We start from the raw sequence: 55,035 nt of genomic DNA on the forward strand, positions 1-55,035 counted from the left end.
AGGCGCAGCGGCCCTCACGATCTCCCCGGCCGGAGGCCGCCGGTAGGGCCGTTCGGCCCGGTGCTTTCCCACCAACGCCGGGCACACGAGCGCGGGCGCAAGATGGCAGGAGGCCCGCCCTTTCCCCGGCAGGCCGAGGGAGCCGTCATGAATCCCCTGCTGGACCTGCAACCGCTGCTGTGGCCGATCCTCGTGCTGGTGTGGCTGTTCGTCGTGATGCGGTCGCGGATGGTGCTGCACCGTCGCTGGGACGGCCGGAGCAGAGCGGTGGTGCACGGACGGCCCGTGCCCTCGGTGCAGCCGCTGCGGTCGCGCTGGGCGCGGGCGGTCGAGCGGTACGACCGGGTGGCGGGGGAGTACGCGGCGTACGAGTCGGACCCGCTGCGGGTGCTGCGTGCGCCCGCACTGGCGGATCCGGCCGTGCCGTCGACGGGCCGGTTCATCGAGGCGTTCGCCGAGGCGATGGCGTTGCGCACCGACGAGTTCCCGCCGGAGCCGATGGCGCGCCGGTTCATCGACGCGGCGGTGGCGGCGGAGCAGGCGTGGACGGCGGCCCGCGACGCCGCGGAGAAGCTGCGCGCGTCCCGGTTCACCACCGAGGAACGCGGCCTGCTCGCCCAGGCGGTGAAACTGCTCGAACTCGCCCGCGGCGGAGCCACCCCGGCGGAACAGGAAGCCGCGTACGCCGCGGCGCGGCAGGTGCTGGCGAAGCTGGAGCGCAGCACCGGCACCCGGCTGGACTGGCGCGTCCCGAAAGCGGCCCGCCAGGCCATCGAGCGCCACGGAAACCCGCCGCTGCCTCCGGCTTGAGTGCCGGGAACGGCGGATCTGCCGCTGGAACACCCGTCGCGGGCGGGAACCTTCCCCGGATTCCCCGCCCGCGACGGGCGAGTCACTTCTTCCGCGCCTTCGCGGTCTCCTTGGTGTTCGCCTTCTGCAGCGCCTTCACCAGCTCCTGCTTGTTCATCGACGAGCGGCCCTTGATGTCGAGCTTCTGGGCCAGCTCGTAGAGGTGTTCCTTGCTCGCCGAGGCGTCCACGCCGCCCGCGGTCTTCGTGGGCTTGCGGTTGGCGCCCCGCGCGGCCTGGGAGTCGGACGGGCCCTTCTTGCCGCCCTCCTTCTCCTCCCAGTGGTCGCCGACCTTCTCGTACGAGTGCTTCAGCGCCGCGTACGCGGTCTGGTGCGCGCGGCGGCCTTCACCGTAGGTCTCGACCGCGGAGTCGTGCGTCTTCACCCAGGTGTCCTGGGCCTTCTTCGGCGAGCGCTTCAGCGTGCTGGGGAGCGCCTCTCGTCCCGGCATGGGGAGCACCTCCACATCGTTTCGGTAACTCCCCGTAGGGGTGCCCGAGGTCGGCGAACGTCAAACGCCGCCGTCCTCGATGTGCATCGCCTGCTCCTCCGCGCCCAGCGCGGGGTGCTGGAAACCGCTGTCGGTGGCGATCTCGTCCTTCTCGTCGTCCACCAGGTCGTTGCTGCGGTCCGGCGCCGCGAGTTGTTCGCCCGAGTCCTCGGAGTCCGGCTCGCGCGCGTAGTCCGGGTCGGTCGCCCGCCAGCTCACCGGGTCCTCCAGCGGCTGGGGTTCCGGTTCCAGTTCGAGCCGTTCCTGCTGTTCGGACTTCTCCTGTGCCATCGTTTCTCCCTCGGGACGTCTCAGCCGGGCATCGTCTCGCCGCCCAGTGCGGCGAGGACTTCCCCGGTGTAGTAGGACGAAAGCCGGTTCGCGGCGAGGAACACATAGGACGGTGCCAGCTCGTCCGGATGGGCCATCCGTTTCATCGGCACCTGCTCGCCGAAGCTCTCGACGTGCTCGGGCGGCATCGTCGCCGGGATCAGCGGTGTCCACACCGGACCGGGGGCCACGGCGTTGATCCGGATCCCGCGCTCGGCCAGCGCCTGCGCCATCGAGTACGTCCACGCGAGGATGGCGCCCTTCGTCGCGGAGTAGTCGATGAGCTTCTTGTTGCCGCGCAAGCCGTTCACCGACGCGGTGTTGATGATCGCGCTGCCCTCGCCCAGGTGCGGCAGCGCCGCCTGCGTGACGCGGAAGTAGCTGTGCATGTTGACGTCGAACGTGTGCAGCCACTGCTCGTCGGTGATCTCCTCCGGCGAGTCGAGCTCCCGCTGGGTCGCGATGTTGTTCACCACGACGTCCAGCCCGCCGAACGCCCGCACGGTGTCCCGCACGACCGTCCGGCACTGCTCGCGCTCCGCCAGGTCACCCGGCAGCAGCAGGCACTCCCGTCCCTCCTCGCGCACCAGCTCCGCGGTGTGCTCGGCGTCGGAGTGCTCGTCGAGATAGGCGATCGCGACGTCCGCGCCCTCCTTGGCGAAGGCGATCGCGACGGCGCGGCCGATGCCGGAGTCGCCGCCGGTGACCAGGGTGCGCTTGTCCTTCAGCAGGTCGCGGCCCACGTAGCCGGTCATCGAGTCCCGCGGCCGGGGATCCATCTCCGCCGTCGTGCCCGGCGGCTGCTGTTGCTGGGGCGGTTTGCTCATGCCGCCGAGATGCCCCGGCCCCCGGGTGTCCAAACGCCGGTTCAACCCCCGGTGCCCGGGTACCCGGCGCGCATGGGCAACGGGCTACGAGTCGTCGTGACCGGAGCGAGCGGGAACGTCGGCACCAGTGTCGTCGAAGCGCTGAGCGCGGACCCGGCGGTGGAGCGCATCCTCGGCATCGTGCGCCGCCAGCCGGAGTGGACGGTGCCGAAGACCGAGTGGGCGCTCGCCGACGTGGCCAAGGACGACCTCGGCTACCTCGTGCGCGGCGCCGACGCGGTGATCCACCTCGCGTGGCTGTTCCAGCCGACGCACGAGCCGGTGACCACGTGGGAGGCCAATGTGCTCGGCAGCATCAAGCTGTTCGACGCCGTGGGCCGGGAGAAGGTGCCCGCGCTCGTGTACGCGTCGTCGGTGGGGGCGTACTCGCCGGGCCCGCAGGACACCAGGGTCGACGAGAGCTGGCCCACCCACGGCTGGCCGGAAGCGGCGTACCCGCGGGAAAAGGCTTACCTGGAGCGCTATCTCGACGGGTTCGAGCCGCGCCACCCGGACACGCGCGTGGTCCGGCTGCGGCCGGGGTTCATCTTCAAGCGCGAGTCGGCCAGCCAGCAGCGGCGGCTGTTCGCCGGTCCGCTGGTGCCCAACTTCCTCGGCCGGACGTCGCTGCTGCCGGTCGTGCCCGACGTGCCGGGGCTGCGGATGCAGGCGCTGCACTCGGCCGACGTGGCGGAGGCGTACCGGCTCGCCGCCACCCGCGACGTGCGCGGCGCGTTCAACGTCGCCGCCGAACCGGTGCTCGACGCCGACGTGCTCGCCGAGCTGCTGGGCGCGCGGAAGGTGAAGCTGCCGGGCTGGGCGCTGCGCGGCCCGCTCGCCGCGGCCTGGCGCCTGCACGCCGTTCCGGCCAGCCCGGGCCTGTTCGAAACCGTGCTGCGGCTGCCGGTCATGGACATCAGCCGGGCACGGACGGAGCTGGGCTGGACCCCGCGTTACAGTGCGACGGACGCCATCGGGGAGTTCCTGGGCGGGCTGCGCGACGGAGCGGGGCTGGGCACGGCCCCGCTGGCACCGGACGGTCCGGCCGGGCGGCTCCGCGAACTGAGGACGGGCGTCGGCAAGCGACCGTGAGAGGACCTTCGTGCGTCTGACCCCGCGCGACACCCGCTTCTTCGACCTGCTCACCACCGCGGCGGGCAACCTGGTCACCGGAGCGGGCCTGCTGACCGAACTGATCTCCGTACCGCCCGCCGAGCGGGAGCGCATCGCCCAGCTGATGCACGACACCGAGCACCTGGGCGACGACGCGACGCAGGAGATCATGCTGCAGCTCAACACCTCGTTCATCACGCCGTTCGACCGGCAGGACATCCAGCTGCTGGCGTCCCGGCTCGACGACGTGCTCGACGACATGGACGAGGCCGCCGACCTGTCCGTGCTGTACAAGATCGACCGGTTCCCGCCCGGGGTGGAGAAGATGGCCGAGCTGCTGACCCGGGCCGCGGAGCTCACCGCCGAGGCGATGCCGGGCCTGCGCAAGGTCACCGAGCTCGCGCCGTTCTGGCAGGAGATCAACGCGATCGAGGACGAGGCCGACGGGGTGTACCGGCGGCTGCTCGCGCACCTGTTCAACGGCGACGGCGGCGGGGACCCGCTCACCATCATGAAGACCAAGGAGGTCGTCGACCGGCTCGAGTCGGCCGCGGACTCCTTCGAGCACGTCGCCGACGTGGTACAGACCATCGCGGTCAAGGAGTCGTAGTGGACGGGGCCACCGTCGGCCTGGTCGTCGTGATCCTGCTGACCGTCTTCTTCGACTACACCAACGGTTTCCACGACGCCTCGAACGCGATCGCGAGCGCGGTGTCCACCCGCGCGCTGTCCCTGCGTTCCGCGTTGATCCTCGCGGGGGTGATGAACCTCCTCGGGGCACTGCTCAGCACCGGCATCGCGGTGACCGTCGCGAAAGGACTGATCGAACCGCCGCCGGGCCCGGCCGCGCTGAGCGTGGTGTTCGCCGCGCTCGTCGGCGCGGTCGCCTGGAACCTGATCACCTGGTACTTCGGCCTGCCGTCCTCGTCCTCGCACGCGCTCGTCGGCGGGCTCGTGGGCGCGGCGCTGGCGTCGGCGGGCACCGTGCACTGGGGCGGGGTGCTGGAGAAGGTGCTGATCCCGATGGTGCTCTCGCCCGCCGTCGGTCTCGTCCTCGGCTACCTGGCGATGGTCGCGGTGCTGTGGGCGCTGCGGCGGCGCAACCCGCACAAGGTGGGGCACGCGTTCCGGCGGATGCAGATCCTCTCGGCGGCGAGCCTCGCGCTGGGCCACGGGCTGCAGGACGCGCAGAAGGGCATGGGCATCATCGTGCTGGCGCTGGTGGCGAGCGGGCACCAGAGCCTCTACACAGTGCCGCTCTGGGTGACGTTGCTGTGCGCGGTGTCGCTGGGCCTGGGCACGTACTCCGGCGGCCTGCGGATCATGCGGACGCTGGGGCGGCGGGTGTTCCCGCTCGACCCGCCGCACGGGTTCGTCGCCGAAGCGGTCGGGTCCTCGGTGCTCTACCTCACGGCGTTCGCCTTCCACGCGCCGGTGTCGACCACGCACGTGATCACCTCGGCGGTGATGGGCGTCGGCGCCACCCGGCGGCTGTCGGCGGTGCGCTGGGGCGTGGCCAGGGACATCGTGCTGGGCTGGGTGCTGACGTTCCCGGCGGCCGCGGCGGTGGCGGCGCTCGCCTACGGCCTCACGCGGCTCGTGGCCGGATGATAGGAATGCGGGGTGAGCCAGATCGAGACCGCGGCCGACGAGGCCGTCACGCTGACCAGCGAGCTGATCCGCATCGACACCACCAACACCGGTGATCCGGCCACGCTGGTGGGGGAGCGGGTGGCCGCCGAGTACGTGGCGGAGAAGCTCACCGAGGCCGGGTACGAGATCTCCTACGTCGAGTCGGGCGGCAAGAACCGGCACAACGTGATCGCCCGGCTGCCCGGCGCCGACTCCTCGCGCGGCGCGCTGCTGGTGCACGGGCACCTCGACGTCGTGCCCGCGGACCCGGCGGAGTGGTCGGTGCACCCGTTCTCCGGCGCGGTCCAGGACGGCTACGTGTGGGGCCGTGGCGCGGTCGACATGAAGGACATGGTCGGCATGACGCTGGCGCTGGCCCGGCACTACAAGCGCGAGGGCGTCGTGCCGCCGCGGGACATGGTGTTCGCGTTCCTGGCCGACGAGGAGGCCGGCGGCAAGTTCGGCGCGCAGTGGCTGGTGGAGCACCGGCCGGAGCTGTTCGAGGGCGTCACCGAGGCGGTCAGCGAGGTCGGCGGGTTCTCGGTCACGTTCAAAGACGACGTGCGGGCGTACCTCATCGAGACCGCGGAGAAGGGCATCCGGTGGATGAAGCTCCGCGCGCGGGGCACCGCCGGGCACGGCTCGATGATCCACCGGGACAATGCCGTGACGAAGCTGTCGGAGGCCGTCGCGCGGCTGGGCAGCCACCGCTTTCCGTTGGTGCTGACCGATTCCGTGCGCGAGTTCCTGGCCGGGGTCACCGAGCTGACCGGGTGGGACTTCCCGGAGGACGACATCGAGGGCGCGGTCGCGAAGCTGGGCAACATCTCGCGCATGATCGGCGCGACCCTGCGCGACACCGCGAACCCGACGATGCTGACGGCGGGCTACAAGTCGAACGTCATCCCGTCGGTCGCCGAGGCGGCGGTCGACTGCCGCATCCTGCCGGGCCGGCTGGAGGCGTTCAACCGCGAGCTGACGGAGATCCTGGGCCCGGACATCGAGCAGGAGTGGCTGGAGCTGCCGCCGGTGGAGACCACGTTCGACGGTGCGCTGGTCGACGCCATGACGGCGGCCGTGGTGGCGGAGGACCCGGGCGCGCGCATGCTGCCGTACATGCTGTCGGCGGGCACGGACGCCAAGTCGTTCCAGTCGCTGGGCATCCGCAACTTCGGCTTCGCGCCCCTGAAGCTGCCCGCGGACCTGGACTTCTCCGCCCTCTTCCACGGCGTCGACGAACGCGTCCCGGTGGACGCACTGAAGTTCGGGGTCCGGGTGCTGGACAGGTTCTTCCGGGCGGCCTAGGGGCCCTCCGCGCTGGTTCGTCGGGGGTCATGCCGCCGACGGTGGCTCCATGTCGTGCTCCCAGCTGCCGCGCGTGTCGACGTCCGCGGCATCCGCCAGTGCCTCCAGTTCCGCGATCTCCTCGTCGGCGAGCTCGATGCCGTGAGCTCGGACCAGCCCGTCGAGGTGAGCCGTCTTCGTGACCCCGATGATCGGGGTGGTCCCCTTGGCGATGGCCCACGCGGTGGCGATGTCGGCGGCGGACGCGCCCCGGTCCTCGCCGATCGCCCTCATCCGGTCGGTCAGCGCCTGCAGCTGGGGCAGGATGCCGTTGTACACGGCCGCCCGGCTGCTGCCCTCCGGCAACGGATCGGCCGGGCTGTACCTGCCGGTCAGCGCCCCCTGCTCGAGGACCATGTAGGAGAAGAACCGCACGTCGTGCTCGCGGCAGTGATCAAGAATGCCCGCCCGCTCGGAGCTCCGGTACAGGAGGCTGTAGTGGTTCTGGACCGCCTCCACGCGGAAGCCGGCCTCGCCGAGGATCTGATCGGCAAGCACGATCTCCTTCAGGTTGTGGTTCGAGACGCCGACGTGCTTGATCCTGCCGCTCCGCAGCAGCGGAACCAGAAGCGGCGTCCACCGGGCCACGTCGGCAGGGTTGTGGATCCAGTACAGATCCACGTAGTCCGTGCCCATCCGGTCGAGGCTCTGCGCCAGCATGTCCGCGACCGGATCGTCGCCGTCGCCCGCGATCTGCGGGGTGAACTTCGTCGACAGCTGGTACTCGCTACGGGCGTAGCCTTTCAGCGCCTGCGCGAGGACCGTCTCCGAACGGCCCATGCCGTACACCACCGCGGTGTCCCACAGCGTGAACCCGTTCGACTGCGCCTTCTCGACGACCTCTCGCAGGCCGGACGCGGTCAGCCGGCTGCCGAAGTAGCCGTCGCCCGCCTCGCCGCTGTCTCCCCAGGCCCACGTGCCCAGCGCCACCGCCGGCGCTGCCATCGTCTTGCTCGTCATGTCTCATCACCACTGGGATCGTGTCGGAACGTTCGATCCCCAGGAGACCGCGGTCGCCGACACCGGAGAAGGTCGCGTTTATCGGGGGTACGGCCTCTACCCCCCTCGCGCCGTGACCAGCGGCTACCGTGAACGACATGGACCAGGAGCCCGGAAACCGCGGCGAAATCCGGCACTTCCTCGCCAGCCGGCGCGCCAGGATCACCCCGGCGCAGGCCGGACTGCCGACCACCACCCGCCGCCGGGTCGCCGGACTGCGGCGCGAGGAGGTCGCCGTCCTCGCCGGCGTGAGCACGGAGTGGTACACGCGGCTGGAGAAGGGGCACATCGCCGGCGTGTCCGAAGACGTCCTCGACGCGGTCGCCCGCGCCCTGCGACTGGACGACGACGAACGCACTTACCTGTTCGACCTGGCCCGGTCATCGCGGTCCGGGGGCCGCACGCCGTCGCGTCGCAAGGACGTCGAGGTCCCGCCCCGGATCCAGTGGCTGCTCGACTCCATGACGATGTCCTCGGCGTTCGTCCGCAACGGCCGCACGGACGTCGTCGCCGCCAACCCCCTGGCTCGAGCCCTGTACGCGCCGATGTTCGACAGCGCCACCGTCGACCAGCGCGGCCGCCCCAACCTCGCCCGCTACATCTTCCTCGACCCCGGCGCGCGCGACTTCTTCGTCGACTGGGACGCCGCCGGCAACGCCACCGCCGCCCTGTTGCGCGCCGAAGCCGGGCGCGAGCCCCGCGACCGGGCACTGCGCGAACTCGTCGGCGAGCTGTGCACCCTCAGCCCCGAGTTCCGGAGCCTCTGGGCCGCGCACGACGTCCTGATCCGCCACGACGGCATCAAACGGCTCCAGCACCCCGAGGCCGGCCACCTGGAACTGACCTTCCAGTCCCTCGACCTACCCCTGCCCGGCCGAGCCGTGCACGACCTGGTCGTCTACACCGCGGAACCCGGCACCGCGTCCGAAGACCGGCTCAAACTCCTCGCCAGCTGGGCAGCTACGCCATCTCGGGCGGCAGAGCCCGGGCCGCGGCGCCCAACGGCCTAACCCCGCCGCTCGGCGTCTGCCCGCGGCGCGGCCTCAGCCACCGAGGCCAGCGAGGCCGCCGGGGCGGCCAGTGCCGAGAGCAGCGCCAGTTTCTCCGCGTCCTCCGTGCCCGGCTTCGCGTGGTAGATCACCAGCATCTGGCCGTCCGCCCCGCCGACCGCCAGCTTCTCGCGGTGCAGCGTCAGCTCGCCCACCTGCGGGTGGTGCAGCCGCGTCGGCATACCGCGGCGGGTCTTCACGTCGTGGCGCGCCCACAGCCGGCGGAAGCGGTCGCTGGCCAGGGACAGTTCGCCGACGAGCTGGACGAACCTCGGGTCGTCCGTGTCACTGCCCACCGACTCGCGGAAACCCGCCACCAGCCGCACCGTCGCGTGCTCCCAGTCCGGGTACAGCGCCTGCTCGCCGGGGTCGAGGAACACGTCCTTCAGCCGGTTGCGCCCCACCGCCAGGTTCGGCGACAGCGCGCGGGCCAGTGCGTTCGCCGCGAGCACGTCGAAGTACCGCCCCTCGACGAAGGCGGGCAGGCCGAGGACGTCCAGCAGCTGCCGGGTCCCCGGCGGCACCGTCTCCCGCCGCGCGCGGCGCCGGTGCGGGCGCGGCGCGGCGAGGCTCAGCAGGTAGTCCGTCCCCGCCTGGTCGAGCTGCAGGACCCGGGCGAGCGCTTCCAGCACCTGCACCGACGGGTTGCGGTCGCGGCCCTGCTCCAGCCGCAGGTAGTAGTCCGAGCTGATGCCCGCCAGCAGCGCGACCTCCTCCCGCCGCAGGCCGGGCACCCGGCGCGTCCCGGCGGCGGGCAGGCCCACGTCCTCGGGCCGCACCAGCTCGCGGCGCGCCCGCAGGTAGTCGCCCAGCAGATTGCTCACCCTCGCCACGGTAACCGCGCCATCGGGGCCGTGCCTGTCCCCGTCACTCCCAGGATCAAGGGGACGCTGCCGCGCCCGCCCACCGTGGCGCAGGATTGAGACAGAGCACGAAGGAGAGGATTTCACGATGACATCGAGCACCCGGCCCGGCGGCACCTTCACCCTCGGCGACTTCGAGGTCGCGCGGATGGGTTACGGCGCGATGCAGCTGGCCGGCCCGCACGTGTTCGGGCCGCCCGCCGACCGCGCCGCGGCCGTCGAGGTGCTGCGCGAGGCCGTCCGCCTGGGCGTGAACCACATCGACACGTCCGACTTCTACGGCCCGTACGTGACCAACGAGATCATCAAGGAGGCGCTGCACCCGTACCCGGAGGACCTGCACCTGGTCACGAAGGTCGGGTCGCTGCGCGACGAGGAGGGCAACTGGCCGAAGGCGCTGGCGCCCGACCAGCTGCGCCAGGCGGTGCGCGACAACCTCGACCACCTCGGCCTGGAGGCGCTGGACGTGGTGAACCTGCGGGTCGGCGGTTTCGACGCCCCCGAGCCCGGGTCCATCGCGGAGCCGTTCGGCGTGCTCGCCGAGCTGCGTGAGCAGGGGCTGATCCGGCACCTCGGGCTGAGCACGGTCAACGCCGAGCAGGTCGCCGAGGCCCAGCGGATCGCGCCGGTGGTGTGTGTGCAGAACTTCTACAACGTGGCGCACCGCACCGACGACGAGCTGATCGACTCGCTCGCCGCGCAGGGCATCGCCTACGTGCCGTACTTCCCGCTGGGCGGCTTCTCGCCCCTTCAGTCGGACAAGCTGAACGCGGTCGCGAAGCGGCTGGAGACCACGCCGCTGGCCGTCGCGCTGGCGTGGCTGCTGCACCGCTCGCCGAACATCCTGCTCATCCCGGGCACGTCGTCGGTCGCGCACCTGCGCGACAACATGGCCGCGGCCCAGCTGGAGCTGCCCGCGGAGGAGCTGGCCGAGCTGGACGGCATCGCGTCCTGACGCCGGCGCGCCCCGCGGTCAGGAGGCGAGGTAGCCGACGTCCGCGGGGCGCCGCTTGCGGCGCAGCCACACCCGGCGCGTGCCGTCGGCGTAGAGCCGGACGGTGGACAGCTCCCAGCCGGCGAACTCGGCGTGGATGGACAGCTGCGTGGCGGCCGCGCGCCGGGACACGCCCGGCGGGAGCTGCAGCCGCCGGTACTCCCAGTCTCCGTCGACCACCGCCTCGGACGAGGTCATGGCTGGATCACCTGGATCCCTTCTCCCGTCGCCGACCCGACGTAGACCCTGCCGGTCCCTTCGTCGACGGCGACCGAGTTCGGCTGGCGCACGGTGGGGAAGCGGAACTTCTCGACGGGCTCGCCGCCCCGAACGTCGAAACCCACCACCTGGTTGCTCCCGGTCAGCGTCACCCACGCCAGCGAGCGCCGGGCGTCGTAGGCGATCGCGTAGATGCCGCCGGGGACCGGGTACATCTGGCGCAGCAGCAGCGGGTCCATCGAGAACGCGAGCAGCGCCCCGGCCCGCGTGTCGGTGACCAGGACGCGCCCGTAGGAGTCGGCGACGGCGTTGGTGGCGCCGTCGCCCGCGCGCAGTCCCTCGCCGATGGTGCCGCCCTGCACGTCGACCTTGAACACGGCGGTGCGCAGCCGGTCGAGGACCACGGTCTGGTCGCCGGAGTGCACCACCTCGTCGGCGCTGTAGAGCCCGCCGGTGATCGACCGGACGAGCGCGCCGCCGGAGTAGACGTCGACCGACTTGCGGTCGCGCACCGCAACCAGCGTGTCGGTGCCCGCCGCCACGGCGTCCGCGGGCTGCCCGGGCACGCCCAGCTCGGTCGCCTGCCCGCCGGACAGCGGCACGGCCGCGACCTGGCCGCGGCTGGGAATGCTGGCGAGCACCTGCCCGGACCCGAAGCTGAGCTCCTCGACGGGACCGGTCACGCTCACCCGGACCGGTGCCGCGGCGGGGTCGGCGAGGCGGTACAGCAGCACCGACGGCGGCTGGTCGACGGCGACGGCCAGCACCCCGGACGCGGGGTCGGCGGCCAGCGCGGTGACCCCGGCGGACGCCAGCACCGTGCCGGCGGGGGCGACCGCGGGAGCGGGGGAGACGGCGGCGGTGGCGGCGACCGGGTTGGCCACGATCTGCAGCGCGTCGTCACCCTGCCCGGACTTCGAGGCGCAGCCCGTCGCGAGCAGTGCGCACGCGACCGGCATCGCCACCATGGCGGACCTCCGCACCCGACCTCCGGATCCTCCAGCCTTGCGCCCCAGCATCCCCCAGATTGCCCGCCACGTCACGTGTGTGTCACCTGCTTGTCACTTGGGCCACCGCTCCGGGTAACCGAACTCGATCGCGCTGACGTCGTCGAGCGCGGCTTTGATGGCGTGCGGCAGCACGATGTCCTCGGCGGCCAGTGAACCGGTGAGCTGGCCCGTGTCCCGGGCCCCGACCACCGGCGCCACCACGCCGGGCCGGTCCCGCACCCACGCGAGCGCCACCGCCAGCGGGGAGGTGCCCAGCCCGTCGGCCGCGGTGGACACCGCCTCGACGATGCGGGCCGCCCGGTCGGTCCGGTGCTGCTCGACGTAGCCCGCGTAGGCCGGGGACGCGCCGCGGGAGTCGGCCGGGGTGCCGGTGCGGTACTTGCCCGTCAGGACGCCGCGGCCGAGCGGCGCCCACGGCAGCAGGCCGACGCCGTGGTGGCGTGCGGCGGGCACGACCTCGCGCTCCACCCCGCGCTCGACCAGCGAGTACTCGGCCTGCATCGACACCAGCGGGACCCCGCTGGTCGCCGCCGCCGTCGCCAGCTGCCAGCCGGAGTAGTTGCAGACCCCGGCGTAGCGCACCTTGCCCGACGTCACGGCGTAGTCGAGGGCGGACAGTGTCTCGGCCAGCGGCACGGCGTCGTCCCACGCGTGCAGCTGCCACAGGTCGAGGTGGTCCACGCCGAGGCGACGCAGGGAGCCGTCGAGGGCCGACAGGAGCGCGCCGCGGGAGGCGCCGCCGCCGAACGGGCCGTCCGTGCGCCGGGCGACGGCCTTGGTGGCGACCACGACGTCGTCGCGGGGCACCACGTCGGCCAGCAGGCCGCCCAGGATCCGCTCGCACTCGCCGTCGGCGTAGATGTCCGCGGTGTCGACGAGGGTGCCCCCGGCGTCCACGAACGCGACCAGCTGGCTCGCCGCCTCGTCGGCGTCGGTCTCGCCGCCCCAGCTCATCGTGCCGAGAGCCAGGCGCGAGACGCGCAGGCCGGACCGGCCCAGCTGTCGCTTCTCCATAAGAACAGAGAGTAGTGGGGGCTTGCCGCGCGAAGCCCGACGGTCCGGTGATCGAGACGGCCGATACCCTTCCGGATCGTGCAAATCAGACTTAACGCGGCGGGGGTCCGGTGACCATGGGCTGGATCGAAGCGATCGTCCTCGGGCTCGTGCAGGGCCTCACCGAGTTCCTTCCCATCTCCTCGAGCGCGCACCTGCGCATCACCGCGGCGCTGGCGGGCTGGGCGGACCCCGGCGCCGCGTTCACCGCGGTCATCCAGATCGGCACCGAGGTCGCGGTGATCCTCTACTTCGGCCGCAAGATCGGCCGGATCCTGCGAGCCTGGTTCTACTCCATTTTCCGCAGGGAGTGGCGGGCCGACCCGGACGCGCGGATGGGCTGGCTGGTGATCATCGGGTCGATCCCGATCGTGGTGCTGGGCCTGCTGTTCCAGGACAGCATCCACTCCACGTTCCGCGACCTGCGGATCACCGCGACCGTGCTCATCGTGTTCGGCGTCGTCCTGGCCGTCGCGGACCGGGTGGGCCGCCAGTACCGCACGCTCGACCACCTCACCGTGCCGCACGGGCTCGGGTTCGGGATCGCGCAGGCGCTGGCGCTGGTGCCGGGGGTGTCGCGCTCGGGCGGTACGGTCACCGGCGGCCTGCTGCTGGGCTACACCCGCGCCGAGGCCACGGAGTACTCGTTCCTGCTGGCGGTGCCCGCCGTGCTGGGCTCGGGCTTCTACGAGGTCAGCAAGATCGGCGAGGGCAGCGGCCCGGAGTGGGGCCCGACGATACTGGCGACGCTGGTCTCGTTCGGCGTCGGCTACCTGGTGATCTCGTGGCTCATGCGGTTCATCAAGACCCGCAGCTACCTCCCGTTCGTGATCTACCGGGTGGCGCTGGGCATCGTGTTGTTCGTGCTCATCGCTGTGGGCACGCTGGACCCGAACGAAGGGCCCCAGTTCTAGCGCAACGTAGGGTGGGGCCGTGGCTACCGTGATCCTTCTCCGGCACGGCCGCTCGACCGCGAACGGGTCGGGCGTGCTGGCCGGCCGCACCCCCAAGGTGGGGCTCGACGACACCGGCCGCGGCCAGGCCGACGCGCTGTCCGCCCGGCTGGCCGGGGTGCCGCTGGCCGAGGCCGTGGTGTCGCCGATGCTGCGCTGCAAGCAGACCGTCGCCCCGCTGCTGGCCGACCGCGGGCTCGCCCGCACCGTCGAGCCCCGGCTGTCCGAAGTGGACTACGGCGACTGGACGGGCCGTGAGCTGAAGACACTCGTGAAGGAACCGCTGTGGCGAGTGGTGCAGGCGCACCCGTCCGCGGCGGTCTTCCCCGGCGGCGAGGGGCTCGCGGCGATGCAGGCGCGCGCGGTCGCGGCGGTCCGTGAGCACGACGCCCGGATCACCGCCGCACACGGCGACCACGCGGTCTGGCTGCTGTGCAGCCACGGCGACGTGCTCAAGGCGATCCTCGCGGACGCGCTGGGCCAGCACCTCGACGCGTTCCAGCGGATCGTCGTCGACCCGGCGTCGCTGTCGGTCGTGCGCTACACCGAGACCCGGCCTTTTGTGCTGAGGGTGAACGACCACGGCTCGGACTTCGCCGGGATAGTGCCCCCGCCTCCGAAGCGCGGTAAGAAGAAGGCATCCTCCGATGCCGAGGTCGGGGGTTCCACGGGACGAAAGGACGCTCAGTGAGCACGCAGCTCTCCCCGGACAACCCGTTCGCGCGGCCGAGCGACCTGCCCTACGGACTGCCGCCGTTCGACCGGATCGGCGAGGAGCACTTCGCCCCGGCGTTCGAGGCGGGGCTGGCCGAGCACGCGGCCGAGATCGAGGCCATCGCGGCGAACCCCGAGCCCGCGACGTTCGACAACACGATCGTCGCGCTGGAGACCTCCGGGCGGCTGCTGTCGCGGGTGTCGTCGGTGTTCTTCAACCTGACCTCCTCCGACACGAACCCGGTGCTGCAGGACCTGCAGGCCGAGATCGCGCCGAAGCTCGCCGCGCACCACGACGCCATCCACCTCGACCCGCGGCTGTACGGGCGGGTGCGGGAGCTGTACGAGCGGCGGGAGTCGCTCGGGCTGGACGCGGAGTCGGCGTGGCTGCTGCAGCGGGTGCACACCGACTTCCAGCGCGCCGGGGCCGGGCTGCCCGAGGCGGACCAGGCGCGGTTGCGCGCGCTGAACGGGGAACTGTCGACGCTGAGCACCCGGTTCCAGGAGAACCTGTTGCGGGACACCAACGATCTCGCGGTCGTGGTGGACGACGAGAGCGAGCTCGCGGGCCTGTCGGCGGACGCGGTCGCCGCCGCCCGCGAGGCCGCGAACTCCCGTGGCCTCGAAGGGAAGTACCTGCTGAGCCTGAACCTGCCGACGTCGCAGCCGTTGCTGGCGTCGCTGGCGAACCGGGCGTTGCGGGAGCGGCTGTTCCGCGCCTCGGTGTCGCGGGGAAACCGGGGCAACGACAACGACAACGGCGAGGTGCTGACCCGCATCGCGGCGCTGCGGGCCGAGCGCGCGGCGGTGCTGGGCTACCCGCATCACGCGGCGTACGTCATTTCGGACCAGACGGCGGCCACCTCGGAAGCGGCGGTGGGCCTGCTGGAGCGGCTCGCGCCCGCGGCGGTGGCCAACGCGAAGCGCGACGCCGAGGAGCTGCAGCGGTACCTGGAGCAGGACGTGCCGGGCGCGACGCTGGAGCCGTGGGACTGGGCGTTCTACGGGGAGCGGGTGCGCAAGGCCCGTTACGACGTGGACGACGCCACGCTCCGGCCGTACTTCGAGCTGGACCGCGTGGTGCGCGACGGCGTGTTCTTCGCGGCGCACAAGCTGTACGGGCTAACCTTCACCGAGCGCCACGACCTGCCGAAGTACTCCCCGGAGGTGCGGGTCTTCGAGGTGTTCGACGCGGACGGCTCGCCGCTGGGCCTGTTCCTCGGCGACTACTACACGCGGGACTCCAAGCGGGGCGGCGCGTGGATGAACACGTTCGTCGACCAGTCGGACCTGCTGGGCGAGCGCCCGGTGGTGGTGAACAACCTGAACATCTCGCGCCCGCCGGAGGGCGAGCCGACGCTGCTCACGTTCGACGAGGTGGTGACGGCGTTCCACGAGTTCGGGCACGCGCTGCACGCGTTGTTCTCGGCGGTGCGGTACCCGTCGTTCTCCGGCACGAACGTGCCGCGGGACTTCGTGGAGTACCCGTCGCAGGTCAACGAGATGTGGATGCTGTGGCCGGAGGTGCTGGCGAACTACGCGAAGCACCACGAGACGGGGGAGCCGCTGCCCGAGCGCCTGGTGGCGAAGCTGCAGGAGTCGGCGCAGTACGGCCAGGGCTACTCGACGACGGAGTACCTGGCCGCGGCGCTGCTCGACCAGGCGTGGCACGGCATCTCGAAGGACGACGACGTGCGCGACGTGGCGGCCTTCGAGGCGGCGGCGCTGGAGAAGGCCGGGGTGGCGCTGCGGGTGGTCCCGCCCCGGTACAAGAGCACCTACTTCGCACACGTCTTCAGCGGCGGCTATTCGGCGGGCTACTACTCCTACATCTGGAGCGAGGTCCTCGATGCCGACACCGTGGAGTGGTTCACCGAGAACGGCGGCCTGACCAGGGCGAACGGCGACCGCTTCCGCAAGGAGCTGCTGAGCAAGGGCGGCAGCGAAGACGCCATGCGAGCCTTCCGCACCTTCCGCGGCAGGGACCCGGAAATCACCCCGCTCCTGAAGCGCCGGGGCCTGGACAACGCCTGAGACCAGCACCCCGAACGCCCGAACGCCGAGGCCGCCCGAAGGGCGGCCAACGGCCCGGCCCTTACACCCCTCCCAGCCCCTTCGTCCCCGCCTGCCTTTGCGCGCGGACGGCCGGGTCAAGAGTGAGGCGAAGCCTCATCGCGCAGCGACGCCGAAGGCGCTCTTGACGCGGCCCCTTCCGCGCGTAAGACACTGAAAAGCGAAGGGCCGCCCACAGCGCTCGAACGCAATGACGCCCCGGCCCAAAGGGCCGGGGCGTCGAGCCGAACCGAGCCTCAGCCCACCAGGCCGAGCTTGCGCACGGCTTCGCGCTCCTCGGCCAGCTCGGCCACCGAAGCGTCGATCTTGCCGCGGGAGAACTCGTCGATCTCCAGGCCCTGCACGATCTCCCACTTGCCGTCGCGGGTGGTGACCGGGAACGAGGAGATCAGCCCCTCCGGCACGCCGTACGAGCCGTCCGACGGCACCGCCATCGAGGTCCAGTCACCCTCGGCCGTGCCGTTGACCCAGGTGTAGACGTGGTCGATCGCGGCGGAGGCGGCGGAGGCGGCCGAAGACGCGCCCCGGGCCTCGATGATCGCCGCGCCGCGCTTGGCGACGGTCGGGATGAACTCGTCCTCCAGCCACTTCTGGTCGTTCACGGCCTCGGCGGCGTTCTTGCCCGCCACCTCGGCGTGGAACAGGTCCGGGTACTGGGTGGCGGAGTGGTTGCCCCAGATGGTGAGCTTCTTGATGTCGGCCACGGACACGCCGAGCTTCTTCGCCAGCTGCGCGGCCGCGCGGTTGTGGTCCAGCCGCGTCATGGCCGTGAACCGCTCGGCGGGCACGTCGGGCGCGTTGGACTGGGCGATGAGCGCGTTGGTGTTGGCCGGGTTGCCGACCACCAGCACCTTGATGTCCTCGGCCGCGCCGGCGTTGATCGCCTGGCCCTGCGGCTTGAAGATCCCGCCGTTGGCCTCCAGCAGGTCGCCGCGCTCCATGCCCTTCGTGCGGGGGCGGGCGCCGACGAGCAGGGCGACGTTGGTGCCCTCGAACGCCTGCTTCGGGTCGTCGAAGATGTCGGTGCCCGCGAGCAGCGGGAACGCCCCGTCTTCGAGCTCCATGGCGGTGCCCTCGGCCGCCTTGACCGCCTGCGGGATCTCCAGCAGCCGCAGCTTCACCGGGGTGTCCGGGCCGAGCAGCTGACCGGACGCGATGCGGAACAGCAGCGCGTAGCCGATCTGGCCGGCGGCGCCGGTGACGGTGACGTTGACGGGGGCATGGGTCATTGCGTACTCCTGCGGACGTTCTCTTCGCTTGTAGTGCGAACTCTATCCGTCCCGGCCTGCGCCGACCCGGTGCGCCGCCCCACATCCGGCTTGACCGATTCCGCCACGGGCACCTGGAAAACGCGTCCGAGCGCGACAACGCCCTCGTCAAGGCGGCTGAGGCTGTTCAGCACGGACCGCACGTGCCGGTCGTCGGAGTCCCGGGTGATCGCCGTCTCAGGGTCGCGGTCGAGCTTGCGCTGGGTGCCGCCGCCGACAGCCTCCTTGAGGACCTCGACGTTGTGCGTGATCCGGTCGATCTGCTCGGTGAGCCGGTCGTCGCCCGCCAGCAGGCCCGGCTCGGCGCGGGCGGCGATGTGGCGGGCGCGGAAGGAGATCCGGTCGAGGGTGGTGAGGATGCGGGAGCCGTAGTCGCGGCGGCTGCTCAGGCTCATCGGGTGGGTGAGCGGCTCGACGGTGGTGCGCACCTTGTCGCTGGAGCGGTCCAGCTCGCGGGTCAGCTCGATCACGTTGACGTTCTCCCGCCCCGACAGCAGCGCCTCCACCTCGTCGAGGAACTCGTGCAGGTCGTCGAGCACGGCCTCCAGGTCCGAGCGCAGCACGGTCCGGGTGCGCACCGGCAGCACGATGATCGCGGCGAGGATGCCCGCGGCCGCGCCCACCGCGGTCTCGGCGACCCGCAGCCACAGCACGTCGATCGTGAAGGTGCCGAGCATGCTGTAGAGCAGCCCGAGCATGCAGGTGACGAAGAACGCCATCACCACCTGCGACACGCGCGCCATGTAGACCAGGCAGAACACGCACACCAGGATCAGCACGACGGTGAGCGCGAGGTTGCCGGTGACCAGCAGCGCGAGCAGCATCCCGCCGAAGATCCCGGCGAGGGTGCCCAGCACGCGGCGGAAGCCCTTGACGAACGTGGCGCCCGCGGTGGAGGTGTTGAGGAACACGACGAACACCGTCAGCACGGCCCAGTACCACCGCTGGTGGGACACCAGTTCGCCGCCGAGCACGGCGAGCGCGCCGCCGATCATGGCCTGCAGCGCGGCGCGGGCCTGGTTGTCGAACGCGAAGAACCGCTTCGGCGCGGGCTGCTCGGCCTCGGGCACCTCGGCCTCGGCGGAGTAGTCGTGCTCGGCGATGCGCTGGGCGTTGACGTCGGCCAGCGCCAGCTCGGCGATGGCGCGGCGCAGGTCGTCGCCGGGCGCGGGCTTGCCGCTGATCCGGCTGCCGGTGACGAGCATGCGGCTGAACTCGTCGGTGTCGCTGATCACCGGCAGCTCGCGCGGGTCGTGCTCGATGAGCGACTCGAACCGCAGCAGGCTGCCGACCAGCTCGTCGCGCACCTCGCCGGGCAGCTTCTCGGTGTTGGCGCGGCGCGCGGTGATCGACAGCCACTGCGCGGCGATCTCGACCTCGATCACGCGGCGGCGCAGCCGCTCGGAGTCCGGCGGGTCCAGCACCTCGTTGATCGCGTCCTCGATCATCAGGACCGCCTCGTGCAGCCGCTCGTCCGCGCGGCGCAGCTGGTTGCGGCGGCGCTCACTGCCGCCGCTGGCGAGGTACGCCGCCGCGGCGGCCGCGTGCCGCCCGAGCCGGGCGCGGAACGCGGCGCGGATCCGCACCAGCTCGCGCCCGGCGTCGCGGCGCAGCACCACGAACCGCATCAGCGCGTTGCCCGCCGCGCCGATCGCGAGCGACAGGATGTACTGCGGCAGCTGGGCGAGGTGGATCTGCAGGAACATCGAGAAGAAGAACATGAAGAACGCGAGGCCGCCCAGGGCCGGGCCGCGGGGCGCGAACCGCTGGGCGTAGACCGCGCAGAAGATCACCACGATGAACAGCACGCTGTCCAGTGGCGGGCGGGTGACGCCGAGCGCGGCGACGGTCAGCGACACCGTGCCCGAACAGACCGCCAGTACCAACGTGATCGCCTGCGCGCGCGGCTCCTTGTCGTTGACGGTGAACGCGCACTGCATGGCGGCGATCGCGGCCACCATGATCGTCGGGATGGGGCGCCCGAGCGGGCCGAGGACCGCGATCGCGAACACGATCCCGCCCACCGCGAGCCCCGCGCGCCGCGTGCGCAGCAGGCCGGGGTCGGCGGCCACGAGCCGGTCGCGCAGTCGTTCGGCGATGATCGTGAGGGTGTCCATCAGCGCTCCCCGGCCAGGAGTTCCCACTGGGCGAGCGAAAGCCGCCGCCCCGAGGACCCGGTGACGCGCAGCCGGTAGCGCGGGAACGCGGCGGGCTCGGCGAGCGCGAACGGCCGGGTCTGCCGCGGCCACCGGAACGCCTCGCCGGAGCGTTCGTCGAGCACCTGCCACGCGTGCCCGTCGGCGGAGCCTTCGAGGACCCACGCGGTGGGGGAGCCGTGCGTACCGGAGGTGAGCGTGTAGAGCTCCACCGCGCGCGGCGAACCGTCCACAGTGAACTCGACGCTCGCCGTGCGGCCGAGCACGACCTGCGTGCGGCTGGTGTCGTCGGACAACGCGGGGTGCGAGGAGTGCCCGGTGAGGTCGGTCAGCGGCCGGGGCGGCGCGTCGCCCTCGGTGAGCGACGGGGGAGGGGCGCCCCACGACGACGGTTCACCGGACAGCTCGAACTCCAGCGTCGCGCCCGCGACGAGGGTGTCGTGGGACAGCCACGCCCGCTCGTGCGGTTCGCCGTCGACGCGCAGGCCGCGTACGTACGGCCCGCTCCCGGTCGCCGTGATGGTCACGTGCCTCCCGTTCTCCAGTGCGATCGTCGCGCGCCGGAACAGCGGCGCGCCCAGAACGTACCCGGGGCTGCCGACGGCCAGCGGGTACAGCCCCAGCGCGGCGAAGACGTACCACGCCGACATCTCGCCGTTGTCCTCGTCGCCGGGGTAACCCTGCCCGATCTCGCTGCCCGAGTAGCAGCGCGTGAGTACCTCGCGGACCACGGCCTGGCCCTTCGCCGCCGCGTCCGCGTACGCGTACATCCACGGGATGTGGTGCGAGGGCTGGTTCGAATGCCCGTACTGGCCCAACCGCACGTCGCGTGCCTCGGTCATCTCGTGGATGATCCCGCCGTACGAGCCCGGGTTGCGCCCCGTCTCCGGTGTCGCGAAAAGACTGTCCAGTTTGGACTCCAGTGCCGCCCGTCCGCCGTACAGGTTCGCCAGGCCCTGCCCGTCGTGCGGCACCGAGAACGCCGTGTTCCAGCCGTCGGTCTCGGTGTAGTCGAAGCCCCAGCGTGCCGGGTCGTACGCCTCGGGGGACCAGCGCCAGCGGCCGTCGCGGTGGCGGCCCTGGAAGAAGCCGATGCGGTGGTCGAAGTGGTGGACGTAGTGCAGGGCGCGCTGCCGGAAGTACCTCGCCTCATCGGTGCGGCCCAGCGCCGCGGCCAGGTTCGCGATGCCGAAGTCGTTGACGCACGCCTCCAGCGCCCACGAGAGGCCCTCGTGCGTGCTCAGCGGCGTGAAGCCGAGGAAGATCGACTCGTGCAGGCCCTTGCGGCCGACGCTCTTCCTCGGCGGCGCGACGGTGGCGTTCTTGAGCGCCGCGTCGTAGGCGGCCTGGACGTCGAAGTTCCGCACGCCCTTGAGGTACGCGTCGGCGAAGGCGACGTCGGAGCTGGTGCCGGTCATCAGGTCCGCGTAGCCGGGGGAGGACCAGCGGGAGATCCAGCCGCCCTCGCGGTACTGCTGGACGAAGCCCTCGATCAGCTCGCCGCACTTTCGCGGCGTGAGCAGCGCGTACGCGGGCCAGCAGGTGCGGTAGGTGTCCCAGAAGCCGTTGTTGACCGACATCGGGCCGTCGGCCACCTTCGCGCCGGTGCGCCGCCGCGTGCTCGGCCACCAGTGGCGGATCACGGGGCTCGCGTGCCGGCGCCCGCGCGGCGTTTCCTCGTGCCCGGAGTTCGGGTACAGGAACAGCCGGTACAGGCCGGAGTAGAAGGTGGTGAGCTGGTCCTCGGTCGCGCCGTCGAGTTCGATGCGGCCCAGCAGGTCCTGCCACGCCTGCCGCGCGTTGTCCCGCACCTGCTCGAACGTCGTGCCCGCGGGAATCTCGGCGTCGAGGTTGCGGCGAGCCTGCTTCAGGCTGATGAGCGAGGTCGCGAGGCGCAGCTGGACGCCGGAGGTGTCGAACGCCAGGCCCTTGCGGACCCGGCGGCCGGGCCGGTCGAAGGTGCCGTACACGAACATCCGCCGGGCGCCGGCCGACAGGCGGCTGCGCACCCAGGTGTACCCGGTGACGACCCCGCGCTTCGGATCGAGCCGGACGCCACCCCGCTTACAGGCGAAGGCGACCTTCGCTTCGCCGGGGAACGCGAACCGGACCACGGCGGCGTGGTCGGCCGGCGCGAGGTCGACGGTGAGGCCGCTGTCGAACCGCACGCCGTAGTGGTACGGCCGGTCGGTCTCGTGCTCGTGCCCGAACGCCAGGTCACCGGCGGGCACGAGGTGGAAGGTGTGCCGGTCGCCCATCCAGGGGCTGGGCTGGTGGCTGAGCGCGAACCCTTCGAGGCGCGGGCGGTTGGTCTCGTCGTTGCGGCGGTGGTACTCGTACAGCCAGGTCGTGGACGAGGCGTCGGTGACCGGGGTCCAGAAGTTGAAGCCGTGCGGCACGGCGGTCGCGGGGAACGTGTTGCCGCGGGAGAAGTCCTTGCCGGAGTGCGTGCCGCGCGTGGTGCGGACCCGGTCGACGGCGTCACGCCGCCGCGGCGGCCGGTCGGCGATCCGCACGTCGTCGAGCCAGCCCGCGTCCTCGCCGCCGGACAGCGTGATCGCGCGGACCGTCCGCCCGGGTGGCAACGGGCGGCGGACGAGGTTCCACTGCCGCGGGTAGAGCGCCTTCGGGTCGAGGTCGTCCGGCAACGTGGAGCCGTCGTCCAGCTCCACGTCCAGTGCGACGGCCGTGCCGCGCTCGGGAAAGACCACATAGGACAGCTCGGTGTGCTCGCCCGCCGGAACGTCCACGTCGAACAGCCGCACCCGCCCCGGCCGGTCGTACCGCAGCGTCCGCAGCCCGGTGAACCCCACGCCGGGCTTCGCCGTGGGGGACTCGCCGGGACCGGCGCCGATCTCGCCCGCCAGCGGGACGGGATCCCCCTCTTCAAAGGACGAACTGAACCGGACGGCGATCACGTGCCTACGTTAACCGCCGCCCGGTCTTCTTACCTGGTTGACGCGGCCTGCTCGCCGGTGCGGGTAGCGGAACCTGAGGGGCCTTCTCACTCCGGGATCGCCGACTCATGACCCCCCGCCCGCCAGCCCGACCACCACCCCTCACGGACGCTTCGCGACTGTGCCTCTCACCACGTCGGCGCTGTCCTCGCGAGAAGGCCCCTCAGAACCCGCGGCGGTGCCGGTTGGCGGCCCACCACGGACCACGGTCCGTCGTTCAGCGCGCTACCGGCTATTGCTTCGGCTTGCCGAGGAACTCGACCTCCGAAAGGGTGGCGGGGGCGGAGAACTGCACGCGGTACTGCGTGTAGCTCCCCGGATGCGCCACCTGGAACGGCCGCGTCTGGTCTCGCCACTGGAACGTCTGCCCCGACCGGCTGTCGAGCGTCGTCCAGGTCACGCCGTCGTTCGAGCCCTGCAGCGTCCACGCCGTGGGGTCGGCGCCGGGCTGCGCGCCCGAGGTCAGCGTGTAGTACGACACCGGGTCGCCCGCGGCGTTCAGCTGGTACTGCACCGTGCTGACCTGCGCCTGCGTCTTCGACGTGTTGTCGAACAGCGCCGCGTCGGAGCCGGTGCCCTTGCCCGGGCCGGTGACGTCCGCGAGCGGCTTCGGCGCCTGGTCACCCTTCGTGATCGACGCCGGGGCGTCGTTCGTGCCGGTGCCCCACTTCGACGGGGTCGGGCCCATGTCGAAGTCCAGCGTGCCGCCCTTCGAGATCAGGTCGGCCGGCAGCGAGGTCGACGTCCACGGCTTGCCGTTGACCCGCAGCCCCTGCACGTAGACGTTCTTCGCGTTGTTCTTCGGCGCGTTGACCACCAGGTCGCGCCCGGGCAGGTGGATCGTCGCCTTGGTGAACAGCGGCGAACCCACCGCGTAGTTCGGGCTGCCCATCTGCAGCGGGTAGAAGCCCAGCGCGCTGAAGATGTACCAGGCCGACATCTCGCCGTTGTCCTCGTCACCCGGGTAGCCCTGGCCGAGCTCGCTGCCGACGTACAGGCGCGAGAGCGCTTCGCGCACCTTCGCCTGCGTCTTCGACGGCTGTCCCGCGTAGTCGTACATGTAGAGGATGTGGTGCGACGGCTGGTTCGAATGCCCGTACTGGCCCATCCGCACGTCCCGCGCCTCGCGCATCTCGTGGATCACGCCGCCGTACGCGCCCGGGAAGGTCGCCGTCTCCTGGGTGGCGAAGAACTGGTCGAGCTTGTTCGCCAGCCCCTGCTTGCCGCCGTAGAGGTCGGCCAGGCCCTGCCCGTCCTGCGGCACGGTGAACGCCATGCCCCAGCCGTCGGTCTCGGTGTAGTCCCCGCCCCAGTTGCGCGGGTCGTACTGGCTCGCCGGCGTGCGGAAGCTGCCGTCGGGGTTGCGGCCCTGGAAGAAGCCCACACTCGGGTCGAACATGTTCACGTAGTTCTGCGCCCGGTTGAGGAAGTACGTGTAGTTGTCCAGGTACTCCTGCTTCTTCGGGTCGTTCGGCTTCGCCTCGTCGGCGAGCTTCTTCGACAGGTTCGCGATGCCGAAGTCGTTGATGTAGCCCTCGATCGCCCAGGACATGCCCTCACCGGTGGTGGTGGGGGTGTAGCCGAGGAAGATCGACGTGTCGAGCCCCTTGCGGCCGACCGCGGAGTTCGGCGGCGCCACCGTGGCGTCCTTCACCATCGAGTCGTAGGCCGACTTGACGTCGAAGTTCGTGATGCCCTTGAGGTAGGCGTCGGAGAACGCGACGTCGGAGCTGGTGCCGGTCATCAGGTCCGCGTAGCCGGGGGAGGACCAGCGGGAGATCCAGCCGCCGTCGCGGTACTGCTGGACGAACCCGTCGATCATCTTGCCCGCCATGTCCGGCGAGAGCAGGTCGTACGCCGACCACGTGGTCCGGTAGGTGTCCCAGAACCCGTTGTTGACGTACATCGTGCCGTCCTTCACCCCGGAGCTGACGGGGCTCTGGTACTGGTACTTCGGCTGCCGCGCGGTGCCGGTGTTCTCGAAGCCCGAGTTGGGGTAGAGGAACAGGCGGTAGAGGTTCGAGTACAGCGTGGTCAGCTGGTCCTGGCTCGCGCCCTGCACCTCGATCACGCCGAGCTGCCGGTCCCACGCCGCCTGCGCCGCGTCCTTCACCGAGTCGAACGACGCGCGCGGCGCGATCTCCAGGTCCAGGTTCTTCTTCGCCTGGTCGAGGCTGATCAGCGAGGTCGCGATCCGCATGGTCACGGTCTTCGACGCGAACTTCAGGTAGCCGCGCACGTTGTCCCGGCCGTCGCCCGGCAGCATCGCGCCGGTCGTGGGCGCCTGGTCGAACGTGGCGTACACGTACATCCGCGTCGCACCGGCGGATCCGGCGCCGACGTCGGAGTATCCGCTGAGCGAGTGGGTGGCCGGGTCGAGCGTGAGCCCGCCATCGTTGTTCACGTTGTCGAAAACCAGGTTCGCGTTCGTGTCCGGGAACGTGAACCGCATCATCGCGGCGTGGTCGGTCGGCGCCAGCTCGGTGCGGATGCCGTTCTCGAACTGGACGCCGTAGTAGTACGGCCGCGCGGTCTCGTTGGCGTGCTGGAACGGCAGCGCGCGGGCGGTGCGGTCCCCGGTCGGGGCGCCGGCGGCCAGCTGCGGCATGACCTGGAAGGTCTGCCGGTCACCCATCCACGGGCTCGGCTCATGGGACAGCGAGAACGCCTGCAGCGTCGGCAGGTTCTGCGCGTTGTTGCTCTCCTGGTAGCGGTAGAGCCACTGGGTGCTGCCCGCGTCGGTCACCGGGGTCCAGAAGTTGAACCCGTGCGGCAGCGCGGTGGCGGGGAAGTTGTTGCCGCGGGAGAAGTTCCCGTTCGCGTTGGTGCCGCGGGTGGTGAGCACGTTGTCCGACAGGCGCTTCGCGGTCTCCTGCTGGACCGGGGCGACCTGCACGTCGTCGACCCAGCCGTTGAAGCTCGCCGGGCCGTTGACGCTGTCGTAGCCGATGAGGATGCGGTCGATCGTCTTGCCCCGCGCGACCTTGCCGACCGCCGAGCGGATCAGGTTCCACTGGTTGGTGTAGAGCGCCTTGCCCGCGCCCTGGCCCTGCGGCGACAGCGTGAAGCCGTACTGGTCGGTGGCGCCGAGGTCGGACAGGTAGGTGCCGTCGGTGAACGCGAGGTCGAGCGAGACGTTCGTGCTCGGGTAGCTGAGGTTCCCGCCGGTGAGCTCGGGGAAGATCTTGTACGACAGCTCGGTGTCCGGGCGCACCGGGATGTGCACGTCGAACATCGTGTTGTACGAGTAGCCGCGGCCCTGGCTGGTCTGCGTGCCGGTGTAGTGGAACGCCCGCAGCCCGGTGTAGCCCGCGCGCGGCTTGCTGCTGTACCCGCTGACCGGGCCGCTGTCGGGGTAGCTGCGCATGTTCGGCAGCGGCGGCGGGGCCGGCTCGTCGTTGGCCAGCAACAGCTCCGCCAGCTGCAGGATCGGGCCGCCGTTGTTGGCGGTGACGTTCAGCCGGTAGTACCGGTAGGTCACCGGCGCGGCGAGCTGGTAGGTGTGGGTCTCGAAGCGGCTGCCGAAGCTCTGCCCGGTCTGCTGGTCGATGTTCGTCCAGGTCTGGCCGTCGGCCGAGCCCTGCAGCGCCCAGTCCTTGGGGTCGCGCTCGCTGGCGTCGTTCGCCGAGGTCAGCGCGTAGTGCGTGATCGCGACCGGCTCGGACAGCTGGAACTGCACCCAGCCCGTGGGCTCCCACGCGAGCCACTTCGTGTCGGGGTTCGCGTCGACGAGGTTGACCGCCACCTCGCCGCCGCCGGTGTTCTCGTCGCTGGCGGTCACGTCGGTGACCTTGCCGCGGACGTCGCCGGGGATGGCCGAACCGTTGGCGCCGTTGACACCCGAGGCACGCTCGGCGGTGTCGACCGCGGGCTGCGGGTCACCGGACTCGAAGGAGGAGGAGAAGCTCGCGATCGCCGGGGCGGCCGCCGCGGGCACGGCGGCCAGCCCGGTCACGAGGGCGGCGCACGCCACCAGCACCGACACTGCGTTGGTTCGGACCATGAGCGGAAGCTCAACCCGAAGACCCCTGGTGCGTCAAGGATTCCGCGGAAACCTGACCGAAACCGGACAGGTTGTCTAGACCGACGAAAGGAGGTGCCCGAGGACGCGCTTGCCGAAACGCAGCCCCTCGACGGGTACGCGCTCGTCGACGCCGTGCGCCATGGTCGAGTACGCGAAGCCTTCGGGCACCCAGAGCGGGGCGAAGCCGTAGCAGTCGATGCCCAGCTGGTCGAACGCCTTCGCGTCCGTGCCGCCGCCCATGCAGAACGGCACCACGACCGCCTCCGGGTCCTCGGCCCGCAGCGCCGCCGCCATGGCCTCGAACCACGGCGAGTCGACCGGCGCCTGCACCGGCGGCTGGTGGGCGACGAACTCCCGCTCCACGCCCGGCCCGAGCAGCGAGTCGAGGGTGGCCAGCAGGTCCTCCTCCGTGCCGGGCAGCACCCGCACGTCCACCTGCCCCTGCGCGACGCTGGGGATGACGTTGACCTTGTACCCGGCGTCGAGCATCGTCGGCGTGCTGCTGTTGCGGATCGTGTTCTCCACCAGCGACACGGCCGGGCCCAGCCCGGCCAGCGTACCGTCCACATCGGACAGATCAACGGGCACGCCGAGCGCCTTCCCGGCCCGCAGCAGGAACGCCTCGACGGCCGGGGTCAGTACCACCGGCCACTCGTGCGCGGCGATCCGGTGCATCGCGTTCACCAGGCGCACCACGGCGTTCTCGTCGTTGCGCCGGGAACCGTGCCCCGCGCGGCCGCGGGCGGTCAGCCGCAGGTGCGCGGTGCCCCGCTCGGCCGTCGCGACCGGATACAGCCGCACGGTGCGCCCGTCGGCGGTCGGCACGTGGAAGGTGTACGCGCCCGTCTCGCTGATCGCGGCGGCGCAGCCCTCGAAGAACTCCCGGTGCTCGGTGGCGAGCCAGTGCGCGCCCCACTCGCCGCGGTCCTCCTCGTCGGCGACGAACGCCAGCACCAGCTCGCGGCGCGGGCGCAGGCCGTCGGCGACCAGCGACAGCACCATGGCGCAGAAGTCCTTCATGTCCACCGCGCCGCGGCCCCACAGGTAGCCGTCGTGCACCTCGCCGGCGAACGGCGGCACCGACCAGTCGGCCGCGTCGGCGGGCACCACGTCGAGGTGGCCGTGGACGAGCAGCGGCGGCAGCGTCGGGTCGGTGCCCGGCACCCGCGCGAGCACGCTCGCCCGCCGCGGCGCGGATTCCAGCACCTTCGGTTCGATCCCCGCGTCGGACAGCACCCCGGCGACGAACTCCGCCGCCTCGCGTTCCCCCTCGGCGTCCCCGTGCCCGCGGTTCGTGGTGTCGAACCGGATCAACTGGGCGCACAACTCCACTACGTCAGCCATAGATCCCCTGTACCGCTCCCGCCGCGATGGCCGTGACCACCTTGAACGCCTTCATCGCCTCGGTCATGTCCGCTGCCTCGAACCCGACCTTACGCACCCCGGTCCGTTCGACGGTCGGGACCACCGCGGTGGCCTGGGCCAGGTGGCTCGCGTCGAACTCCACCTCGATCCGGTGCGGGCGGCGTTCCGGTTCCGCGTGCCCGGCCCGGGTCATCGCCCGCTCGGCGGCGACCCGCAGCGCGGTGGCGGTGCGCTGGGGCGGGGTGCAGATCGCGGCGTACCTGCTGACGCACTCCTTCACCGCGACGCCGAGCGCCTCGGGGGCGTAGTCGCGGGCGTCGTCGCAAGTCTTGTCATCGCCGGTGACCATCAGCACGGGCACGCCGTACTCCGCGGCGAGCGCGGCGTTGAGCCTGCCCTCGCTCGCGGGGACGCCGTCGAGCCACACGCCGGTGATCTGGTTTTCGAGGTAGGTGTGGGAAAGGACACCGTCCGCGCCGGCGCCCGCGTGGTAGCCGAGGAACACCACACCGTCCACGCCGGAGTCGATCCCCTGCATCATCGACAGCGGTTTGTGCCGCCCGGTGAGCATCCGCGCGCGCACGTCGAGGTCCTCCAGCAGCAGGTTGCGCTGTGAGGAGTGCGCCTCGTTGACCAGGACGTCCGTCGCGCCGCCCTCGTGCAGCCCGGCGACCGTGGCGTTGACGTCGCCGGTGAACAACCGCCGGAACCGCTGCCACTGCTCGGTTCCCGGCACGACGTCGTCGGTCCACGTGACGCCGGTGGCGCCCTCCATGTCCGCGGAGATCAGGATGCGCATGGTCAGCGACCCTATCCTGGCCCGATGCGGATCGTGTCCCTGTTGCCCGCCGCGACCGACCTCGTGGCCGACCTCGGCCTGGTCGCGGACCTCGCCGGGCGCACCCACGAATGCGACTGGCCGGCGGAGGTCGCCGCGGTGCCCGTGGTGACCGCGAGCGAGATCGACCAGGACCGGTTGAGCAGCCGGGAGATCAGCGATGTCGTCGGCGGCGCCCCGCACCGCGGATCGTCCCTGTACGCGCTGGACGAACGGAAACTGGCGGAACTCGCACCCGACTTCGTGCTCACCCAGGACCTTTGCGACGTGTGCGCGGTGTCCTACCGCCGCGTCTCCGAGGCCGTGCGCGTGCTGGACGCCGGGCCACGGGTGCTCAGCCTCGAACCCCGCACGCTGTCCGAGGTGCTCGGCTGCCTCACCACGCTCGGTGCCGCGTTCGGCGTTCCGGACCGCGCCGCGGCTCGCGTCGCCCACTGGCAGGGCCGGCTGGCCGACGTGGCGCGGCAGGTCCTGGACCGGCCGCGGCCGCGCGTCGCGGCGATCGAATGGCTCGACCCCATCTGGCCGGCCGGGCACTGGGTGCCGGAGCAGATCGCGCACGCCGGAGGCGAGCCGCTGCTCGCGAAGGCGGGCGAGCACACGTCGCCCGTCGAGTGGGACGAGGTGCTCGCCGCGCGGCCGGACGTGCTCCTGGTGCTGCCCTGCGGCTTTCCGCCGTCCCGGACCCTGGCCGAACTGGACGTCCTCACCCGCCGTCCCGGCTTCTCCGGGATCCCGGAGGTGTGGGTGCTCGACGGCCCGGCGTACTTCAACCGGCCGGGCCCGCGGGTGGTCCGCGGGGTGGAGGTCCTGGCGCACGTGCTGCACGGGATCGGCACTGTGGCCCCCGGCGAGGCGGTCAGGGTGGGCCGGTCCGGTCGCTCGGGGGGCTGACGCGACCGGGCCGGCTACCCGGGGGCCGGTGCGAAGCGTGGCGCCGCCTCGTGGTGACCTGCCCGACGGGTTAGAGGGGCCGGACCGGCGATCGGGACGACTTTCGCCGCCGGACCACTCGATCGAGTGACCGCTGCGGAACGGCCGCGGAGGATGCCATGATCGGCCCGAGTCGTCCGAAAGCACGAAGGAGTGAGATGACCTCGGAAAACGCTGTCGTCGTCGTGGCCACCGCCGAAGCCGCACCCGGCAAGGAGGAGGAGGTCGAGCAGGCGTTCCGCACCGCCGTGCGTGCCGTGCACGCCGAGCCCGGGTGCGAGCTCTACGCCCTGCACCGCGACCCGCGCTCGCCCTCGACGTTCGTCATGGTGGAGAAGTGGTCGTCGCTGGAAGCGCTGCGCGACCACGGCCGCGCCCCGGCCCTGACCGAGCTGGGCGCCACGCTCAAGGACCTGCTGGCCGCGCCGCTCGACGTGCGGACGCTGATCCCGGTTCCCGAGGGCGACGAGCGCCTCGGCCGGATCTGACCGCCCGTGGTGTGGATCACCTGAACCGGGATTTATTGTTTTGTGATCGGCCCGCCGGGAAATCGGGCGTCGGTCACCGGAAAAGCCGGTGACCGATTCGATACCACAGGTTCGAATAGATTTCCCGAGGAGGATCACACCGTGTCCACTCGATTACGCGGGCTGGCGGTCGCGTCGGCCTTCACCACCGCCGCCACCGCCGGCCTGCTCGCTCCCGCCGCGCACGCGGCCGAAGCCACCACGGGTGACCGGGTGGTCAGCGCCGCCGCCGCCGAAGCGGGCAAGCCCTACGCCGCGGGCGGCACCGGGCCGGACAGCTTCGACTGCTCGGGCCTGGCGCAGTACGCCTACCGGCAGGCGGGGATCAGCCTGCCGCGCACCGCGAGCCAGCAGCGCTCGGCCGCGCGCGGCGTGGCCCAGTCCGACGCGCGTCCCGGCGACCTGATCTTCTTCAGCAACGGCGGGCGCGTGTACCACGTCGGCATCTTCGCCGGCGGCAACCGGATGTGGGCGGCCCCGCAGTCCGGGGACGTGGTCCGGCTGCAGACGATCTGGACCACCTCCTACACCGTCGGCCGCGCCTGGTGACGCCGCGCCGGGCCTTCCCGCACCCCGGGGAGGCCCGGCGTTAAGCGCTTTCCCGACACCGGCCGCCCGCTTCCGGGGCGCCTTCCCGAAATCTGCCGTACACCTGCGTCCGTTCGGCGGATGTTCGCCCGGACACCGCACTGCGTACGACCCACTCCAGGCCGTAGGGTCGGGTTATGAAGGTCGGTCTGCTCACCCGCGAGTACCCGCCGGACGTCTACGGCGGCGCCGGGGTGCACGTGGAGTTCCTCGCCCGAGAGCTGCGGTCGCTCGTCGACCTGGACGTCCACTGCTGGGGTGCCGACCGCGAAGGCGCACACGGGCACACCGACCCGCACGGCTACCGCCAGCCCGCGTTCACCACCATGGACATCGCCGTCTCCATGGCCGACGCGCTCGCCGGGCACGACCTCGCGCACAGCCACACCTGGTACGCCAACCTCGCCGGGCACCTCGCGAAGCTGACCCACGGCATCCCGCACGTGCTCACCGCGCATTCGCTGGAGCCGTTGCGGCCGTGGAAGGCCGAGCAGCTCGGCGGCGGGTACCGCGTTTCGTCGTGGATCGAGCGCACCGCGTTCGAAAGCGCGGACGCCATCATCGCGGTCAGCGCGGGAATGCGCCGGGACGTGCTCGCGGCCTATCCGGCGGTGCCGCCGGAGCGCGTGCACGTCGTGCACAATGGCATCGACACGAAGCTGTACCAGCCGGTGTCGACCACGGACGCGGTGCGGCAGCACGGCATCGACCCGGACCGGCCGTCGGTGTTGTTCGTCGGCCGGATCACGCGCCAGAAGGGCGTGCCGCACCTCGTGCGCGCGGCGGCCGCGCTGGAACCGGGCGTGCAGGTGGTGCTGTGCGCGGGCGGTGCGGACACCCCGGAGCTGGACGCGGAGTTCCGCGGGCTCGTCGCCGAGCTGCAGTCCCGGCGCGACGGCGTGTTCTGGATCCCGGAGATGCTGCCGCGCGAGCAGGTCGTGGAGCTGCTGTCGCACGCGACGGTGTTCGTGTGCCCTTCGGTGTACGAGCCGCTGGGCATCGTGAACCTGGAGGCGATGGCGTGCGGCACCGCGGTCGTGGCGAGCGACGTCGGCGGCATCCCCGAGGTCGTCGACGAGGGCACGACGGGGTTGCTCGTGCACTACGCCGAGGAGGACACCGCCGCCTTCGAAGCCGGGCTCGCCGCCCGCATCAACGAGCTGGTGGGCGACCGCGCGCGGGCCGCGGCCATGGGCGCGGCCGGGCGCGAGCGCGCCGTGCAGGAGTTCGGCTGGCCGGCGATCGCGGCCAGGACCGTCGGGATCTACGAACAGAGCGGGAGGTCGTCGTGAACGAGGCGTCAGACGTACTGGGCATCGTCCTCGCCGGCGGGGAGGGCAAGCGGCTGATGCCGCTCACCGCCGACCGGGCCAAGCCGGCGGTCCCGTTCGGCGGGGTGCACCGGCTCGTGGACTTCGTGCTGTCGAACCTCGTGCACGGCGGGATCCGGCGGATCTGCGTGCTGACGCAGTACAAGTCGCACTCGCTCGACCGGCACATCAGCACCACGTGGCGGCTGTCGTCGCTGACGGGGGAGTACGTCACGCCGGTGCCGGCGCAGCAGCGGCTGGGCCCGCACTGGTTCCAGGGCAGCGCCGACGCGATCCACCAGAGCCTCAACCTGGTGTACGACGAGTGCCCGGCCTACATCGCGGTGTTCGGCGCCGACAACATCTACCGCATGGACCCGCGGCAGATGGTCGACGCGCACCTGAAGTCCGGTGCGGGCGTGACGGTCGCGGGCATCCGGGTGCCGCGGCGGGAGGCGAGCTCGTTCGGCGTGATCGACACGACGGACGGCACCACGATCGACGCGTTCCTGGAGAAGCCCGCGGACCCGCCGGGGCTGCCCGACTCGCCGGAAGAGTCGTACGTGTCCATGGGCAACTACGTGTTCACCACGCAGGCGCTGATCGACGCGCTGAAGGCGGACGCGGCGAACCCGGAGTCGAAGCACGACATGGGCCGCGACATCATCCCGGCGTTCGTCGGCGAGCGGGACGCGGCCGTGTACGACTTCAGCACGAACGAGGTGCCGGGTGAGACGGAGCGCGACCACGGTTACTGGCGCGACGTCGGCACGATCGACAGTTACTTCGAGGCGCACTGCGACCTGATTTCGACGCACCCGATCTTCAACCTGTACAACCGGAAGTGGCCGATCCTGGCGCACCCGGCCCAGCGCGCGGCGGCGAAGTTCGTCGAGGGCGGGACGGCCAACCAGTCGATCGTCAGCAACGGCTGCATCATCTCCGGCGCCCAGGTGATCGAGTCGGTGCTCTCGCCGGACGTGGTGGTCGAGAACGGGGCGGTGGTGCAGGGCTCGGTGCTGCTCGACGGCGTGCGCGTGGGGGCGGGCGCGGTCGTGCGGCGGGCGATCCTGGACAAGAACGTCGTGGTGCCGCCGGGTGCCCACATCGGGGTCGACATGGCGCGGGACCGCGAGCACTACCACGTGAGTCCCGGCGGCATCGTCGTCCTCGGCAAGGGGGCGTGCGCGATCTGACGGGGGTCACCTGATCCAGTGGTTCGTCCCCCTGGCAGGCGTCACCGCACCACTGCGTTGGGTAAGCCTTCCTGAGGGCCGGGGGAGGGCTCCGGCGAAGGAGGGGCGGTGACGGCCGGTATGTCGACATTGACGGCGAACGGGACCTGGGGCCTGGTCGCGCTCGTGGGGCTGGCCGGGCTGCTCGGTCTGCTGCGCCTGGTGAAGCCGCGTGAGCCGGAGAACCCGCTGGAACGCTACCCGGAGGCGAACCAGCCCCCGGTGCCGATCGAAGAGCTGCTGGGCACGTCGTCGAAGAGCGCGGCGATGCGCCCGGAGGGCCTGGGCCTGGCGGGGTCCGATCCTGCCGGGCCGGCGGCGGGGGCTGGGGTGGTCCCCGGCGCGTCGGCGTCGGAGCCGGTGCTGGCGTCGGACTCGCCGATGGCGTGGGCCGCGGCCGCTCCGGACCCTGCGGGCGCGGCGGGCGCGGCGGCGCCTGACTCTGCGATGGCTTCGGGCACGGCGGTGCCTGACCCCGTGATGGGTCCCGGCGCGGCAGGCCGTGACCTGGCGATGACGCGGGGCACGGGCCAGGACACGGGAATGGCCTCGGCGGCTCGGGGTGCCGCGCCTTCCGACCCCGCGGTGGCTTGGGACGCCACGCCTGCGGACTCCTCGGCGACGACTTCGGAGCCGGGCACGACTTCGGACCCGGCGGCTTCCCATTCGGCGATGCGTCCGGACCTGGAGCCGTCCCCGCAAGGCGACTACCCGGTTTCCGGCCCGGAGCCCGTTCCTGCCCCGGGGTCGCCGGAAACGGCGAGCCCTTCGCCCGCAGGCGCGGTCACCACGGCGGCGGACGACTGGGCGGCCTCCCTCCCGACCCCTCCGACGGGGTTCGCCATGGCCCCGGCGCCCTCGGCGGAAGCCCCTCAGCCAGCAGAGGCGTGGGGCGGCTGGGCAGGCTCGGAACTGCGCGAGGTGAACCGTGTGGAGGAGGAGCCCGAAGTCGAGGTCCCGACCTCCCGGCAGGAGTCCGACTGGACCCCCTCGTGGTTCGAGAAGGAGCCGGAGTTCGAGTTCTCGCACGCCGGGCAGCCGCGGGTGCAGGTGCTGACCGAGCAGCAGGACGCCCCCGCGCCCGAGGGTTCCTTCGTAGGCCAGGTCCTCCCGGTGGACAGTCCGGCGGAGGCACAGGACCGCGCAGGCCGCCACCGCCTCGTCGAGGAAGGCGAGGCACCCGCATCCTCAGGCGGCCTGCACCCCGCACGCCACCTCCGCGACGAGCCCCCCTCCGAAGTCGAAGCCCTCCAGCAGACGGAATCGGCACTGCCCACACAGCGGGAACGCGCGGAAGCCGAGCCCGAGGCGATGGGGAGTGAGCAGCGCACCCCGGCCGCCGCGCCGCAGCGGGAACGGGGTGAAGGCGGGCGCGCCGCCGCCCAGCCGGAAGTGATGGGGAGCGAGCAGCGCACCCCGGCCGACTCGCAGCGGGAACGGGGTGAAGCCACGTCGACGGCCGCCGCCGAGCAGCCGGAGACCGATGCGAGCTGGAGCGAGCAGTGGCCTCCAGCCGGTTCGCAGCGAGAAGGTGCCGAAGCCGAGCCCATGGCCGCCAGCGGGGCGAGCTGGAGTGAGCAGCCTGCCTCCGCCTCCGCCGAGTCCGGGGCGAGGTGGAGTGAGCAGCGCACCCCAGCGGAGCCGCAGCGGGAAGGGGGCGAAGCCACGTCCACCGCCGCCAACGAGGCGAGCTGGACGGAGCAGCCCGCCGCTGTCCCGGCTGAGCCACAGCAGACCGAGCCGAGGCAAACCTCGGCCGCGTCCGCGAGCGAGCCGCAAACCCCCACGGGACCCGCGGCTGGGGCGCGCACTTCGGCCACGGCTGACGCCTCGACCGGGTCGCCCGCCGCAATAGAGCAGCCCACTCCGGCGGCAGTAGACACGAGGCCGAACGCGGCCCCGGCCGAGCCACTGCAGGCCGAGTCGAGGCAAACCTCCACCACCACTGCGGCTGGGCAGCCCGCCCCGACTGCGGTGGACGTTGCCGCGCCTGAACCGCCCGCCCCGATCGCCACCGCGGGCGAGCCGAGGCGAAACTCAGCCGAGGCCACGACGGCTCCGCAAAACCCGACCGAGGCGACGACGGCGCCGCAAAGCCCAATCGACGCCGCGTCGGCCGAACCGACCGCCGCCGCGGGCGAGCCGAGGCGAAACTCAGCCGAGGCCGTGGCGGGGCCGCAAAACCCGACCGACGTTGCGGCCAAGTCGCAAACCCCGGTCGCCGCGTCGGCCGAACCGACCGCCGCCGCGGGCGAGCCGAGGCGAAACTCAGCCGAGGCCACGACGGCGCCGCAAACCCCGACCGGGGCCGCGGCGGCGCCGCAAAACCCGACCGGGGCCGTGGCGGGGCCGCAAAACCCAGCCGACGCTGCGGCCAGGTCGCAAACCCCGGTCGCCGCGGCGGGGCCGCAAACCCCAACCCCGGCTGGACCCCGACCTCCGGCCGCCGAGCAGCGGGCCATGGAGGGGCCGCCCGCCGAGGGGCGTGGCGTGCGGCGCTTCTTCGGGCGCAACCGCTGACCGGTCTGCTTCACTGGACTGCGTGATCCTCGCCGTCGCTCAGCCGCAGCTGGGGCCTGACCTGGTGGCCAACGTGGCGGCCCACGTGGACCTCGTGCGGCGGGCGCGGGCGAGGGTCGTCGTGTTCCCCGAGCTCTCCCTCACCGGGTACGAGCTCGACGCCGACACCCTCGCCCCGGACGACCCGCGTCTCGCGCCGCTCGTCGAGGCGTGCGCCGGCACCGTCGCGCTCGTCGGCGCTCCCGTGCCCGGTGACCACATCGCCATGCTCGCCGTCGACGCCGCGGGCGCGCGTGTCGTCTACCGCAAGATGTGGCTCGGTGACGCCGAGCGCCGGCGGTTCCGGCCCGGCACGCGGCCCGCCGTTCTGGAGGTCGACGGGCTGCGGCTGGGGCTGGGCATCTGCAAGGACACCGGCGTCCCCGAGCACGCCGCCGCCACCGCCGCCCTCGGGATCGACGTCTACGTCGCCGGGATCGTCGAGACCGAGCCACCACGGGACCGGGCCCGCCGCATCGCCACGACCCACCACATCTGGGTCGCCATCGCCAGCTGCGCCAACCCCACGACCGCCAGCCTCACGACCGCCAGCCTCACGACCGCCAGCCTTACGACCGCCAGCCTTACGACCGCCGAGCCCACCACCGCCAACCCCAAAGCCGCCGGCCGCTCCGGTATCTGGCGTCCCGACGGCAGCACCGCCGCCGAGGCACCGGAGACAACCGGCACCTTCGTCCGCCACGACGTCAGAACGCCCGCTTGTCGTTGCGCTGCCAGTTCCAGATGACGCTCAGCTTCGCCTCGTGGGACAGCACCGCGACGAGCAGCCGCAACTGGTCTTCCGGCAGGGGAGTGCCGTCCACCCCCTCCGGGGGCGCGTACTTCCCCTTCGGCGCGTACACCTTCAGCAGGTCCGTCGCGGTCCGGACGCCCACCCGCCGCAGCGCCGCGCGCGCTTCCGGGCCGGGCAGCGCCTCCGAAGAGCAGGCCCCGCCGTCCCCGAAATCCAGGTGGATGAGCAGGAACGCCTGGTCCAGCCAGTCGACCAGCCGCCCGGGCGGCACCTTCGTGTGCAGGACGACGTCGACGAGGTTCATGCTCGTCAGGTTCTGCATGTCCTCCACGCCCTCCTCCAGCAGCCGCGCCTCGTACCACAGGTTCAGCCCGTCCAGCCGGTCCAGCGGATAGGCCGGTTTCAGCGGCGGCACCACCTTCCCGAACACCTTCACCACCATCCGCTGCACCAGCTGCAGCCCGGCCAGCGGGAAGAACCCGATCAGGAACGCCAGCGCCAGCTCGGCCGTCACCGCGGGCACCACCATCGCGCGCACGACCTGGTGCACCACGGCCACCACCAGCAGCACCAGCACGATCCGCAGCACCGCCGAGGTGTACGCGCTCGGCCGCAGGTCGGTCTGGAAGAACCGCCGCATCAGCATCCCCGTCACGAACGCGTACGCCCCGATGAACCCGTACTTCAGCACGTCCCACACCCCGGTGGGCGCGGTGAGGAACGACGTCTCCCACAACACCGCCGACCAGCCGACCGCGAGCATCGTGGTGAACAGGAAGACCGGGAACATCGACTCGGTGCTGACCATCACCGGATCGTCCTGGCCGGGCTCCCGCCCGCGCAGCCGCCCGTAGTACGCCTCGAACTTCTCGAGGTAGATGTTGTCCCGCGGTCCCTCGGCCCACTGCGCGTGGTACGCGGAGTTCACGGGTGGTTCCGGCAGGTACTGCGGCTTGTCCCAGCCCAGCCGGTGCAGCGTCACCACGTACTCGGTCCACACCGCCTGCGCGCGCACCCGCAGGAACCGCAGGTACAGCCAGCCCGGCAGGAACGACAGGCACCACAGCACGAAGAACTTCAGCGCGCCCGCGCCCCACTCCGACGACCGTGGCCACGTGTGGTGCGGCAGGAACCCGGCGACCACGGCCGCGCCGGCGGCCACCACGATCAGCGCGTTGATCCACGCGATCAGGATGACCATCCACGCGGCCACCCCCTGCCGTCGCAGCCACCGCCACAGCCGCGGGGCTCGCAAGAAGCGCAAGAAGCGGTCGGTGTCGACGACGGCCGTGGCGGTGCTCATCGGAGGCGTCCCCTCTGCCGGTTTCCGGGGAAGTCGCAGTTCACGGCCCGGCGTGACACCGTCACCCAAGCGGCCCAGTACCGCGTTTGTACGTCCCTTGTATCGCCACCGGCCAGGCTGGCCGCACAGCGATGGCGAACAGGGAGGAACAACCATGAAGATCGTGCGACGCGTGGCGGGCGCGGTGGGCATCGCCGCGACGGCCGTGCTGCTCGGCGCCACGCCGGCGCTGGCGGCGGGGGGCACCGTCCACACCGACTCGGGCGCCCCGCTGACGGTCCGCTCGTCGCCCAGCACGAGCGCGGGCTCGGTCGGCACGATCGCCGACGGCACCGCCGTCACGATCGACTGCCAGACCAGCGGCGACACCGTCACGGGCAAGTACGGCACCTCGGACGTCTGGGACCACGTGCCCGCCAGCGGCGGCTACATCAGCGACGCCTACGTCTACACCGGTTCCGACGGCCGCGTGGCCCCGGACTGCGGGGGCTCCAGCACCACGGCCTGCTCCACCTCCGGCACCGGCGACCCGAACACCTGCGCGGAGGCCGTCGCGAAGGCGAAGTCGCGGGTGCACACCACCTACGACTCGTCCTACGACGGCTGGTGCGACCGCATCAACGCGCAGAACTACGGCTGGAGCGCGAGCGGCTCGACCACCGCGTACGTGCACTGGACCCAGATCCCGGCGTCCTACAAGCACGCGAACGACACCAACGTGCCCGCGGGCGGCCTGGCGTTCTTCAGCAACGGCGGCGCCGGGCACACGATGATCTCCATCGGCGGCGGGCAGTTCCTGTCGAACGACATCCACGGCGCGGGCACCTACACCCAGACCACGATCGCGGAGATCAAGCAGACGTGGGGCCAGACCTACCTCGGCTGGGCGCAGCCGTGGTTCAAGGTCAACCACTGACACCACCGGGAGTCCTCCGGGCGCGTGCCCGGGGGACTCCCGCGCTAGTCCAGCGAGTCCAGCGCGGCGGGCACGGACTCGTGCAGCAGGGCGGGATCGTCGACGCCGACGAGGGCGAAGGTACGCAGCACCGGCCGTGTCGAGGCGGCCACCCGCACGGTGAACCCCTCGCGGCGGCCCTGCAGGAGCAGGTCGCTCAGCAGGTCCAGGCCGGCGGCGGAGAGGAACCGCACGCGGGTGAAGTCGAGCACGAGCCCCGTGAGCTCCCGGCCGGCGGTCGCGCTCGCCGCGGCCCGCTCCAGAACGACGATGCTGTGCGCGTCGATCTCGCCGTGCGCCCTGAGCAACCACACACCCGGGCGCGGGACCGCGGTCACGACGGACAGCACCGCGTGGGGAGCGGGAGCGGACTGGCACGGTACTGAGTTCACTCGAACCTCGGCTCGCGGGGTATGGGCTGGCGAGCCACCGCTGCTTTTATAACCGTGGCGGACTCACCATAGCCGATCCGCCCCGCCCGGCCGGGGTGACTCGGCGAGGAATCACGGCGAGCCGCCGCGGGCCTCAGACGAAGGCGCCCATCCCGGTGATCGCGCGGCCCACGATCAGCTGGTTGATCTCGCGGGTGCCCTCGTAGGAGTAGAGGGCCTCGGCGTCGGCGAAGAAGCGGGCGACGCTGTTCTCCAGCAGGATTCCGTTGCCGCCGAACACCTCCCGCGCCAGCGCGACCGTCTCCCGCATCCGGGTGGTGACCACCGACTTCGCCATCGCCGAGTGCTCGTCCTTGTTCACCCCCGAGTCCTGCAGCTGGGCCAGGCGCACGACGAGCGCGAGCGACGAGGTCACGTTGCCGAGCATCGTCGCGAGGTGGTCCTGGATGAGCTGGAACTTCGCGATCGGCCGCCCGAACTGCTCGCGCTCGCGGGCGTAGTCCAGCGCCAGCTCGTACGCCGCCATCATGCAGCCCACCGAGCCCCACGCGACGCCGCCGCGGGTCTGGCGGAGCACGTCGCTGGTGTCGCGGAACGTCCGCGCGTTCTGCAGCCGGTTCTCCTCGGGCACCACGCAGTCGGTGAAGGTGATCTGCGCGTTCTGCACGGTGCGCAGCGCGATCTTGCCCTCGATCTTCTCCGGGTGGAACCCGGGCGTGCCCTTCTCGACGACGAAACCCTTGACGTGGCGGTCCTCCTCGTCACGCGCCCACACCACGACGAGGTCGGCGAACGTCGCGTTGCCGATCCACTTCTTCTCACCGTTGAGGACCCAGTGGTCGCCGTCGCGGCGCGCGGTGGTCTCCAGCCCGCCCGCGACGTCCGAGCCGCCGTGCGGTTCGGTGAGCGCGAACGCGCCGATCTTCTCCAGCCGGGCCATCGCGGGCAGCCACCGCTCCTTCTGCTCCGGCGAGCCGCAGCGGTTGACGCTGCCCATCGCGAGTCCGGTGTGGACACCGTAGAACGTGTTGATCGACGGGTCGGTGCGGCAGATCTCCAGCGCGAGGAACCCGGTGAGCAGGCGCGTGCCGCGGTGCGCGGCGAGCCCGTCGTACATCAGGCCGGCGATGTCGAGCTTGCGGAAGCCGTCGACGAGCTGGAACGGGAACTCCGCGCGGGCCCAGTACTCGTTGGCGATCGGCTCGACCTCGGTGCGCAGGAAGTCCCGCACCAGCGCCACGATTTCCTGCTCCACGCCGGAAAGCAGGCTCTCGAAACCGAAGAAGTCGCCTTCGAGTGTCGTGAGTGGACTGTTCATGCGCGGACCTCCTGCCCGACCGTGACGACTCCCCGGGCGGCCAGCGCCGCGATGATCTCCTCGTCGTACCCCAGCTCCGCCAGCAGTTCCGCGGTGTGCTGCCCGAGCAGGGGCGGGTGGCTGCGCACGGCGGGCGGGGTGGCGGAGAACCGCAGCGGGCTCGCGACCACGCGGTAGGCCCCTTCCGTGGGGTGCTCGGCGACCGACACCAGCCCGCTGCGGGTGAAGTACTCGTCGTCGACGGCGTCGTCGAGGTCGAGCACCGGCGAGAACGGGATGCTGTGCCGGGCGCACAGCTCGCCCCACTCCGCGGTGGTGCGGGTCGGCGTGAGGTGCTCGATGAGCTCGTAGAGGTCGGCGTAGTGCGCCGAAAGCGCGCCGGAGTCGGCGAACCGCGTGTCTTCGGCCAGGTCCGCCCGGTCGACGGCGGTGAAGAAGTCGTGGATGTTGCGCGGGGTGTAGGGCAGGATGCAGGCCCAGCCGTCGGCGGTCGGCATCGCGCGGTGCCCGGACGAGAGCGACCGCGGGAAGCCGACCGGGCCGGCGGGTGGCTCGAACGTGCGGCCGGACAGGTGCTCGACGAGGTTGAACGCGAGCATCGTGTCGGTCATCGGCACCTCGACGTGCTGGCCCTGGCCGGTGGTGCGCTGGTGCACCACGGCGGCGAGCACGGAGTACACGATCGTCAGCGCGCACACCTTGTCGGCGAGGATCGTGGGCACGTAGGTCGGCTCGCCGGTCGCGCGGCGCATGAGGTCCGCCAGCCCGGAGCCGGACTGGACGATCTCGTCGTAGGCGGCGTGGTCGGCCCGGTCGGAGTCGCCGCGGAAACCCTGGGCGTTGCAGTAGACGAGCTTCGGGTTGACCTCGGCAAGGCTCTCGTAGTCCAGCCCCAGGCGGCGCAGGCCCCCGGGTCGGGTGTTGGTGATCAGCACGTCGGCGGTGCGCACCAGCGCGAGGAAGGCGTCGTGCCCTTCCGGCGACTTGAGGTCGAGGGCGAGGCTGCGCTTGTTGCGGTTGACGTTCAGCGCGAGCGCGCCCATGCCCTCGTGCCGCTGGGGCCGGGTGCGGCGCGTCATGTCCCCGGCGGGCGGTTCGACCTTGACGACGTCGGCCCCCAGATCACCGAGGATTTGCGCGGCGTACGGGCCCATCACCACCGCCGCCATGTCGATCACCCGGATCCCGTGCAGCGCACCCGTCGCCATGCGTCCTCCTTCGCGTGTCACGAAGTCGCATACCCGGCGGGCGTGGGCTCACACGCGGGGAGAGCGGGCTCACCTGGTTCAGGCGCGCACGGGCTGCGGGGTGCGGAGCTGTTCGAGCAGCGGGTTCGGCGGCAGGCACAGGGCCGCGCAGGCGGCGCGGACGTACTGCACGGGGCACGGCTCGCCGGAGTCCAGCAGCGCGGTCAGGTCGACGCGGAACAGCCGCGCGAGGGTGAGCAGCGTGTGCTCGTCGCCGGGGACCGCGCGGCCGTGGAGCCAGCCCTGCACCGTCGCCTCGCGTCTGCCGGTCGCGACCGCGAGCTGCCCGGCGGTCAGCCCGCGGGCCGCGAGGAGCGCGCGGACCCGGCACGCCGTCGCGCGCCGGTGGAGGACGGCGTCGTGAACGGCGCCCCGGCAGCGGACCACCCGGGCCCGCTGGAGCAGCGCACCCGCCCGCAGGCGGGGCGCCGGAACGTGCTGGACCATGATCCAGAATGGTCCGGACAACGCCGCGGGAAACCACCCGGAACGGTGACAAGGGGACGGAACGGGCTAGCTTCGCCGGACTGTGGCGAGCCAGGCCGGGGCGCCGTCCGGGCCGTGGAACGCCGTGCGGAGCCGTTCGGCCTCGACGCTGACCAGCTGCCAGTCTGCGAACGCTTGGGCCAGTTCGGCCCGGCTGACCGGGTGCGGGCCGGTGTCGGGGCCCTCGTCGCTGAAGCACAGCACGTACACCGTGCCCCCGCGCTCGGTCACCGCCGCCAGGCCGGCCACGTAGTCCTGCCGTTCGCCGGCGTCGAAGGTGTGGAACAGGGCGCAGTCCAGGACCGTGCCGAACCGCCGCCCCAGCCGTTCCAGCGCGAGCGCGTCGGCGACGGTGAACTCGGCGTCGAGACCGCGTTCGGCGGCGTTCTCGCGAGCGATCGCGACCGCGGTCGGGGCGACGTCGAAACCGAAGACCGGCAGCCCCAGCGACGCGAGGTGCAGCGCGTTCTCGCCGGTGCCGCAGCCCGCGTCGAGAACCGGCCCGGTGAACCCGCCCCTGGCCGCCAGCCGCACGACCGCCGGTTGCGGGCCGCCGATGTCCCACGGCGCGGGGCCGTCCCGGTAGGACGCGTCCCACGGCTGCCCCGAGGCCTGCTCGTGGCTGGTCGGTCGCCGGTCCGGGCCCATCAGCTGGCCGCCGCGCCGGGAACGGGATCCGCGACCGCCAGCCGCAGCATGCGGCCGCTGATCATGTCGATCGGGATGCGCAGGAAGCGGGAGCGTTCCCCGTGTGCCCACAGCGGGTGGCGGGGGCCGGCCAGCGTCGCCAGCTCTTCGGCGTCGGTGACCGCCTCGGCCTTGCCGACCACGACGACGCTCCAGCCGGTGGCCGGCGCCGGTTCGACGTCGTCGACCTCGAACGCGACCACCTCGCCGGACAACCGCCCGATCGCGCCGGCCGCGCTGGTGCGCACGACGATGTCGCCGTGGTGCAGGACGAAGTTCACGGGCCGCACCGTCGGCAGGGCGTGCTCGGAGAACGCGAGCCTGCCGACGGCCTGTGAGGCCAGCCGGTCGAGGCATTCCCGCGGGGTCAGCGGTCGCAGGTCGGTCATGTGCGCTCGGCTTTCGGGCAACATCAACATCACACCTCAGTGTGCCCGGTGGTCACCCGGGATGATGAGAGTCCTTGGTCCCCAAAGTGGGGGCCGGGAGCCTTCCGCGCGCGCGGTGACCTTCGGCCCTGGCCGCTGCGGCGCGGGCCGGGAAAGGTGTCCGCATGCCGTCGCCGCGCGAGAAGCTCGACGTCGCCCTGCGTGCCGTGGACCGGCTCGAACTGCATCCGCCCGCCCGGCTCCACGTGCGGCCCTGGACGGTGCGCGCCGAACCGGCCGAGGCTACTTCGGCGGCCCGGATCTCCGCCGGTGCCACGGTTTTCGTGCTGGCCGTCACGCTGCGGGCGCAGGGGAGTGCCGCCCGGATCGACCTGCTGCCCGGCGCCGCCGCGGTCCGATTCGCCGACCTGCGCGCGCCCGCCGGCGAGGATCTCCGGCTCGCCGCGGCGCGGCCGGATCGCGGGGAGCCGCTCACGGACGACGTCCGCCGCGGCCTCGAACGGGCCGCCGCCGTCGAGGGGGCGGCGCTGCGTTTCGTCGACGACGGGCACGCCGTGCTGCTCACTCCGCGTGACGACGCCTTCGCCCAGTGGGTGGCCGGGCTCGCACTCGCCCGTGTGCTGCTCACCGCGGCGGCAGCCGGGGTGCCCGCGCGCTGGGCGGAGGGCGGGAGCCAGGGCCGCGTGCAGGCCGTCGTCGCAGTGGGAACCGCGGCCGCCGCCCCGGCCAAGTTCGGGGCGGCGGCCGCCGCCTCGGGTTAGGACACCGTGTGCTCGATCCTGCGCAGCGTGCCGCGGCTCAGCTCGCGCACGGCGGGCCGCAGCAGCCGCCAGTACGGCCGGAACCGGCGGAACGCGTCCTCGTCCTCGAACTGCAGCCGGGTCTCGCACGTCAGCAACGTCCGTGTCGTGCCGTAGGGCGTCACGGAGAAGCCGGTGGTGACCCGGCACAGGTGCCGTCGCGGCGAGCGGAACCCCGCGACGCCGCGGTACACCACTTCGCGGCCCGGGCGCACGTCCAGCACCTGCCAGCCGTCGAGCAGCAGCGGCGCGGGCGGCTCGTGGTCGCGCACGCGGGCGAAGACCGGTTCCACCGGCGCGTCGACCACCCGGTGCTCGCGCAGGACGGCGGGGGAGTCCGGGGCGAGCCGGTCCAGCAGCAGGACGTCGCGGCGGAGTGCGGTGTGCACGCTCACTCTCCGGCCGCGCGCAGGGCCGCGGCCTGGATGCCGCCGACGATCGGGCCGAGGATCGCCCAGTAGGCGCGGAACTTCGCGCGGCCGGCTGTGTCGTTGAGCGCCACCCGCACGTCACTGGTCAGCAGTGCGCGGGATTCGCCGTAGGGCGCGGCCGACAGCGAGAAGACGATCTTGCCCCAGCCCGGCTCCGCGAACGCGGGGAACTCGGCGGGCTCGATCCGGCGCCACTCCAGGGTGGGACGCCAGGCCACGCCGGCGGCGATCTCGGCGCCCGGCCGCTCCCCGAGGACCACCCAGCCGGAGTCCGCCGCCAGGTCGTCGAAGGTCAGGTGGGCGGGCCGGCCGCGGAGCCAGAACCCGAAGCCGCCGACGGTCGTGAAGTCGAGGTCGCGCAGCGCCCGGTAGGCGTCGGCGGCGGGCACGGCCGTGACCAGGTGCCGGGTCTGCATCACGTCGTAGCGCGGGGCGTAGTGGTCGGCCAGCAGGGCTTCGCGGATCTCGGTGCCGTTCACGGCGGACTCCCTTCGCGGGGTCCTCCGACCGTGGCGCCTTCCGGGCGGCGCCGGAAGGGCCGAAGGTCACCGACCGGCGGAGATTCCACAGTGGACGTCAGCGGTGCTGGCGCGTCTCGTCCTTCCGGGCGGGCTGGGTCCGCAGGCCGGGGCACCACCCGCTGCGGGTCGTGCTGTGGCGACGGCGGTTCGGCGGTGGGGCGAGGTGGCCGTGCAGGTGCCACTCGCGGCCGTCGAAGGCCCAGTGCAGCAGGTCCTCCTCCCACGGGCGGTTGAGCAGGTCCTGGCGTTGCGCCAGTTCTGCCTGGGTGGCCAGGAACTCGCGAACTCGGGTCAGCATGCTCATGTGCCCAGAGTGCGCGGGTCCGGCGCGGGGAACGAGTGGCAGGTCCGCACGTTAGCGACGAAATCCTGCCAGTTCATTTCCGCCGGCGGCGCAGGTGCCCGTGGCGGCGGGCCCACTGGACGAACGCCCGGGCGTCCTCCCGGGCGCGGGTGCCGTCGGCGCGGGGGTGGGCGCGGGCGTACTCGTCGAAGAGGGCGGGAAAGCGCTCTCCCAGCCGGCGGCACTCCTCGGCGGCGAGCTTCGCGACGACGCGCCTTCGCTTGGCGCGCAACGCTTCGGCCTCGACCCGCAGCCGGTCCACGTCGAATCCGGGAGGCGGTGGAGCGTCGGCGAGGAGGGTGTGGAGGAGGGCCGCCTGGGCCGCGGCGAGGCGGTCACGCTGGGGCTGGGTCATGGCTGTGCCGTGGGGGAGGAAGCGCTGGGGTTGGGGCGGCAGGAGCGCACCGGGGCGGGGTCATCCCAGTGCCGCGCGGATGGCGGTCAGCTCGGCGGCCAGTTCGCTGTCCGCGGGGAAGTCGTCGTCGCGTTCGAGGAGGACTCCTGGCGGGTCCGTGCGCGCCGCCAGTTCGGTCAGCAGCGACAGCACCTCCGGGCGCACCGGGTGGGCGTGCGTGTCGTGGTACACGCCGTCCCGCTCGACGCCGCCCGCGATGTGGACGTACGCGAGCCGCTCCAGGGGTAGCTCGTCCAGCAGCCGCACCGGGTCCGAGCCCAGGTTGCGGGCGTTCGCGTACAGGTTCGCGACGTCGATCAGCAGCAGGCAGTCCGTCCGCTCCGTCAGCTCACCCAGGAACTGCGCCTCGCCCAGCTCCGCGTCCGGCCACTCCAGCAGCGCGGCGATGTTCTCCAGCGCCAGCGGCACGGAAAGCGCTTTCTGGGCCGCCCGCACGTTGGCCACCAGCACGTCCAGCGCCTCCCGTGTGCGCGGCATCGGCAGCAGGTGCCCGGAGTCCAGCCCGCCGGCGCGCACGAAACACACGTGGTCGCTCACCAGCGGCGCGTCGAGCGCCTCGGCGACCGCGGCCAGGTGCTCGACCCTGCCGCGGTCCACCGGCTCCGCGCCACCGAGCGAGAGCGACACCGCGTGCGGCAGCACCGGCAGCCCGCGCTGCCGCAGCAGCCGCAGCGAGTCCGGCAGCCGCTCCGGCCGCAGGTTCTCCGCGACGACCTCGACGAAGTCCACCCCGGGCAGCCGCTCGATGCTCAGGTCCAGCTCGGGCCGCCACCCCAGCCCGACGCCCAATCCGTCCATCAACCGCCGCATCCGCCACCACCACAACCGCCGCCTCCGCAGGAGGACGAGTCGCCTCCGCCGGAGGAGCTCGACGGCATTGCCGAGCGCAGTTGGGCGGCGATGGCCTCGTCCGGGAAGGCCACCAGGCCGCCGACCGCCACGAGGCCCACCGCTCCGGTGAGCGCAGGCAGGCCCACGTGCCCGTTCCGCTCCGGCGCCTTGCCTTCCACCGAAGCCCGCACCTCCCGCCCCGGGGCGCTGAGCCATCGCGCCCGCGGCCACAACGCCACGCCCGTCACCAGCACGGCGACGATCAGCAACAGCACCAGGAACCCCACCGGCCGGTGCAGCGCCACGCCGTTCACCAGCCGTGCCACGCCGAGTGCCACCACGGCCAGCAGCGGCAGCGCCGGAACCAGCAGCCTCGGCACCCGCGGCCGGACGAGCAGCCCGCGCTCGGTGAGCGAAGCGTGCGCCCACCGCACCACGTCGTGATCGCCGAGGGCACCGCGCACCTGCGACAACGTCCGGCTGTCGTGCTCCCGCACGTACGCGAACACGGCCTGCTCCAGCCGCTCACCGGCCGCCTGCCGGCCCACCGCCTGCAGCTTCCCGCCGCGCTGCACCCGCAGCCGTTCGGCGTCGATCAGGCCCGCCACGGCGGAGTCGACCACGCGGTGCGGCCCGCCGACGAGGAACGCCGCCTCCTCCAGCGACAACGGCGCCTGGGCGGCCGCCACCGGGACGCGGGACACCACGCGGCGCAGTGCGAACATCAGCGCGAGCGCGACGACGAGCGCCGCCACGTACACCCCGATGAACTGCGGCCCCGACAACCCCCATGGCTCCATACGGGAAGATTAGCTTCGGGAAGCGCTTTCCGGAGGCGGAACGTCAGTAGTCGTCCCGGCCCGTGATCTGCTCCTCCAGCATCTCGGCCGAACCGGTGACGAGCTCCAGCGGATCGGTGAACTCGTTGATGTCGAGATTCTTCAGCGGCAGCGAGTGGCGCAGCACGAGGTACTCGCCCATCACGCAGGCCCCGCCGACCACCGTGGTGTGCCCGATCTCCTCCAGCACCGCGTGCAGGTCGCACTCGTCGGCCCGTGCGAACGGCGTCGCGATCTGCACCCACTCCTCACGCTTGTCGAGCACCTCGCGCGCGATGACCACCATCTGGGTGCGCTCCTCGTCCTCCGGATCCTTCCGGAACCGCAACCGGATCCGGAGCTCCTCCGGCTCGTCGCGGATCACGCGATAGGACTGCCTGATGAACGTCACGAGCTCGCGCCAGGTCGCCACCCGCGTTCCCTTCCTCTCCCTGACCGACTGCGGATCGTGAGCAGTCAAGCACACCCGCGCACGCGCGCACGAGTCCTGCCATGTGGACACTGTTGACCATCACCCGATCCCGCCACGATGCTCGGGCCATGCTCGATGTGGCCTCCCCCCTGCGCCCCGCCCACGTTCCGGACACGAGCATCGTCGAGGGGCCGCGCGTGCTGCGGCGGCTTCCCGACGGCGTCGAGTCGCGCCCCTACGACCTGTTCGGCCTGCGCCCGCTCGGCCGGGTCATCGGCGCCGAGATCGAGGGCGTCGACCTGGGCCGCCCGCTGACCGGACCGCTGCGGGCGGAGCTCGACCGGGCACTGCTGGAGTGGAAGGTGCTGTTCTTCCGCGACCAGGACATCACGTCCGAGCAGCAGCGCGCGTTCGCCCGGAACTGGGGTGAGCTGGAGACGAACCCGTTGCTGCCCCAGGGGGACTCCGACGAGGTCACCCGGTTCGCGCGCACCGAGTCGATGCCCGCGTTCGAGAACGTCTGGCACACCGACGTGACCTTCCGGCCCAGCCCCGCGCTGGGCTCGGTGCTGCGGCTCGTGCGGGTGCCACCGTTCGGCGGGGACACGATGTGGGCGGACATGGCCGCCGCGTACGACAACCTGCCCGCCGACGTCCGCGAGCGGATCACCGGACTGCGCGCGGTGCACGACTTCGTCCCCGGCTTCGCGCGCTTCGCGAAAGCGGGCTTCCTCGCCGCGCGGCAGGACGAGTTCCCGCCCGTCGAACACCCGGTGGTGCGCACGCATCCCGTGACCGGCCGGCGCACGCTGTTCGTGAACCCGTCGTTCACCACGCACATCGTCGGCCTGGAACGCGACGAGAGCGACGAGCTGCTGCGGCTGCTGTTCGCGCAGGCGCACGTGCCGGAGTTCCAGGTCCGGTTCCGGTGGACCGAGAACGCGGTGGCGTTCTGGGACAACCGCGCGACGCAGCACTACGCGGTCAACGACTACGCCCCGCACGTGCGGATCGCGGAGCGCGTCGCGATCGCCGGTGACCGGCCCTACTGACGGGTTTGTCCCGGCCTCGGGAAGGGCATTCCCCGCGGCATGAGCCGCGTACTGGTCCTGGATGTGGACGGAACCCTGGTCGACACGAACTACCACCACGCCGTCGCGTGGTTCCGCGCGTTCCGCAGCTGCGACGTGACCGTGCCGATCTGGCGCATCCACCGCGCCATCGGGATGGGCGGCGACCAGCTCGTGCCCACCGTCGCGGGGCAGGAGGTCGAGGACCGGTTCGGCGACACCGTGCGCGACAAGTGGAAGGAAGAGGCCGACGCCGTCCTCGGCGAGATCTGCGCGATCGAGGGCGCGCGGGAGCTGCTGGAGGCCGCGCGCGACGCGGGGTACACCGTGGTGCTCGCCAGCTCCGGCAAGCCCGACCACGTCGACAAGTACCTCGACCTGCTCGACGCCCGTGAGCTCGCGAAGGACTGGACCACTTCCGGCGACGTGTCGGAGACCAAGCCCGAGCCGAACCTGATCGAAGTCGCGCTCGAGAAGGCGGGCGACAACGAGGCCGTCGTCGTCGGCGATTCGGTGTGGGACTGCGAGGCGGCGCGGCGGATCGGCCTGCCGTCGGTGGCCGTGCGCACGGGTGGTTTCGGCGAGCAGGAGCTGCGCGACAGCGGCGCGTCGCGGGTGTACGAGGACCTGCACCAGCTCCGCGCGGACCTGCCGAACCTGCCCACCGGGAAGCCGGAGAACTAGGCGTACCAGAACGCCGTCGTCGCGATCGACGCGTTCTCCAGCGGCAGGTACAAGCCGCCGGACTGCCAGCCCAGGGCCTGGATCGTCACGCGCAGGTCCCGCTCGAACGAAATCGGGTCGCGCACGTGCCAGCGGTACATCCCGAACCGCTGGTCCGGCTGGTAGATCTCGTCCGGCGGCAGCACCTGGTGCAGCCCGAGCCAGCGGGTCGAGTACGGCACGTACCGGCCGCCCACGTCGAAGTTCCACGCGCCGCCGAAGTAGTCCTCGGTGCCGGTGCCGCAGATCGTCGGGAACTCCTGGTCGCCGTCGAGGTAGAACTTCACCTCGCCCTCGCCCCACCAGCCCGGTACGCGCGGCTGGATCGCCAGGTACGTGCCCGCGTACTGCCCGGGCCCGCTGACGCCGTCGAGGATCGGGTGGATCGCCGGTGAGCCGAGCGGGTCGCTGCGGCGCCAGGCGGCGTGCAGGTACGCGGTGTCCGGCGGCAGGTCCCGCAGCCGGTAGTCGACCTGGTAGTACACCGGCAGATCGGTGCCGCTGGCGTTGGTCAGCGTGAGCCGCGCCCGGCGGCGGAACGGCATCGGCCAGTAGCTGTTCAGGCCGCCCGCGGGCGCGACCACGACCAGGTCCGATTCGAGTGGCGCGAACTCGCCCCAGGCGCTGCAGAAGAACGCGCCCAGCGGCACGTCCACCGCCGGCGTCTCCTCCTCGTCCCAGTACAGCCGCAGGGTGAGCGCCTGCAGGCGGGAGAAGTCGGTGGTGAGCCACACGTGCGTCAGCAACCCCGGCCCGGCGACGTCGGCGAGGGTCGCGGTGGCGCCGTCGGCCAGGATGATCGACGGCGAGACCTTCCAGCCCCGGCCCAGCTCGCGCGCGGCGTCCGCGCCCGTGCCCGTGGTGGCCCGGGCGCCACCGCCCTTCGCGCCGTCCGGGTTCTCCGCGCTGATCGACCTGCTGGATCCCGGCTCCAGCTGCCAGAGCTCGGCCACGGCTCAGCCCACGGCCAGCTCGCCCAGTTCCGACCAGCCGTCCTGCGGGACCGTCGCGTTGACGATCCGCGGGGTCTCCACCAGGTGCGGCGGCAGGGTCTGCTGGGCCTGCTTGAAGTGGCCGGACTGCACGTGCGCGGCGGCGGCGTCGTCGCGGAACGCCTCGACCAGCACGTACTCCGCCGGGTCGTCGAGGCTGCGTGACCAGTCGAACCACAGGCAGCCGGGCTCGGCACGCGTGGCCTCGGTGAACTCCCGCGTGATCTCCGGCCAGCGGTCGGCGTCCTGCGGCTTGACCCGGAACTTGGCGGTGATGAAGATCATGACTCTCCTCGCACGGTCGGTGTTCGTACTGTGACAGCCCGGCTCAGGCCACGTCCAGCACCGGGATCACGCGGTCGAGCTGGGTCAGCGCGAGCATGCGCGAGAGGAAGCGCGGCACGCCGATGAGCGCCAGCACCCCGTCGTACTCCGACACCCGCCGGTAGCCCGCGACCAGCGCCGCGAGGCCGCTGGAGTCGATCAGCGTCAGGTGCCGCAGGTCCAGGATCAGGTCCGGCCCGTCGGCGAGCTCCAGCAGCGCCGGGACGAACTCCGGCGCCGTGGACGCGTCCAGCTCACCCCGCAGCGTGACGACCAGGCGGCCGCCCAGCGGGGTGACGGTGTAGGAGAACGGTTCCCGCCCGTGCACTCCGGCCATCACCGGAGAATCTACCGGGCGCGGCGGCGAGATGCGTGGTCGGCGCGCACCGGGGAGGATGGACGCGCAGCCGGGCAGGTGGAGGGAGCGGACGTGGCCGAGCACGGGATCGCGAAGCGGTGGCCGGCGCGCTGGCCCGTCCAGCCGACCCCGCGGGAGCTGTGGTCGGCGCAGGAGCCCACGTTCCGCGACGCCGCACCCGCGCTGATCGAGGCCGCGGCCAAGCGCGCCGAGGCCCGTCCGTCGGGCAACTGGTTCGCGTTCGCGGCGAGCAGTGACGTGCGGCCGGACCGCCCGTTCGGCACGCGCGTGGCGGGCCGCGAGCTGGTGGCGTGGCGGGACGCGGCCGGGCAGCTGCTGGTGGGGCCGGGGGAGTGCCCGCACCTGGGCGCGCCGCTCGCGCAGGGCCGGGTCGTCTGCGACACGGTGGTGTGCCGGTGGCACGGGCTGCCCGTCGGGGCGAGCGGCAAGTACGGCTGGGAACCGCTGCCCGGCCACGACGACGGCGTGCTCGCGTGGGTGCGGCTCGACGGTCCCGGTGGCGAGGAACCGCTGCCCGCGCCGGTGCTGGCGCCGCGCCCGGCCGCGGCGGGCAGCGTCGCGGCGGTGACGCGGCTGGTGGGCGTGTGCGAGCCGGGCGACGTGGTGGCCAACCGCCTCGACCCGTGGCACGGCTCGTGGTTCCACCCGTACTCGTTCGCGCACCTGACGGTCGCGTCCGCGCCGCCGGTGGACGCGAGCGAGGAGGACGACAGGTTCGTCGTCGACGTGACCTTCCGCGTCGGCCCCGGGCTCGGCGTGCCAGTGCGGGCGGAGTTCGGCTGCCCCGAGCCGCGCACGGTGGTGATGACGATCGTCGAGGGCGAGGGGGAGGGCAGCGTGGTCGAGACCCACGCGACGCCCCTGGGGCCGGGCCCGGACGGCAGGCCCCGCACGGCGGTGCTGGAGGCGACGATCGCGACGTCGGAACGACCGGGTTTCGCGCTGGCCCGCAGGGCCGCGCCGGCGCTGCGCCCGCTGATGCGCCGCGCGGCGGCCCGCCTCTGGCGCGACGACCTCGCCTACGCCGAGCGTCGTTACGCCCTGCGGGCAGGACGTTAAGCCGTCCGGGCGGGGCGGTCGGACTCCGGCCACACGTACGGGAGGTCGGTGGGCACGTCGGGGAACCAGCGGCCGTAGTGCTCGGGGTCCTTGCGCAGCAGCGCGGACTGGTGGCTGCGGTGGAACTCCTGGTCGCCGAACCACGGCGGCATCTCCCCGGCCTCCAGCAGCGACGGCTCGGTGCGCACCAGCGCCAGACCGGTCGCCTTCTTCAGGTCCGCCAAGAGCGTCGCCGAGCACGTGTCCGCCCGGCCGGCCGACGTCCACACCTCGCACATCTGCAGCCCGTACCGGGTGAGCGCCTCCTCGTACCCGCGCCACATCTTGACCGCCGGGTGGTGCCGCCAGCCGTAGCTCGGCACGGTCAGCGCCCGCAGCACCTGGATCGTCTCGACCCGCTGCTTGCCGAGCCGCCGCGGGTCGAGCACGCGGGCGCTCGCCGCGAAGTCGGGGTACGGCAGGAAAGTCTGCACGGGCCGGTCTCCTCCTTCACTGCAGGCGGGCGAGCGCGCGGAGCGGCGCGAACCGGCCCCGGGTGGGCACGGTCGTGACCGGGTGCCCGGCGGTGCCCCACCCGCCCAGCAGCCGGTTCGCGGCCAGCCACCCGGTGGTCGCCGCACGCTCCATGAGCGCCACCGGGAGGTCGACGCGCACGCCGTCGCCCGCCAGCACCAGCCCCGGCACGGGGGTGGCCACCGGCGGGCGGCGGAAGTACGTGCCCGGCGCGAACAGCGGGCAGTCGGCCCGCCACTCCTCCCGGTCGCCCACGATCGTCGCCTGCTGGGTTTCCGGATAGATCGCGTGCAAACGCGACAGCAGCTCCTTCGCCGTCGTCTCCCGGTCCTCCGCCGCGTACGCGTGCAGCTCCACGACGGAACCACCGGTGTGCGCGGCCCACGCGGCGGCCTCGGCGTCGTACCGGTCGAGCACGCTGATGTTGTCCAGCGGCGGCAGGCCACCGGTGGCGAGGAACGCGGTCCGGTCCGCGCGCACGGGGCGGTCGAGCCACAGCCGCCGCACCAGGAACGGCGGCGCGGTCTCCTGTTCGGCGATCTGTTCGCGCCACTGCGGCGGCCCCAGCGGCGACGCCGCGACGAGCGTCCGCAACGCCGGGATCTCCAGCGCCAGCACGACGGCGTCGGCGGGGTACGAGCGGTCCGCGGTGTGCACGGTGAAACCCGGCTCGATCTCGGTGACCGCGGTGCCCGGGTGCAGCCGCACGCCGAGCTCGCGCAGCCGGTCGGTCACCGGCGTCCACAGCGTGTGGAACGGCTCGCGCGGCACGTCGAACAGCAGTCCCTCGGCGGAACCGAGGAAGTACAGGTGGAACATCACCGCCAGCTCCGCCGCGGAAAGCCGCTGCGGGGAGGCGAAGAAACTACGTGAGAACACGTCGAAAGCCAGGTGCCGGGCGGCTTCCGGAAAGCGTATTCGCGCGAGGAAGTCGGCGGCGTTCTCCGCGTCGAGCCGTTCGTAGGTCTCCGGCACCCGGACGTCCACAAGCGACAGTGCCGCGCGCAGGTTCACCTTGCGCAGTCCGGAAAGCGTGAACGTGGGGCTGCGCAGTGCGAAACCGAACGCGTTCCACGGCGGAACGCGGGGAATGCCGCGGAAGGTGTCCGTGTGGCCGTGCTCGTCGAGCAGCGGATAGTCCGGCACCGGCCGCAGTGCGACCCCGGCGCGGCCGAGCAGCGCACGGAGGTTGTAGTACTGGCGGAAGAACGCGTGGAACCCGCGGCTCATCCCGACCGTGCTGCCGTCGGCGAGCGTCGTGGTCCAGCCGCCGACCCGGCCGCCCCAGTACCGCTCGCGTTCGAACAGGTCCACCACCACGCCACGCTCGGCCAGCGCGGTGGCCGCCGTCAGCCCGGCGATACCGCCGCCCACCACGGCGACGCGCTTCGGTTCAGGAACCCGCTCGGCTCCCGCGGGCGCGGCGAACCGCACCCGCCTGCGGTCGCGGCTCACGCGGCCTCGGCCCGGAAGGTGTGCACGATCCCGCGCTGCCAGCCGGTCATCGTGCTCGTGCGGACGCCGGTGAAGCCCGCGCGGCG

At 72.2% G+C, this 55,035-nt stretch carries 56 protein-coding genes (1 of these 56 cut by a window edge); 22 read left to right on the forward strand and 34 right to left on the reverse strand.

Annotated elements, in window-relative coordinates:
* Window positions 1-147: 147 nt before the first annotated feature.
* The gene (locus FHX82_RS20505) at window positions 148-810 is read left to right on the forward strand and encodes a hypothetical protein (RefSeq protein WP_145936894.1); all 663 of its coding nucleotides are present in this window, start codon (window positions 148-150) and stop codon (window positions 808-810) included.
* A gap of 82 nt (window positions 811-892) precedes the next feature.
* Here the strand turns inward: FHX82_RS20505 and FHX82_RS20510 are convergent, their stop codons facing one another.
* From FHX82_RS20510 to FHX82_RS20520, 3 genes are read right to left on the reverse strand one after another with little or no spacing between them, the layout of a single operon-like run.
* On the reverse strand, window positions 893-1,300 hold the full coding sequence (locus FHX82_RS20510) for a ChaB family protein (protein ID WP_145936895.1): 408 nt from the start codon (window positions 1,298-1,300) through the stop codon (window positions 893-895).
* A 60-nt stretch (window positions 1,301-1,360) separates the two neighbouring features.
* Window positions 1,361-1,630 (reverse strand): DUF5709 domain-containing protein, encoded by a 270-nt coding sequence (locus tag FHX82_RS20515; protein WP_145936896.1) that lies wholly within the window; start codon window positions 1,628-1,630, stop codon window positions 1,361-1,363.
* 20 nt (window positions 1,631-1,650) lie between these two features.
* Window positions 1,651-2,496 carry an SDR family oxidoreductase gene (locus FHX82_RS20520; protein WP_145936897.1) on the reverse strand — a complete coding sequence of 282 codons (846 nt, stop codon included), beginning with the start codon at window positions 2,494-2,496 and terminating at the stop codon, window positions 1,651-1,653.
* A 72-nt stretch (window positions 2,497-2,568) separates the two neighbouring features.
* On the opposite strand from FHX82_RS20520, the gene FHX82_RS20525 reads away from it, so the two are divergent.
* From FHX82_RS20525 to FHX82_RS20540, 4 genes are read left to right on the forward strand one after another with little or no spacing between them, the layout of a single operon-like run.
* Entirely contained in the window at window positions 2,569-3,627 is a 1,059-nt protein-coding gene (locus FHX82_RS20525) for an NAD-dependent epimerase/dehydratase family protein (RefSeq protein WP_145936898.1), read from the forward strand.
* A gap of 10 nt (window positions 3,628-3,637) precedes the next feature.
* Window positions 3,638-4,258, forward strand: a complete 621-nt coding sequence (locus tag FHX82_RS20530; protein WP_145936899.1) for a DUF47 domain-containing protein — start codon at window positions 3,638-3,640, stop codon at window positions 4,256-4,258.
* Window positions 4,258-5,259: an inorganic phosphate transporter gene (locus FHX82_RS20535; RefSeq protein WP_222425978.1), complete on the forward strand. Its 1,002-nt coding sequence runs from the start codon at window positions 4,258-4,260 to the stop codon at window positions 5,257-5,259. The genes FHX82_RS20530 and FHX82_RS20535 overlap by 1 nt, the downstream gene beginning before the upstream one ends.
* A gap of 12 nt (window positions 5,260-5,271) precedes the next feature.
* Window positions 5,272-6,585, forward strand: coding sequence for a M20/M25/M40 family metallo-hydrolase (locus tag FHX82_RS20540; RefSeq protein WP_145936900.1), 1,314 nt, complete (start codon window positions 5,272-5,274; stop codon window positions 6,583-6,585).
* Window positions 6,586-6,612: 27 nt separating this feature from the next.
* Here FHX82_RS20540 and FHX82_RS20545 read toward each other — a convergent pair whose 3' ends face one another.
* Window positions 6,613-7,584, reverse strand: coding sequence for an aldo/keto reductase (locus FHX82_RS20545; RefSeq protein ID WP_145936901.1), 972 nt, complete (start codon window positions 7,582-7,584; stop codon window positions 6,613-6,615).
* Window positions 7,585-7,721: 137 nt separating this feature from the next.
* Between FHX82_RS20545 and FHX82_RS20550 the strand changes: the two genes are divergently transcribed.
* Window positions 7,722-8,633 carry a helix-turn-helix transcriptional regulator gene (locus tag FHX82_RS20550; protein WP_145936902.1) on the forward strand — a complete coding sequence of 304 codons (912 nt, stop codon included), beginning with the start codon at window positions 7,722-7,724 and terminating at the stop codon, window positions 8,631-8,633.
* On the opposite strand, the gene FHX82_RS20555 is transcribed toward FHX82_RS20550, so the two are convergent.
* Window positions 8,630-9,505, reverse strand: coding sequence for a helix-turn-helix domain-containing protein (locus FHX82_RS20555; RefSeq protein ID WP_145936903.1), 876 nt, complete (start codon window positions 9,503-9,505; stop codon window positions 8,630-8,632). The genes FHX82_RS20550 and FHX82_RS20555 overlap by 4 nt on opposite strands.
* A 118-nt stretch (window positions 9,506-9,623) precedes the next feature.
* Between FHX82_RS20555 and FHX82_RS20560 the strand changes: the two genes are divergently transcribed.
* Window positions 9,624-10,490, forward strand: coding sequence for an aldo/keto reductase family oxidoreductase (locus FHX82_RS20560; protein WP_145936904.1), 867 nt, complete (start codon window positions 9,624-9,626; stop codon window positions 10,488-10,490).
* Between the two features lie 18 nt (window positions 10,491-10,508).
* Here FHX82_RS20560 and FHX82_RS20565 read toward each other — a convergent pair whose 3' ends face one another.
* The 3 genes from FHX82_RS20565 to FHX82_RS20575 form a co-directional block, all read right to left on the reverse strand.
* A complete protein-coding gene (locus FHX82_RS20565) occupies window positions 10,509-10,727 on the reverse strand; it encodes a DUF5703 family protein (RefSeq protein WP_145936905.1) in 219 nt (72 codons plus the stop codon).
* The gene (locus FHX82_RS20570) at window positions 10,724-11,731 is read right to left on the reverse strand and encodes a YncE family protein (protein ID WP_183176716.1); all 1,008 of its coding nucleotides are present in this window, start codon (window positions 11,729-11,731) and stop codon (window positions 10,724-10,726) included. The genes FHX82_RS20565 and FHX82_RS20570 overlap by 4 nt, the downstream gene beginning before the upstream one ends.
* Window positions 11,732-11,809: 78 nt before the next feature.
* Window positions 11,810-12,772, reverse strand: coding sequence for an aldo/keto reductase (locus tag FHX82_RS20575; RefSeq protein ID WP_145936906.1), 963 nt, complete (start codon window positions 12,770-12,772; stop codon window positions 11,810-11,812).
* 116 nt (window positions 12,773-12,888) lie between these two features.
* On the opposite strand from FHX82_RS20575, the gene FHX82_RS20580 reads away from it, so the two are divergent.
* Genes FHX82_RS20580 through FHX82_RS20590 form a run of 3 tightly spaced genes read left to right on the forward strand, consistent with a single transcriptional unit; the run spans window position 12,889 to window position 16,512 of the window.
* Window positions 12,889-13,725 carry an undecaprenyl-diphosphate phosphatase gene (locus FHX82_RS20580; protein WP_145936907.1) on the forward strand — a complete coding sequence of 279 codons (837 nt, stop codon included), beginning with the start codon at window positions 12,889-12,891 and terminating at the stop codon, window positions 13,723-13,725.
* Window positions 13,726-13,744: 19 nt separating this feature from the next.
* On the forward strand, window positions 13,745-14,455 hold the full coding sequence (locus FHX82_RS20585; RefSeq protein ID WP_145936908.1) for a histidine phosphatase family protein: 711 nt from the start codon (window positions 13,745-13,747) through the stop codon (window positions 14,453-14,455).
* Window positions 14,452-16,512 carry a M3 family metallopeptidase gene (locus FHX82_RS20590; RefSeq protein WP_145936909.1) on the forward strand — a complete coding sequence of 687 codons (2,061 nt, stop codon included), beginning with the start codon at window positions 14,452-14,454 and terminating at the stop codon, window positions 16,510-16,512. The genes FHX82_RS20585 and FHX82_RS20590 overlap by 4 nt, the downstream gene beginning before the upstream one ends.
* A gap of 275 nt (window positions 16,513-16,787) precedes the next feature.
* Here the strand turns inward: FHX82_RS20590 and FHX82_RS20595 are convergent, their stop codons facing one another.
* The 6 genes from FHX82_RS20595 to FHX82_RS20620 form a co-directional block, all read right to left on the reverse strand.
* A complete protein-coding gene (locus FHX82_RS20595; RefSeq protein WP_145936910.1) occupies window positions 16,788-17,780 on the reverse strand; it encodes a malate dehydrogenase in 993 nt (330 codons plus the stop codon).
* A complete protein-coding gene (locus FHX82_RS20600; protein WP_145936911.1) occupies window positions 17,777-19,936 on the reverse strand; it encodes an FUSC family protein in 2,160 nt (719 codons plus the stop codon). The genes FHX82_RS20595 and FHX82_RS20600 overlap by 4 nt, the downstream gene beginning before the upstream one ends.
* Window positions 19,936-22,893, reverse strand: a complete 2,958-nt coding sequence (locus FHX82_RS20605) for a GH92 family glycosyl hydrolase (protein WP_145936912.1) — start codon at window positions 22,891-22,893, stop codon at window positions 19,936-19,938. Before FHX82_RS20605 ends, FHX82_RS20600 begins: the two co-directional genes overlap by 1 nt.
* A 271-nt stretch (window positions 22,894-23,164) precedes the next feature.
* Window positions 23,165-26,935, reverse strand: coding sequence for a GH92 family glycosyl hydrolase (locus tag FHX82_RS20610; protein ID WP_145936913.1), 3,771 nt, complete (start codon window positions 26,933-26,935; stop codon window positions 23,165-23,167).
* 75 nt (window positions 26,936-27,010) lie between these two features.
* Entirely contained in the window at window positions 27,011-28,300 is a 1,290-nt protein-coding gene (locus tag FHX82_RS20615; protein WP_145936914.1) for a M20/M25/M40 family metallo-hydrolase, read from the reverse strand.
* A complete protein-coding gene (locus FHX82_RS20620) occupies window positions 28,293-29,120 on the reverse strand; it encodes a M55 family metallopeptidase (protein WP_145936915.1) in 828 nt (275 codons plus the stop codon). The genes FHX82_RS20615 and FHX82_RS20620 overlap by 8 nt, the downstream gene beginning before the upstream one ends.
* Window positions 29,121-29,144: 24 nt before the next feature.
* Here FHX82_RS20620 and FHX82_RS20625 point away from each other — a divergent pair, with 24 nt between their 5' ends.
* From FHX82_RS20625 to FHX82_RS20655, 7 genes are all read left to right on the forward strand, one after another.
* The gene (locus tag FHX82_RS20625; RefSeq protein ID WP_145936916.1) at window positions 29,145-30,053 is read left to right on the forward strand and encodes a cobalamin-binding protein; all 909 of its coding nucleotides are present in this window, start codon (window positions 29,145-29,147) and stop codon (window positions 30,051-30,053) included.
* A 197-nt stretch (window positions 30,054-30,250) separates the two neighbouring features.
* Window positions 30,251-30,580, forward strand: a complete 330-nt coding sequence (locus FHX82_RS20630; protein ID WP_145936917.1) for a putative quinol monooxygenase — start codon at window positions 30,251-30,253, stop codon at window positions 30,578-30,580.
* Window positions 30,581-30,721: 141 nt separating this feature from the next.
* Window positions 30,722-31,168, forward strand: coding sequence for a C40 family peptidase (locus FHX82_RS20635; RefSeq protein ID WP_183176717.1), 447 nt, complete (start codon window positions 30,722-30,724; stop codon window positions 31,166-31,168).
* Between the two features lie 176 nt (window positions 31,169-31,344).
* Window positions 31,345-32,499, forward strand: coding sequence for a glycogen synthase (gene glgA, locus FHX82_RS20640; RefSeq protein WP_145936918.1), 1,155 nt, complete (start codon window positions 31,345-31,347; stop codon window positions 32,497-32,499).
* Window positions 32,496-33,713, forward strand: coding sequence for a glucose-1-phosphate adenylyltransferase (glgC, locus tag FHX82_RS20645; RefSeq protein ID WP_145936919.1), 1,218 nt, complete (start codon window positions 32,496-32,498; stop codon window positions 33,711-33,713). The genes glgA and glgC overlap by 4 nt, the downstream gene beginning before the upstream one ends.
* A gap of 108 nt (window positions 33,714-33,821) precedes the next feature.
* Window positions 33,822-36,272, forward strand: a complete 2,451-nt coding sequence (locus tag FHX82_RS37775; RefSeq protein ID WP_145936920.1) for a hypothetical protein — start codon at window positions 33,822-33,824, stop codon at window positions 36,270-36,272.
* Window positions 36,273-36,294: 22 nt separating this feature from the next.
* Entirely contained in the window at window positions 36,295-37,059 is a 765-nt protein-coding gene (locus FHX82_RS20655) for a carbon-nitrogen hydrolase family protein (RefSeq protein ID WP_145936921.1), read from the forward strand.
* Here the strand turns inward: FHX82_RS20655 and FHX82_RS20660 are convergent.
* A complete protein-coding gene (locus FHX82_RS20660) occupies window positions 37,019-38,368 on the reverse strand; it encodes a hypothetical protein (protein ID WP_145936922.1) in 1,350 nt (449 codons plus the stop codon). The two genes, FHX82_RS20655 and FHX82_RS20660, sit on opposite strands and share 41 nt — an antisense overlap.
* Before the next feature lie 154 nt (window positions 38,369-38,522).
* Here FHX82_RS20660 and FHX82_RS20665 point away from each other — a divergent pair, with 154 nt between their 5' ends.
* Window positions 38,523-39,284, forward strand: a complete 762-nt coding sequence (locus tag FHX82_RS20665) for a hypothetical protein (RefSeq protein WP_145936923.1) — start codon at window positions 38,523-38,525, stop codon at window positions 39,282-39,284.
* A gap of 44 nt (window positions 39,285-39,328) precedes the next feature.
* Here the strand turns inward: FHX82_RS20665 and FHX82_RS20670 are convergent, their stop codons facing one another.
* The 6 genes from FHX82_RS20670 to FHX82_RS20695 all read right to left on the reverse strand — a co-directional run bounded on the left by FHX82_RS20670 (window position 39,329) and on the right by FHX82_RS20695 (window position 43,842).
* Entirely contained in the window at window positions 39,329-39,715 is a 387-nt protein-coding gene (locus FHX82_RS20670) for an STAS domain-containing protein (RefSeq protein WP_145936924.1), read from the reverse strand.
* A 133-nt stretch (window positions 39,716-39,848) separates the two neighbouring features.
* Window positions 39,849-41,033 (reverse strand): acyl-CoA dehydrogenase family protein, encoded by a 1,185-nt coding sequence (locus FHX82_RS20675; protein WP_145936925.1) that lies wholly within the window; start codon window positions 41,031-41,033, stop codon window positions 39,849-39,851.
* Entirely contained in the window at window positions 41,030-42,241 is a 1,212-nt protein-coding gene (locus tag FHX82_RS20680; RefSeq protein ID WP_183176718.1) for a CaiB/BaiF CoA transferase family protein, read from the reverse strand. Before FHX82_RS20680 ends, FHX82_RS20675 begins: the two co-directional genes overlap by 4 nt.
* Before the next feature lie 78 nt (window positions 42,242-42,319).
* Window positions 42,320-42,727, reverse strand: coding sequence for a helix-turn-helix domain-containing protein (locus tag FHX82_RS20685; protein WP_145939337.1), 408 nt, complete (start codon window positions 42,725-42,727; stop codon window positions 42,320-42,322).
* Between the two features lie 66 nt (window positions 42,728-42,793).
* A complete protein-coding gene (locus tag FHX82_RS20690) occupies window positions 42,794-43,414 on the reverse strand; it encodes a class I SAM-dependent methyltransferase (RefSeq protein WP_145939338.1) in 621 nt (206 codons plus the stop codon).
* Window positions 43,414-43,842 (reverse strand): pyridoxamine 5'-phosphate oxidase family protein, encoded by a 429-nt coding sequence (locus FHX82_RS20695; RefSeq protein WP_145939339.1) that lies wholly within the window; start codon window positions 43,840-43,842, stop codon window positions 43,414-43,416. Before FHX82_RS20695 ends, FHX82_RS20690 begins: the two co-directional genes overlap by 1 nt.
* 164 nt (window positions 43,843-44,006) lie before the next feature.
* Between FHX82_RS20695 and FHX82_RS20700 the strand changes: the two genes are divergently transcribed.
* The gene (locus FHX82_RS20700) at window positions 44,007-44,603 is read left to right on the forward strand and encodes a hypothetical protein (RefSeq protein WP_145939340.1); all 597 of its coding nucleotides are present in this window, start codon (window positions 44,007-44,009) and stop codon (window positions 44,601-44,603) included.
* Here the strand turns inward: FHX82_RS20700 and FHX82_RS20705 are convergent.
* The 7 genes from FHX82_RS20705 to FHX82_RS20735 all read right to left on the reverse strand — a co-directional run bounded on the left by FHX82_RS20705 (window position 44,600) and on the right by FHX82_RS20735 (window position 48,434).
* Window positions 44,600-45,031, reverse strand: a complete 432-nt coding sequence (locus FHX82_RS20705; RefSeq protein ID WP_145939341.1) for a hypothetical protein — start codon at window positions 45,029-45,031, stop codon at window positions 44,600-44,602. The two genes, FHX82_RS20700 and FHX82_RS20705, sit on opposite strands and share 4 nt — an antisense overlap.
* A 2-nt stretch (window positions 45,032-45,033) precedes the next feature.
* Window positions 45,034-45,552 carry a hypothetical protein gene (locus tag FHX82_RS20710; RefSeq protein ID WP_145939342.1) on the reverse strand — a complete coding sequence of 173 codons (519 nt, stop codon included), beginning with the start codon at window positions 45,550-45,552 and terminating at the stop codon, window positions 45,034-45,036.
* Between the two features lie 97 nt (window positions 45,553-45,649).
* Window positions 45,650-45,898 (reverse strand): hypothetical protein, encoded by a 249-nt coding sequence (locus FHX82_RS20715; protein ID WP_145939343.1) that lies wholly within the window; start codon window positions 45,896-45,898, stop codon window positions 45,650-45,652.
* 73 nt (window positions 45,899-45,971) lie between these two features.
* A complete protein-coding gene (locus FHX82_RS20720; protein ID WP_145939344.1) occupies window positions 45,972-46,292 on the reverse strand; it encodes an SCO6045 C-terminal-like domain-containing protein in 321 nt (106 codons plus the stop codon).
* Between the two features lie 60 nt (window positions 46,293-46,352).
* Window positions 46,353-47,150, reverse strand: coding sequence for an MbnB/TglH/ChrH family RiPP precursor modification enzyme (locus tag FHX82_RS20725; RefSeq protein WP_145936563.1), 798 nt, complete (start codon window positions 47,148-47,150; stop codon window positions 46,353-46,355).
* Entirely contained in the window at window positions 47,150-47,983 is an 834-nt protein-coding gene (locus tag FHX82_RS20730; protein ID WP_145936495.1) for a TIGR04222 domain-containing membrane protein, read from the reverse strand. The genes FHX82_RS20725 and FHX82_RS20730 overlap by 1 nt, the downstream gene beginning before the upstream one ends.
* A 43-nt stretch (window positions 47,984-48,026) precedes the next feature.
* Entirely contained in the window at window positions 48,027-48,434 is a 408-nt protein-coding gene (locus tag FHX82_RS20735) for a hypothetical protein (protein ID WP_145936496.1), read from the reverse strand.
* A gap of 128 nt (window positions 48,435-48,562) precedes the next feature.
* Here FHX82_RS20735 and FHX82_RS20740 point away from each other — a divergent pair, with 128 nt between their 5' ends.
* The gene (locus FHX82_RS20740; RefSeq protein WP_145936497.1) at window positions 48,563-49,486 is read left to right on the forward strand and encodes a TauD/TfdA dioxygenase family protein; all 924 of its coding nucleotides are present in this window, start codon (window positions 48,563-48,565) and stop codon (window positions 49,484-49,486) included.
* Window positions 49,487-49,525: 39 nt separating this feature from the next.
* Complete coding sequence (locus tag FHX82_RS20745) at window positions 49,526-50,188, forward strand: HAD family hydrolase (RefSeq protein WP_145936498.1); 663 nt, start codon at window positions 49,526-49,528, stop codon at window positions 50,186-50,188.
* Here FHX82_RS20745 and FHX82_RS20750 read toward each other — a convergent pair.
* Genes FHX82_RS20750 through FHX82_RS20760 form a run of 3 tightly spaced genes read right to left on the reverse strand, consistent with a single transcriptional unit; the run spans window position 50,185 to window position 51,880 of the window.
* The gene (locus FHX82_RS20750) at window positions 50,185-51,180 is read right to left on the reverse strand and encodes a glycoside hydrolase family 172 protein (protein ID WP_145936499.1); all 996 of its coding nucleotides are present in this window, start codon (window positions 51,178-51,180) and stop codon (window positions 50,185-50,187) included. The genes FHX82_RS20745 and FHX82_RS20750 overlap by 4 nt on opposite strands.
* A 3-nt stretch (window positions 51,181-51,183) precedes the next feature.
* A complete protein-coding gene (locus tag FHX82_RS20755; RefSeq protein WP_145936500.1) occupies window positions 51,184-51,504 on the reverse strand; it encodes a putative quinol monooxygenase in 321 nt (106 codons plus the stop codon).
* Between the two features lie 43 nt (window positions 51,505-51,547).
* Entirely contained in the window at window positions 51,548-51,880 is a 333-nt protein-coding gene (locus FHX82_RS20760) for an STAS domain-containing protein (protein WP_145936501.1), read from the reverse strand.
* Between the two features lie 93 nt (window positions 51,881-51,973).
* On the opposite strand from FHX82_RS20760, the gene FHX82_RS20765 reads away from it, so the two are divergent.
* Complete coding sequence (locus FHX82_RS20765; protein WP_229880656.1) at window positions 51,974-52,981, forward strand: Rieske (2Fe-2S) protein; 1,008 nt, start codon at window positions 51,974-51,976, stop codon at window positions 52,979-52,981.
* Here FHX82_RS20765 and FHX82_RS20770 read toward each other — a convergent pair.
* The 3 genes in view from FHX82_RS20770 to FHX82_RS20780 are tightly spaced (at most 16 nt apart) and all read right to left on the reverse strand, a layout consistent with a single transcriptional unit that may run on beyond the window.
* The gene (locus tag FHX82_RS20770; RefSeq protein WP_145936502.1) at window positions 52,978-53,454 is read right to left on the reverse strand and encodes an MSMEG_6728 family protein; all 477 of its coding nucleotides are present in this window, start codon (window positions 53,452-53,454) and stop codon (window positions 52,978-52,980) included. The genes FHX82_RS20765 and FHX82_RS20770 overlap by 4 nt on opposite strands.
* Window positions 53,455-53,470: 16 nt before the next feature.
* On the reverse strand, window positions 53,471-54,949 hold the full coding sequence (locus FHX82_RS20775; protein ID WP_145936503.1) for an FAD-dependent oxidoreductase: 1,479 nt from the start codon (window positions 54,947-54,949) through the stop codon (window positions 53,471-53,473).
* A protein-coding gene (locus FHX82_RS20780) for a class I SAM-dependent methyltransferase (RefSeq protein WP_145936504.1) crosses the window boundary here: on the reverse strand, window positions 54,946-55,035 show its final stretch. 588 nt of this gene lie beyond the right edge of the window; the window shows 90 of its 678 coding nt (coding positions 589-678); its start codon lies beyond the right edge, outside the window — the gene reads right to left on this strand; its stop codon occupies window positions 54,946-54,948. Before FHX82_RS20780 ends, FHX82_RS20775 begins: the two co-directional genes overlap by 4 nt.

This window comes from Amycolatopsis bartoniae, from assembly GCF_014191255.1.
Lineage (GTDB): Bacteria > Actinomycetota > Actinomycetes > Mycobacteriales > Pseudonocardiaceae > Amycolatopsis_E > Amycolatopsis_E bartoniae.

Bases quoted from the DNA above. Each gene is read 5' to 3' on its own strand.
- FHX82_RS20625 (WP_145936916.1), top strand. From the start codon at position 29,145: ATGCGGATCGTGTCCCTGTTGCCCGCCGCGACCGACCTCGTGGCCGAC.
- glgA (WP_145936918.1), top strand. From the start codon at position 31,345: ATGAAGGTCGGTCTGCTCACCCGCGAGTACCCGCCGGACGTCTACGGC.
- FHX82_RS20600 (WP_145936911.1), bottom strand. From the start codon at position 19,936: ATGGACACCCTCACGATCATCGCCGAACGACTGCGCGACCGGCTCGTG.
- FHX82_RS20745 (WP_145936498.1), top strand. From the start codon at position 49,526: ATGAGCCGCGTACTGGTCCTGGATGTGGACGGAACCCTGGTCGACACG.
- FHX82_RS20550 (WP_145936902.1), top strand. From the start codon at position 7,722: ATGGACCAGGAGCCCGGAAACCGCGGCGAAATCCGGCACTTCCTCGCC.
- FHX82_RS20680 (WP_183176718.1), bottom strand. From the start codon at position 42,241: ATGGCGACGGGTGCGCTGCACGGGATCCGGGTGATCGACATGGCGGCG.
- FHX82_RS20520 (WP_145936897.1), bottom strand. From the start codon at position 2,496: ATGAGCAAACCGCCCCAGCAACAGCAGCCGCCGGGCACGACGGCGGAG.
- FHX82_RS20675 (WP_145936925.1), bottom strand. From the start codon at position 41,033: ATGAACAGTCCACTCACGACACTCGAAGGCGACTTCTTCGGTTTCGAG.
- FHX82_RS20690 (WP_145939338.1), bottom strand. From the start codon at position 43,414: ATGGGCCCGGACCGGCGACCGACCAGCCACGAGCAGGCCTCGGGGCAG.
- FHX82_RS20720 (WP_145939344.1), bottom strand. From the start codon at position 46,292: ATGACCCAGCCCCAGCGTGACCGCCTCGCCGCGGCCCAGGCGGCCCTC.
- FHX82_RS20740 (WP_145936497.1), top strand. From the start codon at position 48,563: ATGCTCGATGTGGCCTCCCCCCTGCGCCCCGCCCACGTTCCGGACACG.
- FHX82_RS20580 (WP_145936907.1), top strand. From the start codon at position 12,889: ATGGGCTGGATCGAAGCGATCGTCCTCGGGCTCGTGCAGGGCCTCACC.
- FHX82_RS20565 (WP_145936905.1), bottom strand. From the start codon at position 10,727: ATGACCTCGTCCGAGGCGGTGGTCGACGGAGACTGGGAGTACCGGCGG.
- FHX82_RS20665 (WP_145936923.1), top strand. From the start codon at position 38,523: ATGAAGATCGTGCGACGCGTGGCGGGCGCGGTGGGCATCGCCGCGACG.
- FHX82_RS20505 (WP_145936894.1), top strand. From the start codon at position 148: ATGAATCCCCTGCTGGACCTGCAACCGCTGCTGTGGCCGATCCTCGTG.
- FHX82_RS20620 (WP_145936915.1), bottom strand. From the start codon at position 29,120: ATGCGCATCCTGATCTCCGCGGACATGGAGGGCGCCACCGGCGTCACG.
- FHX82_RS20660 (WP_145936922.1), bottom strand. From the start codon at position 38,368: ATGAGCACCGCCACGGCCGTCGTCGACACCGACCGCTTCTTGCGCTTC.
- FHX82_RS20545 (WP_145936901.1), bottom strand. From the start codon at position 7,584: ATGACGAGCAAGACGATGGCAGCGCCGGCGGTGGCGCTGGGCACGTGG.
- FHX82_RS20725 (WP_145936563.1), bottom strand. From the start codon at position 47,150: ATGGACGGATTGGGCGTCGGGCTGGGGTGGCGGCCCGAGCTGGACCTG.
- FHX82_RS20510 (WP_145936895.1), bottom strand. From the start codon at position 1,300: ATGCCGGGACGAGAGGCGCTCCCCAGCACGCTGAAGCGCTCGCCGAAG.
- FHX82_RS20695 (WP_145939339.1), bottom strand. From the start codon at position 43,842: ATGACCGACCTGCGACCGCTGACCCCGCGGGAATGCCTCGACCGGCTG.
- FHX82_RS20760 (WP_145936501.1), bottom strand. From the start codon at position 51,880: ATGGCCGGAGTGCACGGGCGGGAACCGTTCTCCTACACCGTCACCCCG.
- FHX82_RS20595 (WP_145936910.1), bottom strand. From the start codon at position 17,780: ATGACCCATGCCCCCGTCAACGTCACCGTCACCGGCGCCGCCGGCCAG.
- FHX82_RS20615 (WP_145936914.1), bottom strand. From the start codon at position 28,300: ATGGCTGACGTAGTGGAGTTGTGCGCCCAGTTGATCCGGTTCGACACC.
- FHX82_RS20525 (WP_145936898.1), top strand. From the start codon at position 2,569: ATGGGCAACGGGCTACGAGTCGTCGTGACCGGAGCGAGCGGGAACGTC.
- FHX82_RS20630 (WP_145936917.1), top strand. From the start codon at position 30,251: ATGACCTCGGAAAACGCTGTCGTCGTCGTGGCCACCGCCGAAGCCGCA.
- FHX82_RS20515 (WP_145936896.1), bottom strand. From the start codon at position 1,630: ATGGCACAGGAGAAGTCCGAACAGCAGGAACGGCTCGAACTGGAACCG.
- FHX82_RS20715 (WP_145939343.1), bottom strand. From the start codon at position 45,898: ATGAGCATGCTGACCCGAGTTCGCGAGTTCCTGGCCACCCAGGCAGAA.
- FHX82_RS20575 (WP_145936906.1), bottom strand. From the start codon at position 12,772: ATGGAGAAGCGACAGCTGGGCCGGTCCGGCCTGCGCGTCTCGCGCCTG.
- FHX82_RS20730 (WP_145936495.1), bottom strand. From the start codon at position 47,983: ATGGAGCCATGGGGGTTGTCGGGGCCGCAGTTCATCGGGGTGTACGTG.
- FHX82_RS20755 (WP_145936500.1), bottom strand. From the start codon at position 51,504: ATGATCTTCATCACCGCCAAGTTCCGGGTCAAGCCGCAGGACGCCGAC.
- FHX82_RS20685 (WP_145939337.1), bottom strand. From the start codon at position 42,727: ATGGTCCAGCACGTTCCGGCGCCCCGCCTGCGGGCGGGTGCGCTGCTC.
- FHX82_RS20700 (WP_145939340.1), top strand. From the start codon at position 44,007: ATGCCGTCGCCGCGCGAGAAGCTCGACGTCGCCCTGCGTGCCGTGGAC.
- FHX82_RS20560 (WP_145936904.1), top strand. From the start codon at position 9,624: ATGACATCGAGCACCCGGCCCGGCGGCACCTTCACCCTCGGCGACTTC.
- FHX82_RS20610 (WP_145936913.1), bottom strand. From the start codon at position 26,935: ATGGTCCGAACCAACGCAGTGTCGGTGCTGGTGGCGTGCGCCGCCCTC.